Origin of the sequence: Streptomyces sp. NPDC049879, from assembly GCF_044461265.1 — a bacterium.
In the GTDB taxonomy this organism is placed as follows: domain Bacteria; phylum Actinomycetota; class Actinomycetes; order Streptomycetales; family Streptomycetaceae; genus Streptomyces.
In genome coordinates, this window is the sequence record NZ_JBITKT010000006.1 from 339,705 (window position 1) to 395,927 (window position 56,223).

Below are 56,223 nucleotides of genomic sequence, written 5' to 3' on the forward strand. Positions count from 1 at the left end.
CGTGAGCAGCACGAAGCGCAGCTCGCGGGCCGCGATGCGGGCCGCCGTCTCCCGGATGGGCCCCGCGCCCTCGGCGAGGAGGCGGCGCAGGACGGCGGGCTGTTCGGCGATCTCGGCCGCCATGATCCGGCCAGGGCTGTGCCCGGGACTGGGCTGGGGGCTGTGCTCGCTCATCGGGCGGCGACCTCCGGGGCGCCGGTGATGATCTCCGCCGCGGCCCGGCCGCACACGCGCGAGGCACCGTGCGTGGCGATGTGGACGGCGCCCACCGGGGCGGCGTGCGGGACGCCCATCTCGACGACGAAGGCGGCGGGCCTGGCGGTGACCAGCGCGTCGAGCGCGGCGGTCATCCACGGGTGGCGGTGCACGTCGCGGACCACGACCACCAGCGGCCGGTCCCCCGCCGCCGCCAGCACGGCGGCGGTCAGGCCGTCCGTGCCCAGGCGCTCGGCGTCGGCCGCGGTGTGGCCGCCCGCGGCCGTCTCCGGCAGGAAGCGGCCCAGTTCGGCGGCGACGCCCCAGGGCGTCTGGTCGCCGGCCGCCATGTTCGCCCCCGCGCTGAACGAGACGACGTACGGGGCGCGGGTCAGCGGCTCGACGGTGCGCGCGCCGCCGGTCAGGGTGACGCGGGCGGCGCGGCGGGCGGCGACGAGGCCGATGCCGTCGGGCGTGGTGTCCGCGGCGGCGCCGGCCAGGACACGCCCGCGCTCGGTGGCCGTCCAGCGGGCGAGGGCGCGTACCCGTTCCGCCGCGTCGTGCAGCCGCTCCTCGGGCAGCTCGCCCGAGCGGACGGCCGACACCAGCGCGTCGCGCAGGCGCAGGACCTCCGCCTCGTCCGAGGGGGTGCCGCCGATGCACAGGGCGTCGGCCCCTGCGGCGACGGCGAGGACGCAGCCCCGGTCGAGGCCGTACGCGTCGGCGACCGCCTTCATCTCGATCGCGTCGGAGATGATCAGCCCGTCGTAGCCGAGGCCGCCCTCGCTCTCCGGCGCGCGCAGCAGACCCGTCAGCACGGCGCTGCTGAGGGTGCCGGGCCGCTCGGTGTCGAGGGCGGGCAGCAGGATGTGCGCGCTCATGACGCTGCGCGCGCCCGCCGCTATGGCCGCCTTGAAGGGGACCAGCTCCCGCGCGTGCAGGGTCTCCAGGTCGATGTCGATGCGGGGCAGCGCGTGGTGGGAGTCCACGTTGGTGTTGCCGTGCCCCGGGAAGTGCTTCACGCAGGCGGCGACGGCCGCGCTCTGGAGCCCCTCGACGTACGCGACGGTGTGGCGGGCGACGAGCTGCGGGTCGTCGCCGAAGGAGCGGACGCCGACGACCGGGTTGTCCGGGTCGGAGTTGATGTCCGCGCACGGCGCCCAGTTGAGGGTGACGCCGCACTCGGCCAGCCGGCGGCCCAGCTCGGCGGCGACCCGCCGCGTCAGGTCGGTGTCGTCGGCGCTGCCGAGGGCGTGGTTGCCGGGGAACGACGAGCCGCCGTGCACCTCAAGGCGGGTGACGTCGCCGCCCTCCTCGTCCACGGCCACGATGACATCGGGCCGGGCGGAGCGCAGCTGGGCGGTGAGACCGGCCAGCTGCTCGGCCGAGACGACGTTGCGGCCGAAGAGGCCGACGCCCGTCATGCCGTTGTCCAGCTGGCGCAGCAGCCAGTCGGGGGCGGTCGTGGTGCCGGTGAACGTCGGCTGGAGCACGGCCAGCGCGTCCCGGGTGAGGGTGTCGGATGCGGGGACCACGGTCGTCATGGCGGGGTGCTATCCCTTCACGGCACCGGCGGCCAGACCGCCGGTGACCCGTCGCTGGAAGAGGAGGAAGACGACGAGCACGGGCACGGTGAACATGGAGGCCGCCGCCATGGTGGCGCCCCAGTCGTTGCCGAATGCCGTCTGGAAGCTGTTGAGCCACCGGGGCAGGGTCTCCGTGCCCGGGGTCTTGTTGAGCACGGACACCATGGCGTACTCGTTCCACGCCAGGATGAAGCCGAACAGCGAGGTGGCCATCAGGCCGGGCGCCAGGAGCGGGAAGATGATCCGGTAGAACGCCTGCGTGCGGTTGCAGCCGTCGATCAGGGCCGACTCCTCCAGCTCCTGCGGGACGGCGGCGATGAAGCCGCGCAGTGTCCAGATGGTGAAGGGCAGCGCCATGACGAAGTAGACGAGCAGCAGGGTGCCGATGCTGTTGAGCATCGAGAGGTCGCGCGCGTTCAGGTACACGACGATGACCAGGACCTCCCAGGGCGCCAGCTGGGCGGCCATCACGGTGAGGACCATGGCCCGCTTGCCGCGGAAGCGCATCCGCGCGATGGCGTAGGAGGCGAGCAGCGCGACCACGAGAGCGAGGACGACGGCGCCGACGGTGACGACGAGGCTGTTGCGGACGTACGTCCAGAACAGGGGGGCGTCCTGGGCCGTCGTGTAGTGCTCGAAGGTCGGGGTGAAGAAGAAGACCGGGTCCTTCGTGAGGACCTGGGAGTTCTCCTTGAAGGAGGAGGAGAACATCCAGTACACGGGGAAGAGGAAGACCGCCGACAGGAGGACGGCCACCGCGTTGAGGGAGAGCCTGCGCACGTTCACGCGTCCTGCTCCTTCTCCTGTTTGAGGATGAGGCGGAAGTAGAAGGACATGACGACCAGCAGTATCAGGACGGTGAGCACGGAGATGGCCGCGCCGGTGCCGTACTGGTTCTGGCCCATGCCCTCGACGTAGGCCATGACCGGGAGCGTCTCGGACGCGCGGTCGGGTCCGCCTCCGTTGAGCGCGTAGACCTGGGGGAAGGCCTTGAAGACCCAGATGATCTCCAGGAAGGTGGTGATGAGGAAGAACGGCCGCATGATCGGGGCGATGATCGACCAGAAGATGCGCCAGCTGCCCGCGCCGTCCATGCGTGCCGCCTCCAGGACCTCGCCGCTGACGGTGGTGAGACCCGCGTAGAGGTTGAGGGCGACGAAGGGGATGGAGGCCCAGGTGATGAGGATGGTGGCGATCGTCAGCGTCGAGACGCCGGAGTCGAACCAGTTGTGTTCCTCGTAGCCGGAGAAGCCGAGCGTGCGCATCGCCCAGTTGGCGACGCCGAACTGCGTGTCGAACAGCCAGCGGAACACGGTGGTGGCTGCGATCACCGGCATGGCCCACGCGACGACCAGGCTGATCGCCAGGATCAGCCGCATCACCCGGCCGAGCTGGCGCAGCAGCAGGCCGACGAGCGTGCCGATCAGCATGATCAGGACGACGTTGACGGCGGTGAAGACGAACGTGCGGCCGACGGAGTCCCAGAAGCGGTCCATCTCCAGGACGCGCCGGAAGTTGTCGAGGCCGGTGTACTCGGTCGTCCGGCTGATGAGCTGGCGGCGGCCGAACTCCTGGAAGGAGATCAGGACGTTGCGGACCAGGGAGTAGCCGAGGACCGCCGCGAGGGCCGCCAGCGCGGGGGCGACCAGCAGGTACGGGACCCAGCCGCCCGGCAGCACGGGGCGCCTGCGGCGCTTGGGCAGGCCGGTCGTGGTCTTCCCCACCGGCGGTACGGGGGGTGGTGCTGCCTTCTCGATGTCTACGGTCATGCGTGCCTTCCCTCGCACGGCGAAGGGGGTGCCGTCCGGCCGGACGGCGGACGGCACCCCGGTGACGCGGCGTTACTCGCGGTTGATCCGGTCGGTGATCTCCGAGTCGGCCTCTTCGGCGGCGGACTGGTAGTCGTCACCGTTGAGAGCCTTCGTCATCAATTCCTTGATCGGGTTGGGCTCGGTCTCGACGTTGGCCCATCCGGTGGTCAGCGGCGGCAGGAAGCCGAAATCGACCGGCTGGACCATCGCCTCGGCGAAGCTCTCCGCCTCGGGGCTGGCCGTGACGTCGGAGCGGTTCGGGACGACACCGCCGTTGTTGGCGTCGACGTACTTCTGCTGCCACTCCTGCGAGGTGGCCATCCGCAGGAACTCCGTGGCCAGCTCCTTGTCGCCGGCGCGCTCGGAGATCGCCAGGTTGGAGCCGCCGAGGAAGACGTGGCCCAGCTCGTCGGCGGTCTTGCCGGGGATCGGGAAGTAGCCGAAGTCGGCCTCGCCGCCGGCCTCCTCGATGGCGGCGGTGGCACCCGCAGCCTCCCAGCCGAGACCGATCCAGGAGGCGACCTCCTGGTTGGGGACGACCTCGGTGGACTGCTGCGGCTCCGCCTCGTCGACGTCGGTCGGCGCGGAGGAGAACGCCTGGAGCTGGCCGTAGAAGTCCATGGCGGCCTCGCCCTCGGGCGTCGCCAGGCCGCCGGCCCAGCCGTCGCCGTCCTCGACCGCGAAGCTGCCACCCTCGTCGGCGAGGAAGCCGCCGAGCACGTAGTACGACTGGCCGGGCAGGTAGATGGGCTCGGCCTCGGTGTTCTCGTCGATGGCCTCGAGCGCGGTGATCCACTCGTCGCGCGTCGTCGGGACCTCGGCGCCCGCCTCTTCCCAGATGCTGCGGTCGTACACGACCACACGGTTGGCGCCGTACCACGGCACCGCGTAGAGGGTGTCGTCCACCTGGGCCGAGTCGAGCATCGACTCGGTCCACGGCTCGTCCGCGAAGTCGCTCAGGTCGGCGAGGCCGCCGGTGTTCGCGTAGCCGACGGTCTGGGTGTTGCCGATCTCCAGGACGTCGACGGTGCCGTCCTCGGAGAGGGCCGTGGTGACCCGCTCCTGGATGCCGTCCCACTGCTGGATCTCGACGTTGACCGTCACATCGTGCTCGGCCTCGAACGCCGCCTTCAGCTCCTGCACCCAGGGGTCGGGGGCCGAACCGTCCATCAGCCAGACGGTGATGGAGTCGGCGCCGCCCTCGCTGCCGCCGCCCCCACCGCTGCCGTCGTCCCCACAGGCGGCCAGGGCCGCCGTCATGGCTGCCACACCGACCGCAGCGACCAGCTTGTGCTTCACGTCACGCTCCCTTCGTTCCGTATTAATGGTGTAGACAAGAGGTGTAGACCAGTTGCCCGGGAGCTTGGACTAGACCAAGACGGGGTGTCAAGAGACCACGAGCGGCGTGCGCCGTCCGTTACCGGACCGACATCCGCCCGGGAACAACGGGGCGCTTCGGCCCGTGCCACGATGTGAGCTTCGAAGTCACGGAGGAAACCGGTGACGGCAGAACGGAACAGCTCGGGAAGGCGTGCGATGGCCAGGGACGGGGGTCCGGTGACCGGCGCGGGCACCGGTCCCGAGGGAGCGGACCGGACTCGCACCGCGCGCGTCCCGAAGTACTACCGGCTCAAGCGCCACCTCCTCCAGATGACGGAGACCCTGCCGCCCGGCACACCGGTGCCGCCCGAGCGTTCGCTGGCCACCGAGTTCGACACCTCGCGCACGACCGTCCGCCAGGCCCTCCAGGAACTGGTGGTCGAAGGCCGGCTCGAACGCATCCAGGGTAAGGGCACCTTCGTCGCCAAGCCCAAGGTTTCGCAGGCTCTTCAGCTGACTTCCTACACGGAGGACATGCGGGCCCAGGGTCTCGAACCGACCTCGCAGCTGCTGGAGATCGGCTACATCACCGCCGACGAGCGCCTCAGCGGCCTCCTCGACCTGGCGGAGGGCGGCCGGGTGCTGCGCATCGAGCGGCTCCGGCTGGCCAGCGGCGAGCCGATGGCGATCGAGACGACGCACCTGTCGCAGGAGCGTTTCCCCCTGCTGCGCCGCAGCCTGGTGCGGTACGCGTCGCTGTACACGGCGCTGGCCGAGGTGTACGACGTGCACCTCGCCCGCGCGGAGGAGACGATCGAGACGTCCCTGGCCAACCCGCGCGAGGCCGGGCTGCTCGGCACGGACGTCGGGCTGCCGATGCTGATGCTCTCGCGGCACTCGCGCGACACGCGGGGCGAACCGGTCGAATGGGTGCGCTCGGTCTACCGGGGCGACCGGTACAAGTTCGTCGCCAACCTCGAAAGGCCGCACGAGCCGCGCGAGCCGCAGGAGCCGCACGAGCCCCGCTGAGCGATTTCCGGACCGTCCCCCGCCGTACGCACCATGGTCATCCGCCGCCGACTGCCCTAGATTCCCGGGCGTCAGTCAAGGAAGACGGCGGGAGAGTGCATCGTGCGGACAACTCCAATACGACCACGGCCCCGGGTGGGGTCCATCGCCATCTGGACCGCCGTCGCCGCGGTGGGCGCGATCGGCTGGTCGATGCTGGCACTCGCGCGCGGCGAGGAGGTCTCCGCCGCCTGGATGGTGGCGGCGGCGCTCGGGACGTACGCGATCGGGTACCGGTTCTACTCCAAGTTCATCGCGCACCGCGTCCTGCGGGTGGACAGGACGCGGGCCACCCCGGCGGAGCGGATGGCGGACGGCCTCGACTACCACGCCACCGACCGCCGGGTCCTGCTCGGCCACCACTTCGCGGGCATCTCGGGCGCGGGCCCGCTGGTCGGGCCGGTGCTGGCGGCCCAGATGGGCTATCTGCCGGGGACGATCTGGATCATCGTCGGCGTCATCTTCGCGGGCGCCGTGCAGGACATGGTGGTGCTGTTCTTCTCGACCCGGCGGGACGGCAAGAGCCTGGGGCAGATCGCGCGCGAGGAGATCGGGCTCGTCGGCGGGATCGCGGCGGTCATCGCCATCTTTAGCATCATGATCATCATACTGGCGGTGCTCGCGCTCATCGTCGTGAACGCGCTCGCCGAATCGCCCTGGGGCACGTTCTCCGTCGGCCTGACGATCCCGATCGCGCTGTTCATGGGCATCTACCTGCGCTACCTGCGGCCGGGACGCATCGCCGAGGTGACGGTCATCGGCGTCGCGCTGCTCCTGCTGGCCATCGTCTCCGGCCGCTGGATCGCCAACTCGGGGCTCGCCGACACGTTCACCCTCTCCCCCGGCGCGCTCGTCGGCTGGCTGGTGATCTACGGCTTCGCCGCGTCCGTCGCGCCCGTGTGGCTGCTGCTGGTGCCGCGCGACTACCTGTCGACGTTCATGAAGGTCGGCACGATCGGGCTGCTCGCGCTCGCGATCGTCATCACGCTGCCGACGCTCCAGATGGACGCGGTGACCGACTTCGCGTCCAACGGGGAGGGGCCGGTCTTCGCCGGGTCGCTGTTCCCGTTCGTCTTCATCACCATCGCGTGCGGCGCGCTCTCCGGCTTCCACTCGCTGATCTCCTCGGGCACCACGCCGAAGATGATCCAGAAGGAGACCCAGGTCAGGACGATCGGCTACGGCGCCATGCTGATGGAGTCGTCCGTCGCCGTCATGGCGATCACCGCCGCCTGCGTCCTCGACCCCGGCACGTACTTCGCGATGAACGCGCCACCCGCCGTCATCGGCGACACCCTCCAGGCGGCCTCCGACACCATCAGCTCCTGGGGCTTCTCCCTGACGCCGGAACAGCTCGCCTCCGCCGCCGAGTCGGTGGAGGAGGAGTCGCTGCTGTCGCGCACCGGCGGGGCGCCGACGCTGGCGCTCGGCCTGTCGGCCATCCTGGCGGACTTCCTCGGCGGCGACGCGATGAGCTCGTTCTGGTATCACTTCGCGATCATGTTCGAGGCCCTGTTCATCCTGACGGCCATAGACGCGGGCACGCGCGTGGGGCGGTTCATCCTCCAGGACGCCATCGCGAGCGTCCACCCGCGCCTCGGCCGCTTCCGGTCGACCAACTGGATGCCGGGCGTCTGGATCTCCAGCGCCGTGGTCACCGCGCTGTGGGGCTACCTGCTGTGGGTCGGCGTGCACGACCCGCTCGGCGGCATCAACACGCTCTATCCCATCTTCGGCATCTCCAACCAGCTGCTCGGCGCGGTCGCCCTGGCCGTCTGCACCGTCCTGCTGGTGAAGTCCGGGCGCCTGAAGTACGTGTGGGTGACGCTGCTGCCGCTCACCTGGGTGTCCGTCGTGACGCTCACCGCGAGCTGGCAGAAGGTCTTCTCCGGCGACCCGGCGGTCGGCTTCCTCGCCCGCCGCGACCGGTACCAGGACGGCATCGACGCCGGGGAGCTGCTGACCGGCGCCCAGGACATGGACGACATGCGGACCATCGTCAGCACCGCCACGCTGGACGCCTTCCTGTCCGCCGTGCTGGCGCTGCTCGTGATCGTCGTCTTCGCCGACGCGCTGCGGGTGTGCGTCAAGGCGATCAGGCGGCCGGGCTCGGTCGCGCTCGCCGAGGCGCCGTACACCGAGTCCCGCATCGTCGCGCCCGCCGGGCTGATCGCCACGCGCGAGGAGCGCGCCGAGCTGGCCGCCGCGGGCCTCGGCCCCGGGGGCGGCATCCCCCGGCAGGCGGACGGCGAACGGGCCGGGGCGGAGGTGCGGGAGTGACGCGGGCCGCCGCCGTGGCCGGCGCGCCGCGCCGCGCGCTGGCGTGGCTGCGCTGGTACGTCACCGAGTTCACCGGCGAGAACGCGTACGACCGGCACGTGGCGCTGCTGCGGGCCGCCGACCCGGACGCCGAGGTGCCGAGCCGCCGGGCGTTCGAGCGGCGGCGCGTCGCCGAGCGCTACGGCGACCCGCGCGACGGCGGCTACCACGGCTGCTGCTGAGCCGGGCGCGCCGCACGCGCGCGCGTGAGGGGCCGTCACACCGCGTGGTGTGACGGCCCTCACTCGTCCTGCGGGCCCTCCTGGTGACCGGCCGCCCGCCGCCCGGCGTATGAAGGGGGGGAAGCGGCCGGACGGGCGCGGGCGCGCGGGACGGAAGGGGAAGAGGTGGCGGTGCGGGGCACTCCGGGGGGTGGGCGGACATGACGACGCTCACCGCCGCGGGCGAGCGTGATGCCGACGCGGGCCCGATAGCCGGGCGGCGCGTCCCCTTCCGGCCGGGGCCGCGCGCCGATCCGTACCTGCTGGCCGCCGTGTTCCTGGTGCTGTACACGGCGGTGTCGGTGACGCGGCACCTGCGCTGGGAGAACCGTTCCTGGGACCTCGGGATATTCGAGCAGGCGGTCCGCTCCTACGCCGGGCTGCGGCTGCCCGTCTCGGACCTCAAGGGGCCGGACTTCGCGCTGCTGGGCGACCACTTCAGCCCGGTGACGGCGCTGATCGCCCCGTTCTACCGGCTGTTCCCGACGCCGGTGACGCTGCTGGTGGCGCAGGCGGCGCTGTTCGCGCTCGCGGTGGTGCCGGTGACGCGGGTGGCCGCGTACCTGCTGGGGCGGGCGACGGGGGCGGCGGTCGGCGCGGCGTACGGGCTGTCGTGGGGCGTGCAGCGGGCCGTGGACTTCGACTTCCACGAGATCGCGTTCGCCGTGCCGCTGATCGCGTTCTCGCTGGAGGCGCTGCTGCGGGAGCGGTACCGGGCGGCGCTGTGGTGGGCGCTGCCGCTGCTCGTCGTGAAGGAGGACCTGGGGCTCACCGCGGCCGCGATCGGCGCCGTGGTGGCGCTGCGGGCGCGCGGCGGGCCGGATCCGCGCGTGGTGCGGCGGGCGGTGGTCTTCGCGGTGTGCGCGGCGCTGGCGTGCCTGCTGACGATCGCGGTGCTGATACCGGCGTTCAACTCGGGCGGGGGCTACGACTACTGGTCCAAGGTGGGGGACGGCGGCGGGCCGGTGCAGACGGCGTTCACGGACGTCGACCAGAAGCTGCGCACGCTGCTGTGGGTGCTGGTGCCCACGACGGGGCTGCTGGCGCTGCGCTCCCCGCTGCTGCTCGTCCTGCTGCCCACGCTGGGCTGGCGCTTCGTCTCGGACGACCCGCACTACTGGGGCACCGACTGGCACTACAGCGCGGTGCTGATGCCGGTGGTGGCGCTCGCGCTCGTGGACGCCGTGGCGCGTACGCGGGCGGGCGAACGGCGGCCGTGGCTGCGGGCGTACGCGGAACGGCTGCCGATGGGCGTGCTGGCCGCCGCGCTGGCGCTGAGCACGGCCCTGCCGGTCGCCGGGCTCACCCACACCGCGACCTACCGGCCGGGCCATCTGGCCGCGGCGGGGGAACGGGTGCTGTCGGTGATCCCGGACGGCGCGGAGGTGGCGGCCAACGTGCGGCCGATAGCGCATCTGACGGCGCGCTGCCGCGTCTTCTGGATCGGGAACACGGACGGGCCCGCGCCCGAGTACATCGCCTACTGGGACCCGGCGCAGACGGCCGAGGAACTGACGCTCTACGCGCACCGGATGAACCCCGACGGGGTTTACGAGGTGGTCGCACAGGAGGCGGGGTACTGGGTGCTGCGGCTGCGCTGAGCGCGCCTCCGCCGGGGGCGTCCCGGCGGAGGCCGGTTGTCAGACCCCTCGGTCACACTGTGTTCATGGACATCGTGATCAGGGAAGCGCGGAACGACGAGCTGGACGCCGCGGGGGAACTCACGGCGCGGGTGTACCTGGAGGGCGGGCTGCTGCTCCAGGGCGCGGACGACCCGTACTTCGCGGAGCTGCGGGACGCGGTGCGGCGGGCGGCGCACGCGGACGTGCTGGTGGCCGTGGAGTCGGGCGCGGCGGACGGGGACGGGGGCGGGGGGCGGATCGTCGGGAGCGTCACGTTCGTCGGCAGGGGCGGCGAGTTCGCCGATCTGGCGGGTCCCGGCGAGGCCGAGTTCCGCATGCTGGCGGTGGACCCGCGGGTGCGGGGACGCGGCGTGGGCGAGGCGCTCGTCCGGGAGTGCCTGCGCCGGGCGGGCGAGGTCGGCGCGCGGCGTGTCGTGCTGTCGAGTCAGTCGCAGATGCACACTGCACACCGGCTGTACGGGCGGCTCGGCTTCGACAGGGCGCCGGATCTCGACTGGGAACCGGTGCCCGGCGTGCGGCTTCACGCGTTCGCACACGAGCTGTCCGACCCCTCGCGTGACGACCACAACATATAGGGGGCTCCGCCGCACGCGACACAAGATGTATGCTCATCTCGCTGTCGTCGCAGGGGAATCCGGTGCGAATCCGGAGCTGTCCCGCAACGGTGTGTGATGCGCCGCGCCTCGCCGCGCGTCACGAGTCCGAGCACCTGCCGGCAGTTCCACGAACACGTCCGGGCCTCGTGGGTTGGGCCGGCGGACGCGTGCGGCATGTGTTTGCCCCACTACACGCATGCCCGCAGGCGACCGGTGGTCCCGCCCGCGAACGCCCCTCAGATCCGCTGCGATTCGAGGGAGATCACGTCCCAGTGACCACTGCACCCGTCGCCCCCGCGGAGCCGGCCTCAGACGCGCTGTCGCGCGTCCTGGGCGAGCTGGCCGCCGACCTTCCCGCGACCGACCCCGCCCGGGTCGCCGCCGCCGTCCGCAGGGGCAGGCACCCCGGCGCGGGACCCGAGGAGCTGCGCGCGCTCGCCATCGACGCCGCGGCCGCGCTGATCGCCGAGGAACCCGCGTACTCGAAACTCGCGGCCCGGCTGCTGACCCTGGCGGTCCGCGACGAGGCGGCGGGGCAGGGTGCCGTCTCCTTCTCCGCGTCGATCACGGTCGGTCACCGCGAGGGTCTGATCTCGGACCGCACCGCCTCCTTCGTCGCGCGCCACGCGGCGGATCTCGACGCGCTCGTGGACCGTGCGGTCGCCGACGGCGCCGACGACCGCTTCGAGTACTTCGGGCTGCGGACCGTGGAGTCCCGGTACGTGCTGCGCCACCCCCTCACCCGGCGCGTCATCGAGACGGCGCAGCACTTCCTGCTGCGCGTCGCCTGCGGCCTGGCCGAGGACGAGTCGCCGCGCGCGCTGGCCGAGGTCGCCGAGCTGTACCGGCTGACCAGCTCGCTGGCGTACCTGCCCTCGTCGCCCACGCTGTTCAACTCCGGGACCAGCCACCCGCAGATGTCGTCCTGCTACCTGCTGGACTCGCCGCTGGACGAGCTGGACTCCATCTACGACCGCTACCACCAGATCGCCCGCCTCTCCAAGCACGCCGGGGGCATCGGCCTGCCGTACTCGCGGGTGCGCGCCCGCGGTTCGCTGATCCGGGGGACCAACGGCAAGTCGAACGGGATCGTCCCGTTCCTGCGCACGCTGGACGCGTCCGTCGCGGCGGTCAACCAGGGCGGGCGGCGCAAGGGCGCGGCCTGCGTCTACCTGGAGACATGGCACGCGGACATCGAGGAGTTCCTCGAACTGCGGGACAACACGGGCGAGGAGGCCCGCCGCACCCACAACCTGAACCTCGCCCACTGGATCCCGGACGAGTTCATGCGCCGCGTGGAGGCGGACGGCGACTGGTCGCTGTTCTCCCCCGCCGACGTGCCGCACCTCGTGGACCTGTGGGGCGACGACTTCGACGCCGCCTACCGGCGCGCCGAGGCGGAGGGCCTCGCCCTGCGGACCGTCCCCGCCCGCCAGCTGTACTCCCGCATGATGCGCACCCTCGCGCAGACCGGCAACGGCTGGATGACCTTCAAGGACGCCGCCAACCGCACGGCCAACCAGACCGCGCGCCCCGGCGCCATCGTCCACTCCTCGAACCTCTGCACCGAGATCCTGGAGGTCACCGACGACGGCGAGACCGCCGTGTGCAACCTCGGCTCGGTCAACCTCGCCGCCCACCTCGGCGCCGACGGCGGGATGGACTGGGAGCGTCTTGACGCGACGGTGCGCACCGCCGTCACGTTCCTCGACCGCGTCGTGGACCTGAACTTCTACCCGACCGGCCAGGCCGCCACCTCCAACTCCCGCTGGCGCCCGGTGGCCCTCGGCGTGATGGGCCTCCAGGACGTCTTCTTCCGGCTCGGCCTGCCCTTCGACTCCCCCGCCGCGCGCGAGCTGTCCACCCGGATCAGCGAGCGGATCATGCTGGCCGCCTACGAGACGTCCTCCGTCCTCGCCGAGCGGCACGGGCCGCACCGCGGCTGGGCCGACACCCGCACCGCCGACGGCGTCCTCCACCCGGACCACTACGCCGACGCCGCGCCCGCCTGGCCCGAGCGCTGGGAGGCGCTGCGCGCCCGCATCGCCCGCACCGGGATGCGCAACTCGCTGCTCCTCGCCATCGCGCCGACCGCGACGATCGCCTCGATCGCGGGCGTGTACGAGTGCATCGAGCCGCAGGTGTCCAACCTGTTCAAGCGCGAGACGCTGAGCGGCGAGTTCCTCCAGGTGAACTCGTACCTGGTCGCCGAGCTGAAGCGGCTCGGGCTGTGGGACGAGACCACGCGCGCCGCCCTGCGCGAGGCGAACGGCTCGGTCGCCGACCTGCCGGGCCTGCCCGCCGAGCTGCGCGAGCTGTACCGCACCGCCTGGGAGCTGCCGCAGCGCGCGCTGATCGACATGGCCGCCGCGCGGACCCCGTACCTCGACCAGAGCCAGTCGCTCAACCTCTTCATGGCCGCGCCGACCATCGGGAAGCTCAGCTCGATGTACGCGTACGCCTGGAAGCGCGGCCTGAAGACCACCTACTACCTGCGCTCGCGCCCGGCGACGCGGATCGCCAGGTCCGCGCGCGCCGCCACCGTCGCCACCGTCCCCACACCCGCCGCGGTCCCCCTCGACGAGCAGGCCGTCGCCTGCTCCCTGGAGAACCCCGAGTCCTGCGAGGCCTGCCAGTGACCACCGTCCCCGACCCCCGCACCGCGTCCGACGCGGCCGTCAAGAACCTCCTCGACCCCGGCTTCGAGCTGACGCTGCGCCCGATGCGCTACCCGGCGTTCTACGAGCGCTACCGGGACGCCATCAAGAACACCTGGACGGTCGAGGAGGTCGACCTCCACTCGGACGTGGCCGACCTGGCGAAGCTCTCGCCCGGCGAGCAGCACCTGATCGGGCGGCTGGTGGCGTTCTTCGCGACCGGCGACTCGATCGTGGCGAACAACCTGGTGCTGACGCTGTACAAGCACATCAACTCGCCCGAGGCGCGGCTGTACCTGTCGCGGCAGCTGTTCGAGGAGGCCGTGCACGTCCAGTTCTACCTGACGCTGCTGGACACCTACCTGCCCGACCCGGACGACCGCGCCGAGGCGTTCGCGGCGGTGGAGAACATCCCGTCCATCCGCGAGAAGGCGCAGTTCTGCTTCAAGTGGATCGACTCCGTCGAGGACATCAGGCAGCTGGAGTCGCGGGCCGACCGGCGCCGGTTCCTGCTGAACCTGATCTGCTTCGCCGCGTGCATCGAGGGGCTGTTCTTCTACGGCGCCTTCGCGTACGTCTACTGGTTCAGGTCGCGCGGGCTGCTGCACGGCCTGGCGACCGGCACCAACTGGGTGTTCCGCGACGAGAGCTGCCACATGGACTTCGCGTTCGCCGTGGTGGACACCGTCCGCCAGGAGGAGCCCGACCTCTTCGACGAGGAGATGGAGCGCGAGGTCACCGAGATGCTGCGCGAGGCGGTGGCGGCCGAGCTGCAGTTCGCCCGCGACCTGTGCGGCGACGGCCTGGCCGGGATGAACACCGAGTCGATGCGCGAGTACCTGGAGTGCGTCGCCGACCAGCGCCTCGTGCGGCTCGGGCTGAAGCCGGTCTACGGGTCGGAGAACCCGTTCGCCTTCATGGAGCTGCAGGACGTCCAGGAGCTGACCAACTTCTTCGAGCGGCGCCCGTCCGCCTACCAGGTGGCCGTCGAGGGGAACGTCGCGTTCGACGACGAGTTCTGACGGCGGGCCCCTCAGCAGTCCGCCGTCCCCGCCCGCTCCCGGCACCGCGCCGGGGGCGGGCGGGGCCGTTCCGTACGCGCCTCAGCCGGACAGCAGGCGCAGGCCGCCCGCGGCGATCCCGCACAGGCCGACCGCCGCGCGTAACAGCCGCCTGCGGCCCGTCTCCCGGCCGCGGCCGAACAGGCTCGCCAGCAGCAGCATCGTGCCGCCGATCAGGAATGCCCACGCGCCGGCGTCGTGCATCGTTCCTCCTCGTGGAAGTGCGGGCACAAGTCCCGTTCCGCCCGGCCGGGTTGGCCGGACGGTCACCGAGGATAACCAGCCGTGACCGCACAGTGAAACGCGCGGCGCGGTCCGGGGGCGCGCGTGGCGATGCCGTACGCGCCCCCGGACCGCGCCGCGGCCGGGCTCAGAGGGCGGCCTCCACCGGCGGCTGCCGGTCGGCGGACGGCGGCGTGACCGGCTCCGGGCGGGTGCGGGGCAGCAGCAGCGCGGGCAGCACCGCCAGCGCCATCAGCGCGATCGGCCAGACATAGGTGTGCTGGAACGCGTCGGCCAGCGCCGGACCGATGGCCTCCCGCACGTCCTGACCCGCCCCCTGGACGGCGCCCAGGGTGTCGGTGCCCTCCGGCAGGGAGTCCTCCATGTTCCCGGCCAGGACGACGGAGACCAGCGCGGCGCCGATCGAACTGCCGATCTGGGGGACGATGCCGAGGAGGGTGCTGACGACCGGGACCTCACCGGGCGGCACCCCGCGGTTGACCGCCGTCATGATCGGCATCATGGTCGAGCCGACCCCCACGCCCATCACCACCATCGGCAGGATCAGCCGCCAGTACGGGGTGTCCGCGCCGACCTGCGTGGCGAAACCGGTGAAGCCGAGCAGCGCCGTCGCCATGCCGGAGAGCACGATGCGCCCCGGGGCGACCCGGTCGAGCAGACGGCCGCTGACCTGCATCGTCAGTCCGGTGGCCAGCGCCTGCGGGATGCCCAGGAGGCCCGCTGAGGTGGCGGACTCCCCGCGCGCCACCTGGTAGTACAGCGGCAGCAGCATCATCGACCCGAAGTACGCCGCCGTGTAGAAGCCGAGGGCGGCCACCCCGGAACCGGCGGTGCGGCGCCGCAGGATGCGCAGGTCGAGCAGCGGGTGGCGCGCCGACAGCGCCCTGACGGCGAAGGCGGCCACCAGCAGGACGCCCGCCGCCGAGGGCAGCAGGGCGCCCGGCTCGGTGAAGTCGCCGCGTTCGCCGCCGGTGGCCAGGCCGTAGATCAGCAGCGCGAGGCCGGGCGAGAGTGCCAGCAGTCCCGGGACGTCCAGGCGCGCGCCGCCCCGCGGGTCCTCGCGGGGGAAGAGGCGTCCGGCGAACAGCAGCGCCAGGGCGCCGATGGGCACGTTGAGGAAGAAGATCCACCGCCAGGACACGTCGTCCACCAGCCAGCCGCCCAGCGGCGGCCCGGCGAGCGGCCCGATGAGGACCGGCAGGCCCATGAGGGTCATCATGCGGCCGAGCCGGTCGGGACCCGCGGCGCGGACCATGATCGTCATGCCCACCGGCATCACCATGCCGCCGCCCAGGCCCTGGACGACGCGGAACACGATCAGCGACTCGGTGCTCCACGCGAGCCCGGCCAGCGCCGAGCCGAGGGTGAACAGGCCGATGGACAGCATGTAGAGCCGCTTCGTGCCGATCCGGCCGATGGCCCACGCGGTGAGCGGGATGACCGTCGCGAGGGCGAGCGTGTAGCCGGTGGCGACCCACTGGAGGGTGGTGAGGGAGGCGTCGAACTCGTGGGCGAGCCGGGTCAGCGCGACGTTGACCACCGTCGTGTCGAGCACCGTCATCATCGAGCCGAGGACGACGACAGCGGCCGTCGCCCCCGGCGATATGGACGGGCGGCTCATGACACGTACGGGCTGGCCGCCCTGGCCTCGCGCAGCGCGTGGGCCCACCACGCGAGCTGGTTCAGCAGGGCGGTCGCCGCGTCGGTGGCGGCCTTCGGCTCGGTGAGGGCGCCCGCGTCGTCGAAGTGGCCCCAGACGCCGTGGAAGCTGACCGTCTCGCGGATGGTGACGGCGTGCAGCTCGGCGAAGACGACGCGGAGCTGCTCGACGGCGCGCAGGCCGCCCGCGAGGCCGCCGTACGACACGAAGCCGACCGGCTTGGCGTGCCACTCGCGGTTGAACCAGTCGATCATGTTCTTCAGACCGGCCGGGAAGCTGTGGTTGTACTCGGGCGTGACGACGACGAACGCGTCGGCGGCGGCGAGCCGTTCGCCCAGCTCCTCGTGGCCCGTGCCGTCCATGGTCAGGGCCAGGGGCGTGTCGGCGAGGTCGACGACGTCCACCTCGATCCCGCCGTGTCCGGCCGCGAGGTCCGCGAACCAGCGGGCGACGATGGTGCCGAAACGGCCCTCCCGCACGCTCCCGACGATGACGGCGACGCGCAGGCGACGCGTTCCGGATGACTGCGTTCCGGATGACATGGGCGATCCCCTCTGCTGAACACCGCGCCCGGCGTGCTCCGCCGGGCGCGGTGTCGGAAGCTGACACGAGGATCGTCGGACTTCAAGTGGACTTGATGTCAAACGGGGACGCGCTCAGATGCCGCAGCTGGGCGCGGACCAGAAGCGGCTGGACCGGTTCGCGAGGTGCGCGTGGTCGTTGTGGTCCGGGTAGCCGGGGCCCAGGATCTCGTTGAACCCGTGGTAGCGCGCCCGCTGGACGATCTGGCAGAACGTCGGCGAGCCGGTGAGGTCGATGGCGTCGCCGTAGAGGTGGCGGCTCGACGCGGAGCCGCCCGCCGCGTTGTTGCAGGCGGTGGAGCGGAAGCCGCTGCTGGTGTTGATCGGCCGGTCGCCGAGGGCGTGGCGCAGGGCCTCCAGCTTCCACATGTTCACCAGCGCGTTGGCGCGGGCGGTGGCCGCGCTGACGGCGCCGCCGGACCAGGTGGTGTTGCAGCGGTTCAGCTCGCCGTAGGTGAAGTGGACCGGCGTGCAGTCGTTGTCCTGGAGCTGGTAGATCTTGGTGAACGTCTGCGGGCCGGCCACGCCGTCGGCGGAGAGGCCGTACGCCTGCTGGAAGCGGGTCACCGCCGCGGCGGTGGCGGGGCCGTAGGAGCCGTCGAGCGCGAGGACCGCGCCGTACGCCGGGTAGCCGGAGACGCGGATCTGAAGCTGGCGGACGTCCTCGCCCGTCGCGCCCTGGCTGAGGCTGCGGCCCCAGGTGTAGCAGCCGTCGGCCTGCGCGGTGCCGGCCATGACGACGTTGCCCACCACCGCGAGTGACGCGAGCATGACAAGGCTGAGGAAGGAGCGGACCACTCGTCTGAACATTTCGCCTCCTGGACGGGAGCGTGCTGTGGGGAGAAGGGTGGAACCGTGCTCCCCCTGAGCGTGACCCATCCGGTCAACGCGCGTCAACCACACAGGAGTTCGACAGCTGACGCGGGCGGCGCGCGTGGGTGCGCGCGCCCGCGTCAGCCGTCGGCCCGTCAGTCGTTGGGCACCGTCTCGTACTTCGGCGTCCCCTCGTCCATCATCTTGAGCGCGCGCTTGCGGTCCCGCTTGGACAGGCGGTCGATGTAGAGGCGCCCGTGCAGGTGGTCCGTCTCGTGCTGGAGGCAGCGGGCGAAGTAGCCCGTGCCGCGCACGGCGATCGGCTTGCCCGACGCGTCCTGGCCGCGCACCACCGCGTAGTCGGGGCGGGGCAGTTCGGCGTAGGCCGTCGGCACCGACAGGCAGCCCTCGTCGCTGTCGTCGAGGACGCGCTCACCGGCCGCCAGCTCGTCGAGGACCGGGTTGCAGACGACGCCGACGTGCCGGACGCCCTTGTCGTCGGCGCAGTCGTACACGAACACCTTCAGATCGACGCCGATCTGGTTGGCCGCGAGCCCCACGCCCTCGGCCGCGCGCTGGCTGGCGAACATGTCGTCCACCAGGGCCGCGAGGTCGTCGCCGAAGTCGGTGACCTCCCGGCACTCCCGGTGCAGCATCGGGTGCCCGACGACCGTGATGGGCCGCGCGGTCCCGCGCTCGCGGTAAGCCCGTTCCCGCTCCTCGCAGTCCTGGGTGTCGTCGGCGAACTCGTCGCCGGCCGGCTCATCGGTGTCGTGCTGCGCCATCGTCTCCGCCGTCTGTTCTTCCGTGTCCTGGGTCGGCCGCGCCCGGCCGTTCATCCGTACAGCTTACGGCGCGCCCGGGGCCCGGGTGACGGGTCCGGCGGACGTGCGCGGGACACGCGACGGGGGCGGGGGCGGGGTCAGCACACCTCTTCGAGGTCGCGCCAGTCCCGGCTGTCCGGGCTGTCCGCGACCCAGCCGTCGAGCAGGCCGCGCACCAGCGCGCCCGGCGCCGCGATGCCGCACTCGCGCTCGGGCGACCACAGGGCGCCCGCGCCCGTGTGCCCCAGCGGTCCCGGACGGCCCGGGAGGCTGTGGTCGTGCGGGTCGTGCTGCGCCATGCCGTCGCCCTGCTCGCTGGGCATCCGGCTCTCCGAACACGCCCGGCACAGCAGGCGGACGGACGACGACCAGTCCTCCGCCGCGTAGCCCGCGTCGGCGGCGAGGCGCTCCAGCGCGTCGCGGTCGGACTCGGCGGCGGCCTCGATGAGCACCACCCAGGTCGGCACGGCCGAGGGCGCCCACAGCTCGATCTCGTCGAAGACCGGGTAGACGGACGTGCCGCCGGTGACGCCGGTCATGGTCCGCTCGCCGCGCGGGACCCCGTCGTGCAACACGACCTCGCCCCAGCGGCGGCCGGACGAGGGCAGCGGGATGTTCAGCAGTTCGATGCGGGCCGGGTCGAGGCGGCGGCCCCAGACGACCTCGGCCTCGCCCTCGGGCGACAGCCGCACGGCCGCGCCGCCCAGGTCCATGCCGAGCGGCTCACCGGTCGCCGACGCCTCGCCGGGGACGGCCAGGCCGTACGCCTGCCAGGCGCGGCGGGCCAGCGGCCAGTCCTGGAGCGCGGTCGCGGCGATGCCGACGTTCCACCAGTCGGGGGCGCCGCTGTCCTTCTCCAGCAGCGCCACGGCGCGCAGCCCGGCGGACCTGGCCTGCTCCCAGTCGTGGCGGAACTTGTGCAGCAGCGCGAGGTTGAACCAGGACTCGGACAGCCAGGGCTCCAGGTCGGCGGCGCGCGTCAGCAGCGCGTCCGCGTCCTCGTAGCGGCCGTCGTCGATGAGGGTGAAAGCCCGGTCGGTGGCGAGCCGCCAGTCACTGGACGGCCGCTGCCTGACCCTGCCGAAGATCCTCACGTGCCCCTGCCTGATTCCCGCCTCGATGCGTGCACTTCACCGTTCTCCTGTCCTGACCCGATGGCATCCAACCATGGGCGAACCGGCTCCTGCTCACAGCATGGGTCAGCCGGAGGGCGCGCGCGAGACGGCGGGGGCGCGGAGGCGGGGCACACGGACGCCCGGCGTGCGACGGTGGCGCGCCGGGCGTACGGGGGACGGGGCGGGGCCGTTCGGGTGACCGGGCGGTGCTCCCGGGCGTGTCGGCGGCGCGGATTCAGGACGGCGCGCGGTGCCCGGCCGGGCCGGGGGCCGGGGCGTCGCCGCCGCGGATGAGGTCGATGCGGTCGAGCACCTTGGCGCGCAGGTCGGCGGGCACCTCGTCCTGGCCGCAGCAGCGCTTGACGAGCTTCTTCACCGACTGCTCCAGGCCGTACTTCTCCAGGCACGGCGAACACTCGTCGATGTGCTCGCGGAACTTGGCGCAGTCCCCGTCCGGCATCTCGTCGTCCAGGTACTCGTAGAGACGGCCGAGGACCTCGGAGCAGTCCGTGGGGTGGGACGACGGTTCACCGGTCATGACCCTGCGCCTTTCTCCGCCCCGGCGGGGACCAGCCCGCGCTCGCGCGCGTAGTCCGCCAGCATGTCGCGCAGCTGGCGGCGGCCGCGGTGCAGCCGGGACATCACCGTGCCGATGGGAGTACCCATGATGTCGGCGATCTCCTTGTACGCAAAGCCCTCGACGTCCGCGAGGTACACCGCGATGCGGAACTCCTCGGGGATCGCCTGCAGCGCCTGCTTCACGTCCGAGTCCGGCAGGTGGTCGAGCGCCTGGGACTCGGCGGAGCGCAGGCCCGTGGACATGTGCGACTCCGCGCGGGCCAGCTGCCAGTCCTCGATCTCCTCCGCCGCGCTGCGCTGCGGCTCGCGCTGCTTCTTGCGGTAGGAGTTGATGAACGTGTTGGTGAGGATGCGGTACATCCACGCCTTGAGGTTGGTGCCCTGGCGGAACTGGTGGAACGAGCCGTACGCCTTGGCGTAGGTCTCCTGCACGAGGTCCTCGGCGTCCGCGGGGTTGCGCGTCATGCGCAGCGCGGCGGAGTACATCTGGTCGAGGTAGCCGAGCGCGTCGCGTTCGAACCGTGCGTTGCGCTCCGCCTCGGTCTCCTGTGCCGTGCCGTTCGCGTCGTCACGCGTGCCGTCGTCCGTGCCGGTGACGTGACCCACCTCCTCCGGGAACGTCGTGAGCCCCGTGGCGGGCCCGCCCGCTTCGGAGGATAGACGACGACGGGGCAGGTCCGCCGGTCGGGAGGTGCGCCCGGCGGCCAGCCGCAGCGTCGCCCAGTCCACCTCGGCGGCGCGCGTCTGCGGTGCGGACGCGATGCGCTCGGGCCTGGGCGGGCAGGCGGTCGATCCTGCGGAATGCATGGTGCGGACTCCCTCTGTCGGCTGTCACGGGCGACAACGCGGGAGGGGGCGGTGGCATTCCCGCGCCGCTCCCCGCGCCGCGGGCGCCGCTCAGAAGAGGGTCCCGGCCTCCGGGGCGGGGAGGCGGCGGAGGAGGTCGGGGCCGTTGTTCCTGACGTTGCTGACGTCGGCGGGCACCGGGAAGGCCGTGAACCTGCCGGTGGGCAGCCCGGCCAGCAGGGGGCGTACGGCCTCCGGGTCGGTGCGCGCCGGGTCCAGCCAGGCGTCCCAGCGGTCCGGGGGCAGGGCGACGGGCATCCGGGGGTGGATGTCCGCCAGCGCGGCGGGGCCGTCCTCGCCCGCGGGCTCGGGCAGCGGCTCGGTCTCCGCCTCCGTGGTGACCACGGTGCAGGTGGCCCACCAGGCGGACGGGTGGTCGTCGGGCAGCGTCCGGTCGCGCCAGAACTCGTACAGGCCCGCGAAGGCCATGACCGATCCGTCCACCGGGGTGACGAAGTACGGCTGCTTGCGGGGGCGCTTGCGCTTCCCCTTCTCCTCCTCGGCGCGCTCGGCGCCGCCGGTGACCCACTCGTAGTAGCCGTCCGCGGGTATGAGGCAGCGGCGGGCGGCGAACGGGCGGCGGTAGGACGTCTTCTCGTGGACGGTCTCGGCGCGCGCGTTGATCATGCGGGCCGCGCCCTCCGGGGACTTCGCCCACGACGGCACCAGGCCCCAGCGCAGGGCGCGCAGCTGCCGCACCGGCTCCGGGGCCCCGCCGCGCACGGGGCGCTCCAGCACGGCGTACACCTCCTTGGTGGGCGCCACGTTCCAGTCCGCCGCGAGGGACTGCTCCGGGTCCCAGAGCGAGACGTCGAAGAGCCCCACGAGGTCCTCGGGCCTTCTGCTCGCCGCATACCGTCCACACATACGACCCAGGGTAGTGGCGGGCACCGACAGTCCCACCCGTCACCCCTCGGTGACGGGTCGGCAACGCGCGGTCATGGCGAGGCGCCGGAGCCCACGGGTGGGCTCCGGCGCCGGCCGGTCGGCTCCTGACCAGGGGGGATTCAGGAGACCCGGGGTGTCAGCCGGCCGGCGGGCCGGCTGACGGGCGGATCAGTTGACGGGCGGGTTGGCGTTGGCCAGCAGCTCCTGGAACTGCGCGGAGAACCAGTGGCCGGAGAGCGGGGCGTCCGGCAGGGCACCGGAGGGGTTGTTGCCGTTGCGCGGGTTGCCCTGGTAGGTCGGGTCGCACATCCCGTCGAAGCCCTTGCCCTCGTCGTTCGGGATCTCCTCGCTCGCGCCGTCCGACTCACCCGGGGGCTTGATCCACGCGTAGGCGTCGATCCCGGGCGCGGGCGCGGCGGTCGGGCGCTCGCCGAGACCGGCACCGGACTGGTTGCACCAGTTGCCGGCCTGGATGCGGCCGTCGGTGCGGCTGCCCTCCACGAACGCGTTGACGTCGGTCCGCGGGCCCGGCCCGGTGGGACGGTCGGGGCCGCCCCAGCCGTTGCGCGAGGTGTCGATCAGCATGCCGATGTTCGAGTTGAACCCGAGGCTGACCAGCTGCTGGCGGAAGCCCTGCGCGAAGGACTGGTTGTCGACGTAGCGGTTCCAGTCGACCCAGCTGGACTGGCGGACGGAGGTGCCGTTCACCGAGTCGTTGATCGTGTAGTACGGCTCGACGGTCGGGCCGTAGTTCGCCGTGTTCACGATGAACCCGGCCACGTCGTTCACCGTGGCGCCGTTCATCGTGGCGGTCGTCTTGAACAGCTGGGCCGAGGCGAGGAGGTTGTCGTCCCACCCGATCCAGCCGTAGTGACCGGCGTCGATGTAGTTGTAGACGTTGGGGATGTCGCCCAGCTCGGCGAGGGCGTAGGAGATGCCCTCCTGGTAGTTCCCGTTGGCCTTCATCACGTCGCACTGCGGCGTGGCGGTCTCCCGCGGGCTGACGTTGGTCACCAGGTTCGGCAGGGAGTCGATCTCCAGGATCGTGACGATCCGCAGGTCGGCGTAGGCCGGGTCGGCGAGGATCTCGGCGATCGGGTCGATGAACTCCGACTCGTAGATGTCGATGTCCGTCGGGCCCAGCTCGCCGTTGGACGCGAGCGCGGCGCAGTCGCGGCCCGGCAGGTTGTAGACGACGACCTGGAAGACGAAGTCGTCGTACTCCTCGGCCTGGACCAGGGCCTCGTCGAGGTGGTCGCGCAGGCTCATGCCGCCGTTGACGCCCTGGATGGCGGCCCTGCGGTCGAGCCACACGGCGGTCGGCTCGTCGGCCACCGCCGCGCCGCCCGGCTCGGCCGCCGCGTTCTCGGACCACTCGGGGTTCACGTACACGCCGGCGTCGGCGTAGGGGTTGTCCACGCGGTCGCCGGGCTCACCGGGCTCGCCGGGCTCTCCCGGCTCGCCGGGGCCGCCCGGGTCCTCGCCGCAGGTGACGCCGTTGACGGAGAAGGACGTCGGCGCGGCGTTGGTGCCCGAGTAGTTGAAGTTGGCGCCCGTGCTGACGGAGGCGCCGGGGGCGATGGTGCCGTTCCAGCTGATGTTCCGGACGGTGACGGTGCGGCCGGACTGCGACCAGGTGCCGTTCCAGCCCTGCTGGAGCTGCTGGTTGCCCGCGTAGGAGTAGGTGAGGGTCCAGCCGTTGGTGGCGGTGTCACCGGTGTTGGTGACCGTGACGTTGGCCGTGAAGCCGGAGCCCCAGTCGTTGGCGGAGTAGTCCACGTCGCAGCCGAACGCGGCGGCCGACGCCGTGCCCTGCAGCATTCCGCCGGTGCTCAGGCCGGCGGCGACCAGGACACCGGCCGTCAGCAGGGCCGAGCGCCTGCGTCGTGCGGGTGGGTGGGTGGTGCGGCTCATGGGGGTCCTTTCGGTGGTTGCGGAGTCCCGTCGCCTCGCGGCCGGGGCGTCGTCGCGACCGGTACGACGCCCGTCCTGGCGTGTGACTACCTTGGAAGCGCTCCCACTGACTGAGGGGAACGTAGCGGCAACCGCCGTCGGGCGCCAGGGTCGCGGTCAAGAAACTTGTCGACTCGCTGACCACTCACCTCAGGCAGCTCAAGGGAAAAGCCGGGTCACCATGGCGTTCTGTCAGAAGACTTGACGCGTACGCGCCCCCCTCACATTCTTGGGAGCGCTCCCATTGACTGTCGCCCGCGACCACCGGACGAGCGCCGTCCGCACCGATCGGACGCATCCCACGACCCGAGCCGCAAGGAAGGGACCGCTGTCATGCGGGTTCGCAAGAGTGCTCCGCCAGGAGCCCCACCGCCGTCGCAGCCCGAGCTGCGCCGCCGCGCCAGGCGCGTGCGGCGCGGCCGCCTCGCCGCACTGATCGCCCTCGCGCTGCCGATGGGCCTCACCGCCGGGCTCGGCCAGAGCACGACGGCGTCGGCCGCCGCGTTCGGCTGCGCGGTGGACTACACCGCCAACGACTGGGGCTCCGGCTTCACGGCCAACGTCACGGTCACCAACACGGGCGACACCGCCGTCAACGGCTGGACGCTCGTCTACGCGTACGCCGGGAACCAGCAGCTCCAGCAGGGCTGGAACGGCACCTGGTCGCAGTCCGGCCGCACCGTCACCGTCAGGAACACGACCTGGAACGCCGGGATCGCCCCCGGCGCCTCCGTCAGCGCGGGCGCCAACTTCAACTACTCCGGCGCCAACACCTCCCCCACCGCCTTCACCGTCAACGGCGTCACCTGCGGCGACGACGGCGGCCCCCAGGAGCCGGAGGACGCGGCGGTCGTCGCCACGCCCTCCTCGCTGGCGATCCAGTCGGGCAGCACCGGCACGTTCGGCATCCGGCTGAGCGAGCAGCCGGCGGGCAACGTCACGGTGAGCACCGCCAGGACCGCGGGGAACACCGGCCTGTCCGTGACGGCGGGCGCCACGCGCACGTTCACGCCGTCGAACTGGAACATCACGCAGCAGGTCACCGTCACGGCCGCCGCGACGGGCAGCGGCGCGGCGACGTTCACCGCGAGCGCGCCCGGCCACGACGCGGCGACGGTCACGGTGACGCAGCTCGGCGAGGCCGAAGGCGAGTACGAAGAGCGGTTCATCGAGCTGTACGAGAAGGTGAAGAACCCGGCCAACGGGTACTTCTCCGACGAGGGCATCCCCTACCACGCCGTGGAGACGCTGCTGGTGGAGGCGCCGGACTACGGGCACGAGACGACGTCGGAGGCGTACTCGTACCTGATCTGGCTTGAGGCCCAGTACGGCAGGGTGACCGGCGACTGGGGGCCGTTCAACGACGCGTGGGGTGTCATGGAGGAATTCATGATCCCCGAGGCGGACGAGCAGCCGACCAACAGCTTCTACGACCCCGGCTCCCCCGCCACCTACGCGCCGGAGAGCAACGACCCGGCCGACTACCCGGCGCAGCTCGACCAGTCGGTCCCGGTGGGCGACGACCCGCTGGCGAACGAGCTGTCGTCCACGTACAACACGGACGACATCTACGGCATGCACTGGATCCAGGACGTCGACGACATCTACGGCTACGGCGACGCCTGCGGTGGCACGGCGGGCGACCCGACGTTCATCAACACCTTCCAGCGCGGGCCGCAGGAGTCGGTGTGGGAGACGGTGCCGCAGCCGTCGTGCGAGGACTTCACGTACGGCGGGGAGAACGGGTACCTCGACCTGTTCACCGGTGACTCCAACTACGCGGAGCAGTGGCGGTACACCAACGCGCCCGACGCCGACGCGCGTGCGGTGCAGGCCGCGTACTGGGCCAACCAGTGGGCCGCCGAGCAGGGCAACCAGGCCGACGTCGCGACGACGGTCGACAAGGCGTCGCGTATGGGCGACTACCTGCGCTACGCGATGTACGACAAGTACTTCAAGGAGATCGGCAACTGCGTGGGCGCCACCGCGTGCCCCGCCGCCAGCGGCAAGGACAGCGCGCACTACCTGCTGTCCTGGTACTACGCGTGGGGCGGCGCGCTGGACAGCTCGGCCGGCTGGGCGTGGCGCATCGGGTCCAGCTACGCGCACTTCGGGTACCAGAACCCGATGGCCGCGTACGCCCTGAGCAGTGACGCGGCTCTCGTGCCCAACTCGCCCACGGCGGACGACGACTGGGACACCAGCCTGCAGCGGCAGCTGGAGTTCTACCGCTGGCTGCAGTCGGACGAGGGCGCCATCGCGGGTGGTGCGACGAACAGCTGGGAGGGCCACTACGGGACGCCCCCGGCGGGCACCCCCACGTTCTACGGCATGTTCTACGACGAGAAGCCCGTCTACCACGACCCGCCGTCGAACCAGTGGTTCGGCATGCAGGCGTGGTCGATGCAGCGTCTCGCGGAGTACTACTACTCGTCGGACGACGCGCTCGCGGGCGAGGTCCTCGACAAGTGGGTGGACTGGGTCCTGAGCGAGGTGACCATCGGCACGGGCGGCGACTACGCGATCCCGGCGACGCTGGAGTGGTCGGGCGCCCCGGACACGTGGAACGCCGCCAACCCCGGTGACAACGGCGGCCTGCACGTCGAGGTGACCGCGCACTCGCAGGACGCCGGTGTCACGGGCTCGCTGGCCAACGCGCTGGCGTACTACGCCGCCGCGTCCGGCGACACCGAGGCGCAGGAGGCCGCCGCCGGGCTGCTCGACGCCCTGTGGGCCAACTCCGACGACCTGGGCGTCGCGGTGCCCGAGCAGCGCACCGACTTCGCGCGCTTCGACGACGAGATCTACATCCCGTCCGGCTGGAGCGGCACGATGCCCAACGGCGACACGATCGAGCCCGGCTCGACGTTCGAGTCGATCCGCACCTTCTACCACGACGACCCGGACTGGCCGGCGGTCGAGGCGTACCTGAACGGCGGCGAGGCGCCGACGTTCACCTACCACCGCTTCTGGGCGCAGGCGGACATCGCCATCGCGCTGGCGACGTACGCCGACCTCTTCGGCGAGTGACACCGCAGCACCACCGCACCACCGCACCATGGCAATACCACCGGGGCCCCGGGGCGTTCACACGCTCCGGGGCTCCGCCCTGTCGGGCCCGCGGACGGGCGGCGCTATGGTGTTCGCCATCCCCCACGCCGTCCCACCCAGAGACGGGGCCCCACCCATGGACTACTGCTCCACCTGCCGCAGGCATCTGAACGGCGCGCTGATCTGCCCGGGCTGCGGGCAGCTGACGGAGCGTGGGCGCGAGGACACCGGGGCGAACCCCGTCGTGGCGCCCGACGTGACGGCCCCGCTCGACGCCGTGCCGGAGGACGAGGCGGCGGACGACGGGGCGCCCGGCACGCGGCGCGGCAGGTCCGCGCACGCGGCGCGGCCCCGTACGCGGCGCCGGTACGCGGTGGCGACGGTGCTCGGGCTGCTGCTCCTCGGGGTGGCGGTGGCGGAGGTGGGCGACGTGGGGCTGCCCGCGTTCGTGCCGTCCGGCGGGGGCGGCGAGCCGGAGGCGGCGGCGTCGTCCTCGCCGTCGGGGGAGCCCACGCCGGACGGCGGCACGTCGGCACCGGCCGACCCCGGGACGCCCACCGTGCCGGAGCCGGGGGCAGGCGGGACGCCCCAGGGCACCGCCACCGACACCGGGGAGGACGTCGGCGGGGAGGACGCGGACGACACCGCGCCGTCGGGACCGGCGGACGACGGCGACGCGACGGACGGGACCACGCCCGACCCCGAGCCGTCCGCGCCCGCCGACCCGACCGGCGGCGGCCCCGTACCGCCGCCCCCGGCGACGGAGGACCCGCAGCCGACCCCCACGCCCCCCACGCCGACGCCGACGGACACGGCCACGCCGACCCCGGACCCCACGCCGACGGATGACGGCGGGGGCGGGGACGACTGGGAGGACGACGACGACTGCTGGTGGTTCTGGTGCTGAGTGCGGCTCAGTCCGTGCGCAGCGAGCCCTGGTCGAAGCCCTTGACGACCTGCCCCCAGTAGCCCGGGTAGATGTTGCCCTCCAGGTCGGCGACACCGTTGGCGATGTCCGTCTCGTTGATGCCGTTGGGCTTGGGCAGCGGGTAGTCGCGGGCGCTCTCGCCGCGCGTCGGGTTCTCGTAGTCGGCGGCCTGGGCGGCGTAGGCGACGATGGTGCGGATGGGCTCGTCACCGCGTTCGATGGAGTCCCACTGCGCGGCGCGGACACCGTTGTCGCCCGGGTCGGGGAGGGTGTAGCGCAGGCCCTCGATCAGGCCGTACGCGCCGACACTGACGCCCGCGTACGGCACGGCCCCCAGACCGGCGAGCCCCGCGCCCACCCAGGCGGCGGTGCTGATGGTGTTCATCGCGGTGATGCGCTGCTTCATGGGCAGGCCGCCCGAGTCGTTCTCGCGCGCCGCGTGGTCCTCGAAGCCCGCGACGCGGCCCACGGCCTGGAGGGCGGACGGGGCGTGCTTGTCGTCGAGGAACGCCTGGTACGCGGTGGCCGTCTTCCAGGCGGTCAGGTCGCGCTCGAAGCCGGTGCGCACTTCGTCGTCGGCGTGGTGCATGAGGCGGAAGAGCCCCTGCTGCTGGTCGCGGTTCAGCTCGAAGGCGTGCGTGTAGTTCTCGCCCAGCAGGTTGGAGAAGAGCGTGTCGCCCCCGTCGGCGGCGGAGTGGAATCCGGAGGAACCGGCTTCGCCGGACAGCTGGGAGACGAGGTTCATGTAGCGGACCATGGTGTCGCCCACGGCGCGTTCGAGCGAGGAGTGGTCCAGCGGGGCGTACTGGGCGATGGTGCCGTTGTGCTTGCCCTGGATGTCGCCGGTGTGGTCCCCGGCGTAGGCCAGCACGTCGTACGCGGCCTCGACGTACGGGCGGGCGGCGTCGCTGTGCTCGTCCACGCCCTCCGGGATCGTGGTGCCGCTGCCGATGAGCGCGGCGGCGCCGCTGCTGTCCTCCCAGTGCAGCGAGAGGACGCTTTCGCGGAAGTTGTCGTCGGTGAGGAGTCCGGCGCTGGCCTCGGTGTTCAGGGCGACGGCGGACAGCAGGTCGCCGCTGCCGCTGTTGGCCAGGTCCTCGTAGCCGCCGTCCATGTACTGGTACTGCGTCATGGACTGGGCGGTGACCGCCGTGTTGGCCAGGACGCGTGCGAAGGCGTCGCCTGGCGGGGTGTCGGCGGTGGCCATCAGCGTGCCGAAGCCGTTGAAGGCCGTCAGGGCGTCCCGGTACGCGCCGTCCGGTGCCTTGATCTGCGTCAGGACGGCGGGGGTCAGGCCTTCCGCGAGGGTGGTGTCGCCCGTACCGATGAGGAAGGGGCGTACGGCGGCGGGTATGTCGTCGGACTGCTGCGGGTCGGCGGGATCGACGCCGCCGAGATCCGGGTCGAGCAGCAGCATGACGCTGTTGGCCACGCGCTGGGCCGCGGCGAACTGGATGCCCGCCTGGCCGGGGTCGAGGCCCTCGGTCCGCTCGGTGAGCGCGCCGAGCGCGGCGAGATCGGCCGCGTCCAGGCCGCCGAGGAACGCCTCCAGGTACGCGCGGGTCGTCTCCGTGAGGGGGTCGGGCGGGGTGCCGGGGGCGGCGTACGGGTCGGTGAGGATGGCGGACAGGCCCTCGGTGAGGGCGAGGAGGCGGTCCGGGTCCGGGGGGCGGCGGTCGAGTTCGCCGGTGAACTGGTCGGCGAGGTGGCGCGCCATCCCCTCGGTGGTCCACAGGTGCAGCGGGCTGTCGGCGATGTCGTAGTGGTGCTCGGCCAGTTCGCTGCCGTAGTCGGTGAGGCGGCGGTGGTAGGCCGTGATGTCGTCGTCGACGGTCTCGGCGGCGGTGACGGCCGCGGCCTTGACGACGGCCAGGTGCCGGGCGCGGATGCGGCCGGCGGCGACTTCGGGGGACTCGCTGAAGCCCGGCCACGGCGGATTGCCGCCGGGCGGGGGCAGCAGCCCGCCCGGGGTGCGCGCGGGCGGCACGAGGGCCAGCTCCGGCACCGGGGTCTGCGCCGGGCGTGCCTGCCAGTCGGCCCAGTCACGGCCCGCCGCCTCCAGTTCCCGCTGGTAGACCTCCTCCAGGCCGCCCTTGCCGTGGACGGCCTCGTCCACGTCGTGCGCGGTGTGCAACGCGTCCTTGGCGGCGAGGGCGAGGTAGTGGGCGACGGTGGCGGCGTCGTCACCGTCGTCGCCCAGGGCCCGGGAGGTCTCCTCGACGCGCCGGTCCGCGTCCACCAGTGTCGTCGCGTCCACGCTGCCCGCCTCGGCCGCCGTGTCGGTGGCCCTGCGCGCCTTGCCGCCCGCGTCCCCCGCCTCCGCGGCGGCCCGGGAGTAGATGACGCCGGAGTCGGCGATGCTCTCCGGGTCCACCTCGTCGGTGAACTCACGGCTGTCGGTCCACGGCTTCCTGCCCGCCTCGTGTTCGACGTCGGCGCGGGTGAAATGGACGGTAGGCATCACGGAACTCCAGGAATGCCGCCGCGATCGCGGGGCGGAAGAGTGGGAACGGCTCCGGGCGCGCCGGGACGCGGGTGCGCGGGAACTCCGGGGCGCGGAAAGGCATGCGGACGAGCGGTCAGAAAGGGAGCGGGCGGTGGGCCCGACAGGAAAGGAATCGCTCGGAAATCCGCATGCGGTCAGTGTAATGAGGGCTGGTCAGGCGCTCTGACCGGCCGTGATGCCGCGCAGCACGGGGCAATACTGCGGCAATACGGCGTTCGCCTCCGGGGGCGCGGAGTGCTGGCGGAGCACGGCCGACGGCGCCTGTGAAGGAATGATGAATTCCTTGCTGCGCGGCGCGGCGCGGGCATCGTTCGGCACCGCCGGGGCCCTGGGGCCCGTCTCCTCAAGGCCGCCCTGCTCGCGGCTCTCCCCGGCCCGGTGGCCTGGGGGCGCATCCGGGCAGGGGCACTCCGGCGTGCGATCCGGCGTCTCGTGATCGCGCACACCCGGGGAAGCCGCGGGCGGCCGGACGTCCTCTTCGGAGACGGGCCCCGGGACGGTGCCCGCGCCTCCCCGCCGAACCGGGAGGTGCGGACGGCCGGGGAACGGGAGCCGCCCGTTCCCCGGCCAGGCCCGGCGCCGGTCGCGCGCCCCGCGTGGCGTGGCGCCGGGCCCGCGCGGGTCAGGGCGCGGGCGGATGTCCGGGTGTGTGTGGTGTGGCCCGCGTACGGCCGCGGGCATGGCGGGAAATTCCCATTCCGCCTCCTCGGATGTCGTGGGGGTGAGGAGGTGCACGCGCGTGGGGCGGGTGCACGGAAACCAGTGGGAGCGCTCCCAAGCCTCGGGGACGGCCGCGCCGCAGTCAACCCCCCGTGCGGAAAAGGCGATCGGCGGAAGGCCCCGCCCTCGATCCGGCCGCGCCCGTCCGCGTCGCCACCGGCACGAATCGCGGACGCGACAAGGCCCTTTCCGCCCGCCTCGTTACCCCCGGCCGGGCGACACCTCACCCGAGCCGGCCGCGTACCCCTGGCCCCGGCTTCCCGCAGGTCACGCGCGTCGCCGCCCTCCGCGTGAGCACGGGGCGGCGCTTTCCCGGCCGCCTACGCGGAGGAGGGCCGCGCCCGCACGGGCACCTCACCGCCCCGCCGCGCCCGGCGGCATCAATTCGTCCCGCCCCCTTGGCGGGAGCGGGTCGGGTGGCATACGGTCCCGTGCAACCAGTGGGAGCGGTCCCAAGCTGTCAGGCGCCGCTGGCGGCGCGCCGGACGACCGGAGCCGTTCCGCATGACACACCCCCACATCCCCCCACACATCCCCCACCCCTCCCGCGTCCTCGCGGCCGCCCCGCCCGGGGCCGGCCAGGACGAGCCGCCCTGTGGCCCCACCAGGAGCGCGCCGCATCCGTGCGCCGCGCGGTCCGGCCGCGCGCGGGAACGGCAGGGGGCCGAGGGCGATGCCCGGCGACGGTCGCGCGACTCCGGCGCACCGCACGGCGCCACGACGGCACGGGAGTCCGGCGTCCGCCGGCGCTCCCTCCCCCTTCCGAACACGGCGGCGCACCCGGCGCCCGCACGCGGGGCGCCCGCGCCGCCGCAACCTCTGGAGGAACATCAGCAATGAGCCGCATCCGACCCCCACACCGCCGCGCGCGGCGCGCGGCACTCGCGGCCGGCGTCCTGGCCGGCGCGCTCGCCGTCGGCGCGGGCCCGCTCGGGCCCGCCTCGGCGGCCGACGCGCCCGGCACCCTCGCGCGCGTCGACAACCCCTACGAGGGCGCCCAGGTCTACGTCAACCCCGACTGGTCCGCCCGCGCGGCGGCCGAGCCCGGCGGCGCGGCGGTGGCCGACGAGCCCACCGCCGTCTGGCTGGACCGCATCGCGGCCATCGAGGGCACCGGCGGGGCCATGGGCCTGCGGGAGCACCTCGACACGGCGCTGGAGCAGGCGGGCGGCGAGCCCATCGTGTTCCAGGTCGTGGTGTACGACCTGCCGGGCCGCGACTGCGCGGCGCTGGCGTCCAACGGCGAGCTGGGCCCGGACGAGATCGACCGGTACCGGGACGAGTTCATCGACCCGATCGCGTCGATCCTGCAGGACTACGAGCAGTACGAGAACCTGCGCGTCGCCACGATCGTCGAGATCGACTCGCTGCCCAACCTGGTGACGAACGTCTCGGGCGAGACCGCGACCGCCAACTGCCAGGAGATGCTGGCGAACGGCAACTACGTCACCGGCGTCTCGTACGCGCTCGCGCAGCTCGGCGCCATCGAGAACGTGTACAACTACGTCGACGCCGGGCACTTCGGCTGGCTCGGCTGGGACAGCAACTTCGGGCCGTCCGCCGCCCTGTTCCACCAGACCGCGACGTCGAACGGCGCGTCGGTCGACGACGTGGCCGGGTTCATCGTGAACACGGCGAACTACGGGCCGACCGTCGAGCCGTACTACAGCATCGACGACACGGTGAACGGCACCCCGGTCCGCCAGTCGGAGTGGGTGGACTGGAACCAGTACAACGACAACCAGTCGTTCGCGCTGGGCTTCCGCGAGGAGCTGGTGAGCCGGGGCTTCGACCCCGGGATCGGGATGCTGATCGACACCTCGCGCAACGGCTGGGGCGGTCCCGACCGTCCCACCGGGCCCGGGCCGATGACGGACGTGAACGCGTACGTCGAGGCGAGCAGGACGGACGGCCGCATCCACACCGGCAACTGGTGCAACCAGTCCGGTGCCGGGCTGGGCGAGCGGCCGACGGCGGCTCCCGTGCCGGGGATCGACGCCTATGCGTGGGTCAAGCCGCCGGGTGAGTCGGACGGCGCGAGCGAGGAGATCCCGAACGACGAGGGCAAGGGCTTCGACGAGATGTGCGACCCGGCGTACCAGGGGAACGCGCGGAACGGGCACAACCCGTCCGGTGCCCTGCCGGACGCGCCGCTCTCGGGCGACTGGTTCTCGGCGCAGTTCCAGGAGCTGCTGGCCAACGCGTACCCGCCCGTGAGCTGAACCGCCCACCCCGGACAGCGCGGCCATGAGCCAGGCCGCCACCCCCGGCGCCCGCCAGGCGCCGGGGGTGGCGCTGCGTCACACGAAAGAGGAAGTTGACTACTCTCCGTATCGGTAACTACTCTTCGTACATGCTCGATACGGCGCACCCCACATCTCACGACACCGCACGACGCACACCCCGACCGTCCTTGCCGGACACGGCACCTGACCGCCTGCGACCACCTCCACCACACGGCCACGGTCCTCCCCTGACGCCTGCCTTCCCACACCGACGATGCCGCGGCCACCCCTGGCACCGCGCGAGCGCCGGGGTCAGAACGACACCGCCACGGCCCCCGGGCGGACCGCCCGCGACGCGCAGGCTCCACGACGGGCATGGCCCCCGCTCCACAGCGGTACCGGGCCACCCGCGACTGCCAGCGTCACACGGTCACGAGCCGCCCCCGACGCCTGCCTCTCCGCACCAACGATGTCGCGGCCACCCTGAGTGTCCCCGGGCCTCGGCGCGAGCTGGAGGCACCCTGGCACCGGGCGAGCGCCGGAGTCAGGACGGGACCAAGGTGGACGACGCGGCCAAGGCCCCCGGTGGACCGCCCGCGACGCTCAGGCTCCACGACCGGCAGAACGTTCGCTTTCCCCGACCGGCCACAGGGCCCCATGGGCAGCGCGCGGTGAGCCGGACGTGGCGGAGGCCGTCCCGGGAAAGCCCTCCCCCGCACCGGCCGCGACAACGTGCCGCGTCCGTCCGGAGAGGGAACGCTTCCGACTCGGCCGTCCCGCAGTGCCGGACCGGCCCCGGGCCACCCATGCCGACCCCGCGAATCGCACCGCGACCGGGTGGCCCCGGGGCTCGTCAGACGAAGATCTCGACGGCCGTCCAGATGGCCAGTCCGAGCATGCACAGCCCGCCGACGCGCTGGACGATCCGCAGCGGCACCCGCTTGGCGATGAACTGCCCGGCGAGCAGCGCCAGGGCCGAGACGCTCATGAGGGCGATGGCCGAACCGATGGCGGTGGACAGGGCGCCGTTGGTCGCGGCGAGGTTGGCCGTCGTGATCTGCGTGAGGTCGCCCCACTCGCTGATGAACACGGCCATGAACGCGGTGGACCAGACAGGCCAGAAACCGGTGACCGTGCGCGCCGGACCCTCGTCCTCGTCGTCGTCACCGCCTCCGCGCAGGAGGAGGAAGGCGCCGAAGGCGAACAGGAGGGCCGACACCAGCTTGACCGACCAGTCCGGCAGCAGCCCGAGCAGCCCACCGGCCGCGACGGCGATCGTGACATGCACGATGAACGCGGAGGAGGTGCCGAACCAGACGTAGAGCGGGCGCATCCGGGTGCCCATGGCCAGGGACGCGAACATCGTCTTGTCCGGCAGTTCGGCCAGGAAGATCAGGCCGAAGGCCGTGACGATCGCGACAAGGTCGAGTGACATGGGGACGAGGCTCTCTGTGCGGGCCGGACCTGCGGCACCGCGCATCTCGACCGGAGATGTGGGAGGACCACTCGGCCCGGCACGATGGATCGCCGCTCCCCGGACAAGGGGAAACGACGTGTCATGCCGAAGCCGAAGGTCTCGTCCGCCACCGCGTGACCGCGCTGGCCCGGCGACCGGGTCCCCTGGAGGACCGGTATGTCGACCGCCGGCGATGCGGGACTACTCCCCTTCGCTGCGGCCACAGTACCCGCCACGGCCACCCGGGGAAAAGCGCGGTCGGCCACCGGCGGTCGGCACGGTCACCCCGACCCACGTCCGGACAACCCGTACGGCACGACGATGTCCGGCCCGGCATGTCCCGGTTCCAGCCGGCTTCCGGCCAGACGGGACGAGGCACCGAGCACGACAGGACACGTGACGCACATCACGCAGCCACCCCACCACGACCATGCGCCATCCACCCCCTCGGCGGGCCAGCCGTACGCGGCAGCCCGACCCGTGGAAACCACCAGGCGCCCACCGCGTCTCCTCGGGTCGCGTTGCAGTGCGCACACCGACGCACCGCCAGGGCGCCCCGATGTCGACAAGGCGATTCCGCAAACGGGCACGCCCCAGCGCCACCGAAGCACACGGAAGACCTCGCACACCCTCAAGCGGTCACAGCCACCGGCCGACTCTGAGGCACACCATTCAAGCCACCAGCAGCACAGCGCGGAGACGAAGTGCACAGAACACCCGCCCCACCGCCCACGGGCACCCCCGCAATCCCACCCACCACCACAGCGGCCACCCCACCGCGACATGTGGCCAAGGCTCACCGGAACCACACCGCGCACGAGCCATGCCGCCCGGGAGCTGGCACAACCCGCAGCTCAGCCCGCCCCCTGACACGAGCGGTCACGCACACCCACCCACCACCGGCTCGCAGTCCGGCGTGACGCGCACGGCCCAGGCGGCACGGGCAAAGCGCACACCGCCGGGAGCGGCAGTCCATCCGAACCGACGTGACGTTCGCCACCGGACCGCCGACACAGCACCCGACACGAGCGATTTCGGAGGCGGAAAATCCATCTCTGTCTCACGACCCAGCAGCCGCGCCGCGCGGCTCACCGGAACCGCGCCGCGCACGCGTCACGGCGCCCGAAAGCCAGGCCGCACAGAAGATCCCGCACGCGCCGAAGCAACACCGGGCCGGAACTGCAGTGACACACCAACCGGGCCGCCGACACGGCGCGATCAGGCCGCCCCGGAACACACCAGCGTCCACCATCGGCTCGCAGTCCGGCGTGACGCGCGTCAACCGGGCCAGGGCGCCCTCCGGGGCCATGAGCCAGCGCGGCTCGCGGACTCGGCGTCGCGCCCCGGGGGCTCCGGTGGCGGGACGCCTTCCCCGGGCCCGGCGGCCCGGGAGGGAGGTCGGCGTCCCGCCGGGCCGGAGGGCGGCCCGGGGCGCGGAACCGGTCAGGATGACGCGCGTCGCACCAGCTCCGTCGGCAGGACCAGATGCGGTCCCTCCGGCTCGTGGTCGTGGATCTGCTGGAGCAGCGCGCGGGTCATGGCGCGGCCCATGCCCTCCATCGGCTGCCGCACGCTGGTGAGCGGCGGGTCCATGTGCCGGGCGAGCGACGAGTCGTCGAAGCCGACGAGCGCCACGTCGCCCGGTACCGTCCGGCCCAGTTCGCGCAGCGCGCGGCGGGCGCCGATGGCCATCGGGTCCGACGCGCAGAACACCCCGTCGAGGTTGGGCCGCCTGCGCAGCAGCTCCCGCATGGCCGCGTGCCCGCTCTCCTCGGTGAAGTCGCCCATGGCGATCAGCTCGTCGTCCGGCCGCTTCCCGGCGGCGCGCATCGCCTCGCGGTAGCCCTCCAGACGGCAGCGGGCCGCGTACATGTCGGACGGGCCGGTGATCGTCGCGACGGTGGTGCGGCCCCGGCCGAGCAGGTGCTCGACGGCGAGCTGGGCGCCGCCCTCGTTGTCGCAGTCCACGTGCGGCACCGGCTCGTCGGCGGACCTGCGGCCCGTCATCACCACCGGCAGGCCCATCTCGGCCAGTTGGTCCGGCAACGGGTCGTCGCCGTGGACGGAGACCAGGAGGACGCCGTCCACCCGGTTGCTGGCCGCGTACTGGGCGAAGCGCGCGCGTTCGCGCGGCGCCCTGATCAGGGTCAGCAGGAGCTGGATGTCGGTGTCCGCCAGCTCGGCGCTGACCCCGCGGATGATCCCGGAGAAGAACGGCTCGGCGAACACGCGCGCCTCGACCTCGGGGACGACCAGGGCGATCGCGTTCGACCGGTTCGCGGCGAGCGCACGCGCCGCCTGGTGCGGCACGTACCCCAGGTCCGCGATCGCCGCCTCCACGGCGGCACGGGTGCGGTCGCTCACCCGCGGAGACCCGTTGATCACCCGGGACACGGTGCCACGCCCCACGCCCGCGCGGGCCGCGACCTGCTCCAGGGTAGGTCTCCCATCGCGGCCCATGCCGCGTCTTGCCACTGCCATCGCAACCTCCCGTTTGCGCGCCAGGCTCCAACTACATCACGGAATACGAGACGTGGGGCCCAACGGCTTGACACTCACGAGGGCCTCGGGAACCCTTCAACCCAGCAAGATTGGGAGCGCTCCCACGCCATAGGAACCCTACCGAACCCGTACGTTCCGAACCCAGGACCTTTCCCCCCACACCTCGTTACACCCGCTGGGAAGGCAACGTCAGTGTGCGCCAGGAGGACGAGCCGTCATGCGCAGTAAAGTCCGTTCCACCCACCGGCCTTCACGCCGGACGTCCAGAGCCGTGGCTCTGGGCCTCACCGCAACCCTCGCCACCGGTCTGCTGGCCGCCTGTTCCAGCGACGACGACGGGGGTGACGACGACGCCAGTGGTGGCGGCGACCAGATCACCCTGCGCGTCGGTGTGTTCGGCCAGTTCGGCTACGAGGAGTCGGGGCTGTACGACGAGTACATGGAGCTTCACCCCGAGATCACCATCGAGCAGGACTCGATCACCGAGAACGGCGACTACATCGCCCAGCTCCGCACCCGCCTCGCCCAGAACAGCGGGCTCTCCGACATCCAGGCCATCGAGGTCGGCAACATCGCCGAGATGACCAGCGAACTCTCCGACGCCTGGGTGGACTTCGGCGAGTACTCGGACGTCGACACCAGCCACTTCGCGCCCTGGAAGATCGACCAGGCCACCGACCAGGACGGCCGGATCATCGGCCTCGGCACCGACATCGGCCCGACCGGCATCTGCTACCGGACGGACTACTTCGAGCAGGCCGGGCTGCCCACCGACCGCGAAGAGGTCAGCGCCCTGTTCGCCGACGGCTGGGACGCCTACCTCGCGGCCGGCGAGGAGTTCACCGCGAGCGGCCCGGACGACGTGGCCTGGATGGACTCGGCCGGCGGCATGTTCAACGCGGTCGTGTCCGGCTTCGAGGAGCGGTACTACAACGACGCGGGCGACATCGTCTACCAGGACAGTGACGCCGTCAGCACGGCCTGGGACACGGCGGTCGAGGCCTCGGAGGCCGGACTGACCGACTCCCAGCAGCAGTTCACGGAGGAGTGGGACCGGGCGTTCGCCAACGGCGCGTTCGCCACCGTCGCGTCCTGCCCCGCGTGGATGCTCGGCTACATCCAGGAGAAGGCGGGTGACGCGGGCCAGGGCCTGTGGGACGTCGCCGCCTCCCCCACCCCGTCGAACTGGGGCGGCGCCTTCATCGGCGTGCCCGAGGCGGGCGAGCACCACGAGGAGGCCGTCGCGCTGGCCGCCTGGCTGACCGCGCCGGAGCAGCAGGCCAAGGTCTTCACCGAGCGGGGCAGCTTCCCCAGCTCCACCGAGGCCCAGCAGAGCCCCGAAGTGCAGAACGCCACGCACCCCTACTTCAACGACGCCCCGATCGGCCAGATCTTCAGTGCTGCCGCGGCGCAGATCCCGTCGAGCCCGATCGGCCCGTACGAGCAGGTGATCCAGGAAGGCATCACCGACGGCCTGCTCCTCGTGGACCAGCAGGGTGAATCGCCGGACAGCGCCTGGGACAACGTCGTCAGCAGCCTGGACAACGCACTCGCGGAATGACCCGGGACAGGTGGACAACCACATGACGACCGATCACGCGAAGGCCGCGCCCCCCGCACCGTCGGGGGGCGCGGCCCCGCGCCCGAAGCCCGCGCGCCAGCGGACGCCCTCCCCAGGCGACGACGCCAAGGAGGCCCGCAGGACGGCGCGCCGTTCCCGCCGCTACCGGTGGGACCTCAAGTACAGCCCGTACGCGTTCATCTCGCCGTTCTTCCTGTTCTTCGCCGCGTTCGGCCTCTTCCCGCTGCTCTACACGGGCTGGGCCTCGCTGCACCAGGTGTCGCTGAGCCACCCGAACGACATGGAGTGGGTCGGCTTCGACAACTTCACGCGGCTGTGGAACGACGAGTTCTTCTGGGACGCGCTGACGAACACGTTCACCATCGGCGTGCTCTCGACCGTCCCGCAGCTCGCGATGGCGCTCGGCCTCGCGCACCTGCTCAACTACCGGATGCGGGGCAGCATGCTGTTCCGCGTCGCGATGCTCACGCCGTACGCCACCTCGGTGGCGGCCGCCGCCATGGTCTTCTCGATGCTCTACGGGCGGGACTACGGCGCGATCAACTGGGCGCTCGGCCTGGTCGGCGTGGACAACATCGACTGGCAGTCCGGCCAGTGGTCCTCCCAGTTCGCGGTGTCCACCATCGTGATCTGGCGCTGGACCGGCTACAACACGCTGATCTACCTGGCCGCGATGCAGGCCATCCCGAACGACCTGTACGAGTCCGCGTCGCTGGACGGCGCGTCGCGCTGGCAGCAGTTCCGGCACGTCACGCTGCCGTCCCTGCGGCCGACGATCGTGTTCACCATCGTCGTGTCCACCATCGGCGCGACCCAGCTGTTCGGCGAGCCGATGCTCTTCGGCGGCGGCGACGCGAACGGCGGGGCGGGCGGCCAGTACCAGACGCTGGGCCTGTACCTGTACGAGATGGGCTGGTTCAACCGGCATCTGGGCCGCGCATCGGCCATCGCCTGGACGATGTTCCTGCTGCTGATCGTCATCGGGCTCATCTACTGGGCGGTCTCCCGCTGGGTGAGCCGCAGCAGCGGCGAGGAGGACTGATGGCGACCACCACCGAGACCCTGCGGACGGCCGGCGCGCCCGGCCAGGCGGCGGTCCCGCCCGACGGCGGCCGGAAGCGGCGGCGCGCGTCCCGGGCGGGGCGGCAGCTGCACGCGGGCTGGCTGACCTATCTGATCCTCGGCGTCTTCACGATCGGCTCGCTCTACCCGCTGGTCTGGCAGATGTTCGCCGCCTCGCACACGACGGCGCGGCTGGCCGAGACGACACCGCCGTTCTGGTTCGGCGACCGGCTGTTCGACAACCTCGGCAGTGCCTGGGACGACGCCAACATGAGCCGGGCCGTCATCAACACGGTCTTCGTCGCCGGGACGGTGACGCTGTCCACGGTCCTCTTCGCCACCCTGGCCGGCTTCGCCTTCGCCAAGCTCCGCTTCCGGGCGAAGAACCTGCTGATGATGATGGTCATCGGCACGATGATGGTGCCGCCGCAGCTGACGGTCGTCCCCATGTTCATGGCCATCGCGAACCTGGAGTGGACCGACCACCTCCAGGCGGTCATCCTGCCGATGATGGTGAGCGCGTTCGGCGTGTTCTTCATGCGGCAGTATCTGGCGCAGGCCCTGCCGAGCGAACTGATCGAGGCGGCACGCGTGGACGGTGCCAACAGCCTGCGGATCGTATGGCACGTCGTCTTCCCCGCGGCGCGGCCGGCGATGGCCGTGCTGGGCATGCTGACCTTCGTCATGGCGTGGAACGAGTTCTTCTGGCCGATCATCGCGCTCACCCAGCAGAACCCGACGGTGCAGGTCGCGCTCACCAACCTGGGCCGCGGCTATGTGCAGGACCAGGGTGTGATCATGGCCGGTGCGCTGATCGCGACGCTGCCCCTGCTCATCGCCTTCGTCATCTTCGGCAGGCAGATCGTCGGCGGCATCATGAACGGAGCGCTCAAAGGCTGAGCACCCCGCCCCGCCCTGTTCGATACCCTTGACACGAGCAAGATTGGGAGCGCTTCCATGACTGAAGAACAACCTCGTGCCTTCCCCGAGGGCTTCCTCTGGGGATCGGCCACCGCCGCGTACCAGATCGAGGGAGCAGCGGCCGAGGACGGCCGCACACCGTCCATCTGGGACACCTTCTGCCGCACGCCGGGGAAGGTGCACGAAGGGCACACGGGCGACGTCGCCTGCGACCATTACCACCGGTGGCAGGGCGACCTCGACCTGATGGCCGGGCTCGGCCTGGGCGCCTACCGCTTCTCGGTCTCCTGGTCCCGCGTCCAGCCCACCGGGCGCGGCCCGGCGGTCCAGCGGGGTCTGGACTTCTACCGGTCGCTCGCCGACGGCCTGCTCGAACGGGGCATCACGCCCTCCCTCACCCTCTACCACTGGGACCTTCCCCAGGAGTTGGAGGACGCGGGCGGCTGGCCGGTACGGGAGACGGCGGAGCGGTTCGCGGAGTACGCGGTCATGGTCGCCGAGGCACTGGGCGACCGGGTGCCGCTGTGGACCACGCTCAACGAGCCGTTCTGCAGCGCGTTCCTCGGCTACGGCTCGGGCGTGCACGCGCCCGGCCGTACCGAGCCCGAGTCGGTCCTCAAGGCCGCGCACCACCTGAACCTGGCGCACGGTCTCGCCGTCCAGGCGCTCCGCTCGGCCCTGCCGGGCGACCGGCAGATCGGCATCACGTTCAACCCCGGTGTCGTGCGCCCCTCGACGGAGTCGGAGGCGGACCGGGACGCCGCGCGGCGCATCGACGCGCTCCAGACCCGGATCTTCTCCGACCCGGTGCTGCACGGCGCCTACCCGGCCGACCTGCGCGCGGACACCGCCGGTGTCAGCGACTGGTCGTTCGTGCGGGACGGGGACGAGGCGGCCATCCACCAGCCGCTGGACTTCCTCGGGCTCAACTACTACAACCCGCTGCTGGCGTCGGCGGCCACGCCGGGCGACAGCTCCCTGCGCAACGACGGGCACGGCTCCTCCGACCACTCGCCGTGGGTCGGCTCGGAGAGCGTCGAGTTCCACGCCCTCCCGGGCGAGCGCACGGACATGGGCTGGCCCATCGACCCGACCGGGCTGACGGACCTCCTGGTCCGCTTCTCCCGCGAGGTGCCCGACCTGCCGCTGTACGTCACGGAGAACGGCGCGGCGTTCGACGACAAGCCCGACGCCTCCGGCTCGGTGCACGACCCGGACCGGATCGCGTATCTGCGCGGGCACCTCGGCGCCGTCCTGGACGCCCGCGAGCAGGGCGCCGACGTGCGGGGCTACTACGTGTGGTCCCTGCTCGACAACTTCGAGTGGGCCTACGGTTACAGCAAGCGCTTCGGCGTGGTGCACGTCGACTTCGAGACGCTGCGGCGCACCCCGAAGGCGAGTGCCCTCTGGTACGCGGACCTGGTCCGCACGGGCGAACTCCCCGGTCTGGACTGACCGGCGGCGTCCCGTACGCCACCCCCGGCTCCCCCCGCCCCTCCCGGAAACCTCCCCGGCCGTCCGCGGCCCGGGGAGGGGGGCGGGGGGATCACCGTTTCCGGGCCAGTGCCGCCGCGGACGGCGCGGCATGCGGGCAGAACGTCCCCGACCGCGCGGCGCGGGCGGCCATCTCGGGGAGCAGGCGGGCGAGACACCCGGCCGGTGGAGCAGGTGGAGCAGGTGGAGAAGAGCGAGCAGACCGACGGCCACGAGGGACCGCACGGTGCGACGGCGGGCTCCCCCCGCCCCGTCCGCACCCGGCGGGCCGCCTCCGCCGCGCTCACCCGTTGTCACCATCGCCATCTTCATATCACTCACTGTGACATGCCCCACTGACAATCCCGCCCGTCAGGCGAACGAACCCTCCGGGGGCGGGGGCGACGCCGAGGCCGTCGCGTCCGTCACGGCCTCGGCCCCGCCCGTGAAGTCCCGCAGTTCGGCGCCCGCGAGCACCCGGGCCGTGAACGGGTCGCCCGCGCACCGCCGCACCAGTTCCGGCAGCGGCAGCTCCCCGTCGGCGGCGAGCAGCACCCCGTTCCCGAAGCGCTTCCCGCGCAGCACCGCGGGCTCGGCCATCAGGCAGACGTGCGCGAAGCGGGCCGCCACCGTCGCCGCCTGCCGCCGCAGATGGGCGAGCGGCGGGCCGTCCGTCACGTTGACGGCGTACCAGCCGCCCGGCGCGAGCACGCGCCTGACCTCGTCGAGGAACTCCACGCTGGTGCAGTGCGCCGGTGTCCGCGCGTCGCTGAAGACGTCGGTGATCACCAGCCCGGCCCAGCCGTCCGGCAGCTTCCGCAGCATCTCCCGCGCGTCCACCGCGCGGACCCTGACGCGCGCCCCGTCCGGCAGGGGCAGTTCGCGGCGCACCAGTTCGGTCAGCCGCACGTCCGGCTCGGCGACCTGCTGGACCGACCTCGGCCGCGTCACCGCCACGTAGCGGGCGAGCGTGAGGGCGCCGCCGCCGAGGTGCGCCACGGCGAGCGGCCGTCCCGGCGGCGCGGCCAGGTCGGCGACGTGCCCGAGCCGCCGCTGGTACTCGAAGACGAGGCGGGTCGGCGCGTCCAGGTCCACGTGGGACTGCGGGGCGCCGTCGAGCAGCAGCTCCCACGCGCGCGGCCGGTCGGGGTCGGGCACGAGCCGCGCCAGCCCACCGCCGACGGGCTCGCTCAGCGTCTCGCGGCCGCCCGCGCGGCGTCCGCGCCTCACCGTGCGCTCCGGCGCGGATCCTCACATGTCCTGGTCGTCACACACACCAGTGTGACGACCCGCCGGGGCGCCGCGCGCCGGGACCGGCGGAGACGGGCACGCGGCCCGTGTCACTGGCAGCGGTCGACGACCCGCAGCATCGTGACGGCCTCGCTCAGCGCGGCCCGCAGCCGGTGCGGCTCGGTCGCCTCCCGCCCGGCCCCGTCCGGCGGCACCAGCCAGCCGCTGCCCGTCACCGGCGGCACCTCGCTGCCGCACCGCGCGGCCGTGTACGTCTGAGTGCACGCGCTGCCCGGCAGGTCCCAGCGCTCCGCCGTGCCCGGCGGCACGAGGAAGCCGAGGGTGTCGCCGTCCCTGTCGTGCAGGACGGGCCCCACTCCGTGCCGGATGCGCAGGATGTCAGCGGCCTCCAGCCCTTCCCTGGCCGGGACGGTGACCAGATCACAGGGCGGCGTTTCGCCGGTGTCCGCCATGGTGTGCCTCCTCCGAAGCTCTCGGTCCGCATGTTCAACGCGCGACCTTGTCAACGGCTACGGGCCGATACCGCCGGAAAGGCTGGCAGTTCATGGCGGATCGCGGGCGACTCGCGGAGATCTGCCCGGAATCGGCCGATACGGCGGCGCCCGCGCCCGATACGGTCCGCACCATGGCGACGTCACCATACGCGTCCCGGACGAACGGCCCCAACCGGGTGTTCCGGGAGCTGCGGGGGCCGCTGTCCCCCGGCGAGTTCGCCGCGAGGGTACGGCGCGCGGCGCGTGAGATCGGCGAACGGGTCAGCTGCGACGCCCGCTACATCGGGCGGGTCGAAGCGGGCGAGATCCGGTGCCCTAACTACGCCTACGAACGGGTATTCCTTCATATGTTCCCCGGCCGTTCGCTGACCGACCTGGGGTTCGAACCCCGGCAGGCGGTGCGCGGACGCCGACCGGGGCCCGTTCCCCCCACTCCCCCCGCTCCCCCCACCCCGACGGCGACATCCGTCCACGAGGCCGCGCGCCCGGCCCCCCACCGGGAGCCGCACCCCGGCGCCCCGCCGGACCACGTCCTGGCGGACCGCACCGACGACTTCGACGACTCCGATGACCTCGACGACCCGGAGGAGGGCGACGTGCTGCGTCGCGTGTTCATGACCGGTGGTCCCGCCGCCGTCGCGTCCCTGACCGCCCTGGGGACGCTCCCGGCTGCGGCCGCCGCACCCACCGCGCGCCCCGGCCGCACCGAGGCGGCGGCGCTGACGGCCGCCGTACGGGACATCCGCCTGCTGGACGACCGGCACGGCGCCGACGCGCTCTACCGGCCCGCGGGCGCGGCCCTGCGCACCGCGCACCAGATGCTCGACGCGGGCGCGCGCCGCACGCGCGTCAACGAGGAACTGCACTCCGCCGCGGGCGAGCTGGCCATCTCCGTCGGCTGGCTCGCGCACGACTCGGGGCGCCTCGCCGACGCGCGCTCGCACTACGCCGAGGCGCTGGCCACCGCCCGCGTGAGCGGCGACGCCGCGCTGGAGGCGCACGCCTTCTGCAACGCCGCCTACCTCGCCCTCGACGCGGGCCGCCCCCGGGAGGCCGTGCGCGCGGCGCAGGCGGGGCAGCAGGCGGCGCGGCACCTCGGCAGGCCGCTGCTGCGCTCGCTGCTGGCGCTGCGCGAGGCCGGGGCATGGGCGGCGCTGGGCGACCGGGGCGGCTGCGAACAGGCGCTCGCGCAGGCGCGCACGGCGTACGAGCAGGCGCCCGCGGGGCCGGGGGGCGGCGAGGGCGCGGCGAGCGCCGCGCCCGAGTGGATGAGCTTCTTCAACGCGGCGGAGGCGGCGAGCCTGGAGGCGGGCTGCTGGGCGGCGCTCGGCGACCGCGGGCGGGCCGCCGCCGGTTCGCGGCGCGCGGTGGACGCCGCGCTGCGCGAACCGCATTTCACCCGCAACATCGCGCTCTACTCCGCCGAGCTGGCCGAGCGCCTCGCCGCCGACAGCCGGCCGGAGGAGGCGGCGGTCCACGGCGGGCGCGCCCTCGACCTGCTGGCGCAGGTGCGGTCCGCGCGCGTCGTGTCGCTGCTGTCCGCCACGGCGGCCAGGCTGCGGCCCGCACGCCGCGACCGGCTGGTGTCGTCCTTCCTCGACCGGCACGCGACGCTTCCGGCGGCCGCCTGACCGGACGGCGCACGCGACCTGCGGCGGGGCGCGCGTACGGGCGTGCGGGCGGGAGGCCCGTACGCGCGCTCCCGGGCTCCCCCCGGGCGCCGGTCCGCGCGCCGCCCCGCATAGGAGGGGCGGGAGCGGGAAGCCGCAGAGGGCACGGGCCCCGGGCCGTTCGCGCCGGGCCCAGGAGGTGACGCGTACGCCATCCCCACGCCCCCACCCACGCGGAGACCTGTCCGGCACTCCGCCCGCCGACCGATCAGAGTTCTTCCACGGATCAGAGCGCCCCCACCGATCAGGACCCCGCCACCGCGGGGAGCCGTGCCGCCGGTCAGGCGGCCCCGTCGAGGTGCCCGGTGTCGTTCCAGCGTTCGATCGCCGGGCCGCCGTACGCCGAGGTGAGGCCGCACAGCGCCGCCGGATCGAGCCGCAGCCGCGCGGCGAAGGACACGTCCTCGCCGAGCCAGCGCGCCGCGATGGCGCGCGCGATGTGGCCGTGCGCGAAGACGACGGCGTCGCGGTCGGCCGACCTGGCCCAGGCCACCACCTCGTCGGCGCGCGCGGCGAGCGCCTCCAGCGTCTCGCCGCCGGTGACGCCGTCGCGCCAGATCAGCCAGCCGGGGCCGCGCCGCTCGGCGATCTGCGCGGGCGTGCGGCCCTCCTCGTCGCCGTAGTCCCATTCGCGCAGCGCGTCCCAGTCGGCCGCGCGCCCGCCGAACCCGGCCAGCTCGCAGGTCTCGCGCGCCCGGGAGAGCGGGCTCGTGCGGACCTCGGCGTCCGGCAGGCCGTGCCACGGCGCGGCCTGGAGCCGCCGGCCCAGTGCCTTGGCCTGGTCGCGGCCCTCGTCCAGCAGGGGGACGTCGGTGTGTCCTGTGTGCCGTCCGGACACCGACCAGGCAGTCCGTCCGTGTCGGACCAGCACGAGGCGCGCCGCCATGACCATCCTTCCGTTCGTCACATCGGTCACTCATCATCTCGCAGGCAACCGCAGGGGTCGCCCCTGGCGTCTGTTCCAGCACCCTTCGGCTTACGGTTGGGTGTGGTTCGCCTGACCGTGACGGGCCCGGCCGCCGCCAGACGACGCGACGTGACGAAGTGAACACCAGGGAACATGGAGTAGGAGCGTATGTGTCGAGACCGGCCACGCTGGTGGACCGAGCTGCTGCTGATCGCCGTCGTCTACGGCGCCTACTCGGGCGCGCGCCTGCTCGCGCGGGGTGATGTGAGCACGGCGGTGGACAACGGGCTCGCGATCCTCCGCATGGAGCGCGCGCTCTGGCTGCACCCCGAGGTGCCGCTGAACGAACTGTTCACCCAGGAGGCATGGCTCGGCGTCCCCTCGTCCTTCGCCTACGCGTCGCTGCACTACATCGTCACGCCCGCCGTACTCATCTGGCTCTTCCGCCGCAGGCCGCTGCACTACCGCCTGATGCGCACCTGGCTGCTCACCTCCACGATGCTCGGGCTGATCGGCTTCACGCTGCTCCCGACCTGCCCGCCGCGGCTGCTGCCCGGCGGCGAGGGCTTCGTGGACAGCCTGGCGCAGTACAGCCAGTACGGCTGGTGGACGAACGATGCGAGCGCGCCCAGCGGGATGGGCGACTTCACGAACCAGTTCGCCGCCATGCCCAGCCTGCACGTGGGCTGGTCGCTGTGGTGCGGCGTCGCGCTGTGGCACTACGGGTCGCGCTCGCTGTGGCTGAAGTCGGCCGCGCTCGCGTACCCGCTGATGACCACGATGGTCGTCATGGGCACCGCGAACCACTACTTCATGGACGCGGTCGCCGGTGTCGCCGTGATGACCGCGGGCCTGCTCCTCGCCCGCCCGCTGCTGCGGCTGTCGGAGCGCATACAGGACCGTCTCGGCACCGCCCGGCCGGTGCCGGGGACCGAGCACGACAGCCTGCCGTCGGGCCGCCTCGCGACGCGGGAGCCGTCCCGGCCCACGGGCGAACGGGTCGTGGCGCGGCACAATGGACCGGCGCGGGAGCCCGCGGCCCCGCCGTCCTGACGGCCGCGCCGCCGGGGGAGCGCGTCCGCCGTCCCCGCCCCGTACTCCCCCGCCGCACCGCCGCACCGCCCAGAAGGAGAGCGACCATGTCCGAGTCCGGTCCTGCACGCGAGCCTTCGGCCGGCCGTCCGCCGCAGTACCGCAGGCCCGCCGCCCTCTTCTTCGACCCTCCGGCGGGCCAGGCGGAGGACGAGCACTTCTTCGCGCTGGAGACCCTGACCGACCCGGGGGAGCTGATGGAGCGGGCGACCGAGCTGGCGGTGGCGTTCCAGGCGGCGGCCGACCGGGCGGTCGAGTTCCAGGCGTCGGCGGCGGCCCAGCTGGCCGATCCGCAGCGCTTCGACTGCCTGTCCCCCGCGGCCGTCGCCGACCGCGCGGGGTGGACCGAGGACTACGCCGTCAAGATGATCGCCTACGGCCGTGAGCTGCAACGGCGTCGCCCGTAGCCGATTTTTCTTCTGCGCCGTCAGGGTGCTAGAGTCAACGACGTCAGCAAGCGCCGCTAGCTCAGTTGGTTAGAGCAGCTGACTCTTAATCAGCGGGTCCGGGGTTCGAGTCCCTGGCGGCGCACAGACAGGGAAGCGCCCCACCAGCCGGAGACGGCGGGTGGGGCGCTTCTCGTTGCACCGGGGGCCGGCGGGGGCAAACGCGCCGGTCGGCGGGGGCGGGAGATTCGCGGAGTGCCGGACAGCGGCGCGGACCGGACCCTACGCTCAGGGCATGACCACATCAGAAGCCGATCCGATCAGCGAACTGTCCGGGCACATCGAGGCGACCCTGGCCGCCCTGGCCGCCATGCCCGACGCCATCGCACGCGAACGCGCCGCACGCCGGCTCGTGGACGAGGTGATACCCAGCGCGACCCGCAGACTCGCGGCCGTGCGGCGCGAGGTCGTCGTCGGCTTACGGGACGAGCGGTACAAGCTGCGGGAGATCGGCGAGATGCTCGGCCTGTCCGTGTCGCGCGTCAACCAGATCGCGCGGGGCAACAAGTGACACCTCCCGCGCCGCCCGCCGGGGGCGCCGCTCAGCCGCGGGTGACCTTGATGTCCCAGCCGCCCGTGGCGGTCCGCTCCCCGACCTCCACGCGCACGCCCGAGCCCTCGTCGTAGTAGCTCTCGCCGGTCTCCAGCGGGGCGTCGGCGAGCCGGGGGTGGACGGAGCCCGCCTGGCAGGCGCTGGTGCCCGGATGGCCGTCGAGGACCTCCACCGGGCCGTCGGCGGACGCGACGTCGCTGCGCACGCGGTAGAGCAGGACGCCGCGGGTGCAGCTGCTCGCGTCGTTGCCCGTGGGTGTCCTGGCCTCGGCGACGAGGGCCTCGGACGGGCCGGTGCGGATGACGGCGAGCCGGAGGTCGGAGCCGGTGGCGCCGGGCGTCAGCGGGGCGCCGAGCGGCTGCAGCGTGTGGTGGCTGGCGCCCGGGGAGCGCACGCAGGCGACGTGGCCCGCCGTGAGCCAGCCGAGCTTCCACTTGTGCCAGCCGAAGAGTTCGGGGGCGAGGCCGAACTGGCTGCCCATGAGGTCCCAGTCCCCCACATGGGTGTCCCAGTCGCCGAAGCCGTCCTCCGGCCGGTTGTACAGGTCCGGCAGGTCGAACACATGGCCGGTCTCATGGGCGAGCACATGGCGGTCCGGCGGGCGGCGTTCGAAAACGGTCACGATCCGCCGGATCTCGGCGTCCCCGACCGTCACGGGGCTGTCGAAGTTGACCACCTTGGTCGCGTCGGAATCCACGCCCGGGGCGTCCGGATCGGCGACGAGGTAGACGATGTCGTACGCCGCCAGGTCGACGCGCGGCGCCACCGCGCCGAGCGCGTCCCCCAGGTAGGCGGACCGTTTCTCCGGCTCCCAGTCGCGCTGTATGCCGTACGCGGCCGACCGCTCGGGCATCTCGATCCACTCGCCGACGACGGTCTCGCGCAGGTCGAGCTGTCCATAGGAAGCGGTGTCGAAGTAGTCGGAAGTCGCCGGGAAGTAGTCACGGGCGATCCGTTCCGGAGTGGTGCGCGGTTCGGCGTCCGGGAAGGACAGGAAGAGCATCACGGCCCGCAGGGTGCCGACCGGGCGGGGGTACTCCTCGTTCCACCCGGCCACGCCCTCCGAGTGGTGGACGCCGGTGCGCGGCAGGCTGCACGGCTCGTCGGCCACGGCGTCGGGACCGGGCCCCGACGTCAGCGTCGTGCCCATGACGGCGGCCAGGACCGTGAGGACGGCCGCCGGGCGGCGGTGGGAACGGCGCACTTCGACCTCCCGTACGGGCCGTAGGGGACACCGCCACCACTCTGTTCAGATTTGCCGGGGAATGACCTGTTTCACTAGGCCGCCCGAGTCATGGGCAATACGATTACCCTGCGTATCGTTCAATCGAGAACGATCGTGTCCATCAACCGCTCGGGCAGAAACGGTCAGCCAATCGAAACGTAGTCGTCCGCTCACCACACGCTGACCGGGGCGGGCGGCAGAAGCACTGGCTCCACCCGCTTCCCAGCCTCTATGATCGCCACATTTCCAGCGCGGATGCGCGGGCGGACGGGCGGGAGCGGCCGTCGGCGCCATCCACCAGGCGACCAGTGCCCTCCGGGAGCGATCGGTGAACGGACCCCCCCAAGGACCGGGCCAAGACCCCGGCGGCGGCCCCGGCCTGGGCCCGTCACCGTTCACGGAGAGTAAGGTTCACCGTGATTACCAGGCCGCCTTCCGGATCGCCCAGCTGCCGATGGCGCTGGTTGGCAGATCAGGGCATATCGTCTCGGCCAACCCCGCGTTCGGCCTGCTCCTCGGCGTCGAGCCCGCCTCGCTCGCCGGGCTGCGCGCCGACTCGGTGACCGGCCTCGGGCTCGACGGCCGCACCCGCGGCTCGTACCACGCCGTGCTGCGCGGCCACAGCGACCGCATGCGCTGCACGCGCCGCCTCAAGCACGCCGACGGGCACACCCTGTGGGCCGAGGTGACCGTGCTGCCCATCGAGCGCGGCGACTCGGCGGCCCTGCTGACCGTCCAGGACATCAGCGAGCGCCGCGACCTCCAGGAGCGCCTGCGCCACATCCAGATGCACGACCCGGTGACGCGGCTGCCGAACCGCGCCCTGTTCTTCGAACGCCTCACCGCCGCGCTCGCCGAGTCCGCCACCGGACGCATCGGCCTGTGCTACCTCGACCTCGACGGCTTCAAGGCCGTCAACGACACCCTCGGCCACCGCGTCGGCGACCAGCTCCTCGGCGCCGCCGCCCAGCGGCTGGCGCATTGCGCAACCGGCGCGGGCGGCCACCTGGTGGCGCGGCTCGGCGGGGACGAGTTCGCCGTGCTGGTGGAGGGGTCGAGCGGCACCGAGCAGCTGACCGGCCTCGCCGAGGGGCTGCTGACGGCGCTCCAGCGCCCGTTCGACCTCGCCGGGCAGCGGCTCGCCGTCTCGGCGAGCATCGGCGTGGTGGAGCGCGAGTCCGCCGGGACGACGGCGACCGGCCTCATGCAGGCCGCCGACACGACGCTGTACTGGGCCAAGGCGGACGGCAAGGCGCGCTGGACGCTCTTCGACCCCGAGCGCAACGCACACCGCATGACGCGGCAGTCGCTGTCGTCCACGCTGCGCCCGGCCGTGGAGCGCGGCGAGTTCCGCCTGGAGTACCAGCCGATCGTCGGACTGGCGGACGACGTGGTGCGGGGCGCGGAGGCGCTGGTGCGCTGGCAGCACCCGCAGTTCGGGCGGCTCGGCCCCGACAAGTTCGTGGGGCTCGCCGAGGAGAACGGGGCGATCGTCCCGCTGGGCCGCTGGGTGCTGAACGAGGCGTGCCGCCAGGCCCGCCGCTGGCAGCTGGAGACGCCGGGCCCTCCGCTGTTCGTCAGCGTGAACGTGGCGGTACGCCAGGTGTGGGACTCGGACCTGGTGAGCGATGTGGCGGCGGCGCTGCGCGACTCCGGGCTGCCGTCCGGGCTGCTCCAGCTGGAACTGACCGAGTCGGCCGTCATGGGCTCCGCGGGCCGCCCGCTCCAGGCGCTCCAGGCGCTCTCGGACATGGGCGTGCGCATCGCCATCGACGACTTCGGCACCGGCTACTCGAACCTCGCCTACCTCAGCAGGCTGCCCGTGCGCGCGCTGAAGCTGGACGGCACGTTCGTCCGCGGCTTCCGCACCGCGCGGCACCTGAACCCGGCGGACGAGACGATCGTGACGTCCCTCGTGCAGCTCGCGCACAAGCTCGGCCTCACCGTCACCGCCGAGTGCGTCGAGGGCCCCGCGCAGGCGGAACGGCTGCGCCGCATCGGCTGCGACACGGGCCAGGGCTGGCACTACGCGAAACCCATGTCCGCCGACCACCTGACGGTGCTGCTGGCCGCCCGCGGCTGACCCGGGCGCGGTGCCCGTCGCGCTCTGGACCGGCCGCCCCGCTGCGGCCATACTCCCGGTGCATGACGATCACGGCTGACCCCCTGACTCCCGACCGCTTCGACGCGCTCCTGACCGACACCTCCGTGCCCGTGGTGCACCGGGCACTGTGGGCACTCCTGTGGGAGACCGACATACGGGTGCTCGATCTGCTGGCGCTCGACGTGGCGGACACCGCCCCCGACGCGCGGCGCATAAGACCCGGCACCCCGCCGGTCGGCCCCCGGGCCGCCGCGCTGCTGGCGCAACTGGTGGGGACGCGGACGTCCGGGCCGCTGTTCGCGGTCGGGCGCGCCGGGGAACGGGCGCTGACCTGGGAGGAGGCGGTACGGGTCGCCACCGCGCGCGGTCTTGCGATCCACACGCTGCGGGCCGCGGGGAAGACGTACCGCCCCCGGGCGGACTGACGGCGGGCGGCCGACCGGTGGCCCGGCCCGGCCGCCGGGCCCGTCAGCCGAACAGCGATCCCATCGCGGGGCAGCGGACGGGCCCGTGGCCCAGGAGGCGCAGGCCCTCCCAGGCGGTGACCTGGTTGGCCGTCAGGACCGGCTTGCCGACCGCCGCCTCCAGGTCGGGCAGCCAGGCGGCGGTGTGGAGGGCCGTGTCCGGCAGCAGCACCGCCTCGGCGGCCGGGTCGTCGCCCTCGCGGGCCAGGGCGAGGACCTCGTCGCGGCCCCAGGTGCCGACCTCGGCGGCGGTGATGACGCCGCTGCCGCGCAGCCCCGTGACCTCGGCGCCCGACGCCCGCAGGAAGTCGCCGAAGAGCGCGGCCACGTCGTCCGGGTACGTGGCGGCGACCGCGACCCGCCGTACACCCGCCGCCCGCACGGCGCGGGCGAAGGCGAACGACGTGCTGGACGCGGGCAGCCCCGCGCGCTCCGCCAGCCGCTCCACCTGCTCGCCCGCGCCCGCCCAGCCGTAGACGAAGCTGGCGCTCGTGCACGCCCAGACGACGGCGCCGGGGCGGTGGGGCGCCAGGTCGCCGAGGACGGCGGTCAGGCGGTCCACGGACCCCATCTCCAGGAGCGCGTCGACGCGGTGCGCGTCGGTGCCGATGTCGGTGTGGACGAGCGGCAGCCGCACGTCGGCGCCCGCCTCGTTGAGGAGCGCCTCCATGCGCGGGAAGTCGTCCTCGGCGGAGTGGCCCGGGTAGAGGAAGCCGGCAGTCGCGGTCATCGCGGTCATGGTGTCGCTCCGTTCCTGCTGCGGGTGGGGGAGGTGACGCTCAGCGGTCGTCGTCGGGCGGCGCGGGGTCCGCCGCGTCCCCCGGCGCGGCCTCGGGGTCGGCGCCCGGGTCGGCCTCAGGGCCGGTGACGGGCGCGACGGCCACGGCCGGGACGGGCGGCGCGACCGGCGGGGCGGGCGGCAGGGACACGGGCCCGCGTCTCGCCGCCGGGTCGAGGAGCGCCTGGTACGGGCCGACGGCCGCCTTGCCGAGCGAGCGCAGCGCGGCCCAGACGGTGACCTGGTTGGCCGAGATGACGGGCATGCGCAGCTCGGCCTCCAGCTGCGGGATGACGTCGTACGTCGGCAGGTTCGTACAGCTGATGAACAGCGCGTCGGGCGCGCCGGTGACGGCCTGCCGCGCCATGTCCACCACGTCCCGGTACCCGACGCGCCAGATCTCCCGCGTCAGGCCGAGGTAGCTGCGGCCGGTGACCTCGATCCCGCCCTCCGCGAGGTAGGTCTCCAGGGCGTCCGTGACGGACCTGGTGTACGGGGTAACGACGGCTATGCGGCGCGCGTCCAGTTCGCGGAGCGCGTCGAGCAGGGCGCCCGAGGTGGTGACGGCCGGCATGTTCCCGGCCGCCGCCATCGCCGCCGTCATGGCGCGCTCCCCCGCGACACCGCCGACGAAGCTGCCCGACGTGCAGGCGTACGCGACGACCTCGGGGCTGACGGCGCACAGCGCGCCGACGGCGGCGCGCAGCGTCTCGTGCTCGCTGACGAGCCGGGCCAGGTCGAGGCTGACCTCGACGGGGACGAACGGCGTGCGGGTCAGGTGCAGCGACACGTCGTCGGGCACCCAGCGCCACAGTTCGCGGTCGAGCGCGAAGTCGAACGGCGCGACGACGCCGACGCCGCGCTGGGGCCGCGGCCCGCCCAGGAAGGAGACATCCATACGTGAACCCCGATTCGACGGAAGGGAAGGGGCGGTGCTGATGGACAGATGCTGTTGTGGGGGGCGGCGCCGGGACGTGCCGTGACCGGTCCTGGGCGGACTGCGGCGGCAGGGGCCCGCGTTGACGAAGGTAGGTCTGCTTCCTACCGTGGTCAATCCTCGGATTCCACCCAAACAGGCAAGCGTTTCGGAACGGTTTCTCCTCCATGTCACCTGCCCCGCCAGTCCTTCACCCCGGTCGCACGCCCCGCCTCGTCGTGCTGGACGACGACCCGCCGCCGCGCCTCGGGCGCCTCGCCGGGCGCGCCGAGGTGGTGTCCGTGACGGACGCCGCCGGTCTCGCCGCAGAACTGCCGCGCGCCGATGTCCTGCTCGTGTGGGACTTCCTGTCGGACGCGGTGCGCGACGCGTGGCCGGCGGACGGCCCTGTCCCCCGCTGGGTGCACACGGCGAGCGCGGGCGTGGACCGGCTGCTGTTCCCCGGGCTGGCGGGCTCCGGCGCGGTGGTGACGAACGCGCGGGGCGTCTTCGACCAGCCGATCGCCGAGTACGTCGCGGGCCTCGTCCTGGCCATGGCCAAGGACCTGTACGGCAGCTGGGACCTCCAGCGGGAGCGCCGCTGGCGGCACCGGGAGACGGAGAAGGTCGCCGGGAGCCGGGCCGTGGTGGTGGGCGCGGGGCCGATCGGGCGGCGCGTCGGCGCACTGCTCGGCGCGCTGGGCGTGACCGTGGAGCTGGTCGGGCGGCGCGCGCGGCCCGGCGTGCGCGGGGCGGACGAACTGCCGTCGCTGCTCGGGGAGGCGGACTGGGTGGTGTGCGCGGCGCCGCTGACGGACGCGACGCGCGGCATGTTCGACGCGGCGGCGTTCGCGCGGATGCGGCCAGGGGCACGCTTCATCAACGTGGGCCGCGGCCAGCACGTGGTGGAGGAGGACCTGGCGCGCGCCCTGGCGCAGGGGCGCCCGGCGGGGGCGGCGCTGGACGTGTTCGCCACCGAGCCGCTGCCGCCCGACAGCCCGCTGTGGTCGGCCCCTGGGCTGGTCGTCTCGCCGCACATGAGCGGGGACACGGTCGGCTGGCGCGACGACCTGGGCGCGCAGTTCCTCGACAACTTCGACCGCTGGGAGGCGGGCGAGCCGCTGCGGAACGTGGTGGACATGCGGCTCGGCTACGTCCCGTCCGACCCCTTGGACACGACGGAGGACCGATGACGGATCTCACCGCGCTGGGCGCGACCCGGCTGGCCGCGGGGTACGCGGCGCGCGACTTCTCGCCCGTGGAGGTGGCGCTGGCCGTCCTGGACCGGGCGGAGGCGGCCCAGGCGGCGGTGAACGCGTTCGTCTCGGTCGACCGCGCGGGCGCGCTCGCCGGGGCGCGGGCGTCGGAGCTGCGGTGGGAGCGGGGCGAGCCGCTCGGCCCGCTGGACGGCGTGCCGGTGACCGTGAAGGACATCCTGCTGCAGCGCGGCGGCCCGACGCGGCGGGGCTCGGCCGCCGTCCCCGCGGGCGAGGGGCCGTGGGAGGAGGACGCCCCGGCGGTGGCGCGGCTGCGGGAGTCGGGGGCGGTGTTCGCGGGGAAGACGACGACGCCCGAGTTCGGCTGGAAGGGCGTGACGGACTCGCCGCTGTCGGGCGTGACGGGCAACCCGTACGACGCCTCCCGCACGGCGGGCGGGTCGAGCGGCGGGAGCGCGGCGGCGGTGGCGCTGGGCGCGGGGCCGCTGAGCCTGGGCACGGACGGGGGCGGCTCGGTGCGCATCCCGGCGTCGTTCTGTGGGATCTTCGCGCTGAAGCCGACGTACGGGCGGGTGCCGCTGTACCCGGCGAGCGCGTTCGGAACGCTGGCGCACGTCGGGCCGATGACGCGGGACGCGGCGGACGCGGCGCTGCTGATGGACGTGATCGCCCGTCCCGACGCGCGCGACTGGTCGCAGCTC

General features: G+C 72.9%; 47 protein-coding genes, 1 tRNA gene and 1 riboswitch (2 of these 49 running past the window's edge). Of the genes, 23 read left to right on the plus strand and 25 right to left on the minus strand.

Translation table 11 applies throughout. The annotated features are described in order from the left end of the window. From ACIBPC_RS22270 to ACIBPC_RS22290, 5 genes are all read right to left on the minus strand, one after another. Positions 1 to 174: the beginning of an SIS domain-containing protein gene (locus ACIBPC_RS22270; protein ID WP_398846956.1), read on the minus strand. 903 nt of this gene lie to the left of the window's left edge; only the first 174 of its 1,077 coding nucleotides appear in the window; the start codon lies at positions 172 to 174; its stop codon lies off the left edge, out of view. After that, positions 171 to 1,739 carry a glycoside hydrolase family 3 protein gene (locus ACIBPC_RS22275; RefSeq protein ID WP_398846958.1) on the minus strand — a complete coding sequence of 523 codons (1,569 nt, stop codon included), beginning with the start codon at positions 1,737 to 1,739 and terminating at the stop codon, positions 171 to 173. The genes ACIBPC_RS22270 and ACIBPC_RS22275 overlap by 4 nt, the downstream gene beginning before the upstream one ends. Positions 1,740 to 1,748: 9 nt before the next feature. After that, the gene (locus ACIBPC_RS22280) at positions 1,749 to 2,567 is read right to left on the minus strand and encodes a carbohydrate ABC transporter permease (RefSeq protein ID WP_362961692.1); all 819 of its coding nucleotides are present in this window, start codon (positions 2,565 to 2,567) and stop codon (positions 1,749 to 1,751) included. Beyond that, positions 2,564 to 3,550, minus strand: coding sequence for a sugar ABC transporter permease (locus ACIBPC_RS22285; protein WP_362961694.1), 987 nt, complete (start codon positions 3,548 to 3,550; stop codon positions 2,564 to 2,566). The genes ACIBPC_RS22280 and ACIBPC_RS22285 overlap by 4 nt, the downstream gene beginning before the upstream one ends. A gap of 72 nt (positions 3,551 to 3,622) precedes the next feature. Then, the gene (locus ACIBPC_RS22290; RefSeq protein ID WP_398846960.1) at positions 3,623 to 4,891 is read right to left on the minus strand and encodes an extracellular solute-binding protein; all 1,269 of its coding nucleotides are present in this window, start codon (positions 4,889 to 4,891) and stop codon (positions 3,623 to 3,625) included. A 237-nt stretch (positions 4,892 to 5,128) separates the two neighbouring features. Here ACIBPC_RS22290 and ACIBPC_RS22295 point away from each other — a divergent pair, with 237 nt between their 5' ends. The 7 genes from ACIBPC_RS22295 (at position 5,129) to ACIBPC_RS22325 (ending at position 14,438) form a co-directional block, all read left to right on the plus strand. Further along, the gene (locus ACIBPC_RS22295) at positions 5,129 to 5,941 is read left to right on the plus strand and encodes a GntR family transcriptional regulator (protein ID WP_362961698.1); all 813 of its coding nucleotides are present in this window, start codon (positions 5,129 to 5,131) and stop codon (positions 5,939 to 5,941) included. Between the two features lie 192 nt (positions 5,942 to 6,133). Further along, positions 6,134 to 8,260: a carbon starvation CstA family protein gene (locus ACIBPC_RS22300; RefSeq protein ID WP_398847160.1), complete on the plus strand. Its 2,127-nt coding sequence runs from the start codon at positions 6,134 to 6,136 to the stop codon at positions 8,258 to 8,260. After that, on the plus strand, positions 8,257 to 8,481 hold the full coding sequence (locus ACIBPC_RS22305) for a YbdD/YjiX family protein (RefSeq protein WP_362961700.1): 225 nt from the start codon (positions 8,257 to 8,259) through the stop codon (positions 8,479 to 8,481). The genes ACIBPC_RS22300 and ACIBPC_RS22305 overlap by 4 nt, the downstream gene beginning before the upstream one ends. A 200-nt stretch (positions 8,482 to 8,681) precedes the next feature. Further along, complete coding sequence (locus ACIBPC_RS22310) at positions 8,682 to 10,121, plus strand: DUF2079 domain-containing protein (protein WP_398846962.1); 1,440 nt, start codon at positions 8,682 to 8,684, stop codon at positions 10,119 to 10,121. Between the two features lie 65 nt (positions 10,122 to 10,186). Continuing rightward, the gene (locus ACIBPC_RS22315; protein ID WP_398846964.1) at positions 10,187 to 10,738 is read left to right on the plus strand and encodes a GNAT family N-acetyltransferase; all 552 of its coding nucleotides are present in this window, start codon (positions 10,187 to 10,189) and stop codon (positions 10,736 to 10,738) included. A 25-nt stretch (positions 10,739 to 10,763) separates the two neighbouring features. Then, positions 10,764 to 10,895, plus strand: a riboswitch (cobalamin riboswitch). 136 nt (positions 10,896 to 11,031) lie between these two features. After that, positions 11,032 to 13,398 (plus strand): ribonucleoside-diphosphate reductase subunit alpha, encoded by a 2,367-nt coding sequence (locus tag ACIBPC_RS22320; RefSeq protein ID WP_398846966.1) that lies wholly within the window; start codon positions 11,032 to 11,034, stop codon positions 13,396 to 13,398. Next, positions 13,380 to 14,438 carry a ribonucleotide-diphosphate reductase subunit beta gene (locus tag ACIBPC_RS22325; protein WP_398847162.1) on the plus strand — a complete coding sequence of 353 codons (1,059 nt, stop codon included), beginning with the start codon at positions 13,380 to 13,382 and terminating at the stop codon, positions 14,436 to 14,438. The genes ACIBPC_RS22320 and ACIBPC_RS22325 overlap by 19 nt, the downstream gene beginning before the upstream one ends. A gap of 81 nt (positions 14,439 to 14,519) precedes the next feature. Here the strand turns inward: ACIBPC_RS22325 and ACIBPC_RS22330 are convergent, their stop codons facing one another. The 10 genes from ACIBPC_RS22330 to ACIBPC_RS22375 form a co-directional block, all read right to left on the minus strand. Further along, positions 14,520 to 14,681, minus strand: coding sequence for a hypothetical protein (locus tag ACIBPC_RS22330; RefSeq protein ID WP_362961710.1), 162 nt, complete (start codon positions 14,679 to 14,681; stop codon positions 14,520 to 14,522). A 166-nt stretch (positions 14,682 to 14,847) separates the two neighbouring features. Next, the gene (locus ACIBPC_RS22335; RefSeq protein ID WP_398846968.1) at positions 14,848 to 16,341 is read right to left on the minus strand and encodes a DHA2 family efflux MFS transporter permease subunit; all 1,494 of its coding nucleotides are present in this window, start codon (positions 16,339 to 16,341) and stop codon (positions 14,848 to 14,850) included. Then, the gene (locus ACIBPC_RS22340; RefSeq protein WP_398846970.1) at positions 16,338 to 16,922 is read right to left on the minus strand and encodes an NADPH-dependent FMN reductase; all 585 of its coding nucleotides are present in this window, start codon (positions 16,920 to 16,922) and stop codon (positions 16,338 to 16,340) included. Before ACIBPC_RS22340 ends, ACIBPC_RS22335 begins: the two co-directional genes overlap by 4 nt. Positions 16,923 to 17,036: 114 nt before the next feature. Next, a complete protein-coding gene (locus ACIBPC_RS22345) occupies positions 17,037 to 17,771 on the minus strand; it encodes a D-Ala-D-Ala carboxypeptidase family metallohydrolase (RefSeq protein WP_398846972.1) in 735 nt (244 codons plus the stop codon). Between the two features lie 158 nt (positions 17,772 to 17,929). Beyond that, the gene (gene def / locus ACIBPC_RS22350) at positions 17,930 to 18,559 is read right to left on the minus strand and encodes a peptide deformylase (protein ID WP_362961903.1); all 630 of its coding nucleotides are present in this window, start codon (positions 18,557 to 18,559) and stop codon (positions 17,930 to 17,932) included. A 137-nt stretch (positions 18,560 to 18,696) separates the two neighbouring features. Then, positions 18,697 to 19,692 carry a hypothetical protein gene (locus tag ACIBPC_RS22355; RefSeq protein WP_362961718.1) on the minus strand — a complete coding sequence of 332 codons (996 nt, stop codon included), beginning with the start codon at positions 19,690 to 19,692 and terminating at the stop codon, positions 18,697 to 18,699. A 256-nt stretch (positions 19,693 to 19,948) separates the two neighbouring features. Next, positions 19,949 to 20,251 (minus strand): mycothiol system anti-sigma-R factor, encoded by a 303-nt coding sequence (gene rsrA / locus ACIBPC_RS22360; protein WP_362961720.1) that lies wholly within the window; start codon positions 20,249 to 20,251, stop codon positions 19,949 to 19,951. Then, on the minus strand, positions 20,248 to 20,898 hold the full coding sequence (locus tag ACIBPC_RS22365; RefSeq protein ID WP_362961905.1) for a sigma-70 family RNA polymerase sigma factor: 651 nt from the start codon (positions 20,896 to 20,898) through the stop codon (positions 20,248 to 20,250). The genes rsrA and ACIBPC_RS22365 overlap by 4 nt, the downstream gene beginning before the upstream one ends. Before the next feature lie 291 nt (positions 20,899 to 21,189). After that, on the minus strand, positions 21,190 to 22,005 hold the full coding sequence (locus ACIBPC_RS22370; RefSeq protein WP_362961722.1) for an SOS response-associated peptidase: 816 nt from the start codon (positions 22,003 to 22,005) through the stop codon (positions 21,190 to 21,192). Between the two features lie 189 nt (positions 22,006 to 22,194). Continuing rightward, positions 22,195 to 23,940 (minus strand): glycoside hydrolase family 6 protein, encoded by a 1,746-nt coding sequence (locus tag ACIBPC_RS22375; protein ID WP_362961724.1) that lies wholly within the window; start codon positions 23,938 to 23,940, stop codon positions 22,195 to 22,197. 372 nt (positions 23,941 to 24,312) lie between these two features. On the opposite strand from ACIBPC_RS22375, the gene ACIBPC_RS22380 reads away from it, so the two are divergent. After that, positions 24,313 to 27,009, plus strand: a complete 2,697-nt coding sequence (locus tag ACIBPC_RS22380; protein WP_398846975.1) for a glycoside hydrolase family 48 protein — start codon at positions 24,313 to 24,315, stop codon at positions 27,007 to 27,009. 157 nt (positions 27,010 to 27,166) lie between these two features. After that, positions 27,167 to 27,937: a hypothetical protein gene (locus ACIBPC_RS22385; protein ID WP_398846977.1), complete on the plus strand. Its 771-nt coding sequence runs from the start codon at positions 27,167 to 27,169 to the stop codon at positions 27,935 to 27,937. Positions 27,938 to 27,944: 7 nt separating this feature from the next. On the opposite strand, the gene ACIBPC_RS22390 is transcribed toward ACIBPC_RS22385, so the two are convergent. Next, positions 27,945 to 30,419 carry a hypothetical protein gene (locus ACIBPC_RS22390; protein ID WP_398846979.1) on the minus strand — a complete coding sequence of 825 codons (2,475 nt, stop codon included), beginning with the start codon at positions 30,417 to 30,419 and terminating at the stop codon, positions 27,945 to 27,947. 198 nt (positions 30,420 to 30,617) lie between these two features. Further along, on the minus strand, positions 30,618 to 30,782 hold the full coding sequence (locus ACIBPC_RS22395) for a hypothetical protein (protein ID WP_398846981.1): 165 nt from the start codon (positions 30,780 to 30,782) through the stop codon (positions 30,618 to 30,620). Between the two features lie 1,238 nt (positions 30,783 to 32,020). On the opposite strand from ACIBPC_RS22395, the gene ACIBPC_RS22400 reads away from it, so the two are divergent. Then, complete coding sequence (locus tag ACIBPC_RS22400; protein ID WP_398846985.1) at positions 32,021 to 33,406, plus strand: glycoside hydrolase family 6 protein; 1,386 nt, start codon at positions 32,021 to 32,023, stop codon at positions 33,404 to 33,406. An 856-nt stretch (positions 33,407 to 34,262) separates the two neighbouring features. Here ACIBPC_RS22400 and ACIBPC_RS22405 read toward each other — a convergent pair. Both ACIBPC_RS22405 and ACIBPC_RS22410 read right to left on the minus strand, forming a co-directional pair. After that, positions 34,263 to 34,844, minus strand: coding sequence for a TMEM165/GDT1 family protein (locus ACIBPC_RS22405; RefSeq protein WP_362961734.1), 582 nt, complete (start codon positions 34,842 to 34,844; stop codon positions 34,263 to 34,265). A 1,464-nt stretch (positions 34,845 to 36,308) separates the two neighbouring features. Continuing rightward, complete coding sequence (locus ACIBPC_RS22410) at positions 36,309 to 37,346, minus strand: LacI family DNA-binding transcriptional regulator (protein ID WP_362961736.1); 1,038 nt, start codon at positions 37,344 to 37,346, stop codon at positions 36,309 to 36,311. A 292-nt stretch (positions 37,347 to 37,638) separates the two neighbouring features. On the opposite strand from ACIBPC_RS22410, the gene ACIBPC_RS22415 reads away from it, so the two are divergent. From ACIBPC_RS22415 to ACIBPC_RS22430, 4 genes are read left to right on the plus strand one after another with little or no spacing between them, the layout of a single operon-like run. Next, the gene (locus ACIBPC_RS22415; protein ID WP_398846987.1) at positions 37,639 to 38,928 is read left to right on the plus strand and encodes an extracellular solute-binding protein; all 1,290 of its coding nucleotides are present in this window, start codon (positions 37,639 to 37,641) and stop codon (positions 38,926 to 38,928) included. A gap of 22 nt (positions 38,929 to 38,950) precedes the next feature. After that, positions 38,951 to 39,991, plus strand: coding sequence for a sugar ABC transporter permease (locus ACIBPC_RS22420; protein WP_362961740.1), 1,041 nt, complete (start codon positions 38,951 to 38,953; stop codon positions 39,989 to 39,991). Further along, positions 39,991 to 40,911 carry a carbohydrate ABC transporter permease gene (locus ACIBPC_RS22425; RefSeq protein WP_398846990.1) on the plus strand — a complete coding sequence of 307 codons (921 nt, stop codon included), beginning with the start codon at positions 39,991 to 39,993 and terminating at the stop codon, positions 40,909 to 40,911. Before ACIBPC_RS22420 ends, ACIBPC_RS22425 begins: the two co-directional genes overlap by 1 nt. A 57-nt stretch (positions 40,912 to 40,968) precedes the next feature. Beyond that, entirely contained in the window at positions 40,969 to 42,387 is a 1,419-nt protein-coding gene (locus ACIBPC_RS22430) for a GH1 family beta-glucosidase (RefSeq protein ID WP_362961744.1), read from the plus strand. A 390-nt stretch (positions 42,388 to 42,777) separates the two neighbouring features. Here the strand turns inward: ACIBPC_RS22430 and ACIBPC_RS22435 are convergent, their stop codons facing one another. Next, the gene (locus tag ACIBPC_RS22435) at positions 42,778 to 43,635 is read right to left on the minus strand and encodes a fused MFS/spermidine synthase (protein ID WP_362961746.1); all 858 of its coding nucleotides are present in this window, start codon (positions 43,633 to 43,635) and stop codon (positions 42,778 to 42,780) included. A gap of 110 nt (positions 43,636 to 43,745) precedes the next feature. Then, positions 43,746 to 44,108 carry a hypothetical protein gene (locus ACIBPC_RS22440; protein WP_362961748.1) on the minus strand — a complete coding sequence of 121 codons (363 nt, stop codon included), beginning with the start codon at positions 44,106 to 44,108 and terminating at the stop codon, positions 43,746 to 43,748. Between the two features lie 173 nt (positions 44,109 to 44,281). On the opposite strand from ACIBPC_RS22440, the gene ACIBPC_RS22445 reads away from it, so the two are divergent. Continuing rightward, positions 44,282 to 45,781, plus strand: a complete 1,500-nt coding sequence (locus ACIBPC_RS22445) for a hypothetical protein (RefSeq protein WP_398846993.1) — start codon at positions 44,282 to 44,284, stop codon at positions 45,779 to 45,781. 319 nt (positions 45,782 to 46,100) lie between these two features. Here ACIBPC_RS22445 and ACIBPC_RS22450 read toward each other — a convergent pair whose 3' ends face one another. Beyond that, on the minus strand, positions 46,101 to 46,706 hold the full coding sequence (locus ACIBPC_RS22450) for a histidine phosphatase family protein (protein WP_362961909.1): 606 nt from the start codon (positions 46,704 to 46,706) through the stop codon (positions 46,101 to 46,103). Between the two features lie 189 nt (positions 46,707 to 46,895). On the opposite strand from ACIBPC_RS22450, the gene ACIBPC_RS22455 reads away from it, so the two are divergent. The 4 genes from ACIBPC_RS22455 (at position 46,896) to ACIBPC_RS22470 (ending at position 48,776) form a co-directional block, all read left to right on the plus strand. Further along, positions 46,896 to 47,780: a phosphatase PAP2 family protein gene (locus tag ACIBPC_RS22455; protein ID WP_362961752.1), complete on the plus strand. Its 885-nt coding sequence runs from the start codon at positions 46,896 to 46,898 to the stop codon at positions 47,778 to 47,780. 86 nt (positions 47,781 to 47,866) lie between these two features. Continuing rightward, positions 47,867 to 48,226, plus strand: coding sequence for a hypothetical protein (locus ACIBPC_RS22460; protein WP_362961754.1), 360 nt, complete (start codon positions 47,867 to 47,869; stop codon positions 48,224 to 48,226). 50 nt (positions 48,227 to 48,276) lie between these two features. Further along, positions 48,277 to 48,350, plus strand: a tRNA-Lys gene (locus ACIBPC_RS22465). A gap of 150 nt (positions 48,351 to 48,500) precedes the next feature. After that, the gene (locus tag ACIBPC_RS22470; RefSeq protein ID WP_362961756.1) at positions 48,501 to 48,776 is read left to right on the plus strand and encodes a sigma factor-like helix-turn-helix DNA-binding protein; all 276 of its coding nucleotides are present in this window, start codon (positions 48,501 to 48,503) and stop codon (positions 48,774 to 48,776) included. A gap of 31 nt (positions 48,777 to 48,807) precedes the next feature. On the opposite strand, the gene ACIBPC_RS22475 is transcribed toward ACIBPC_RS22470, so the two are convergent. Beyond that, positions 48,808 to 50,022: a M6 family metalloprotease domain-containing protein gene (locus tag ACIBPC_RS22475; protein WP_398846996.1), complete on the minus strand. Its 1,215-nt coding sequence runs from the start codon at positions 50,020 to 50,022 to the stop codon at positions 48,808 to 48,810. A gap of 349 nt (positions 50,023 to 50,371) precedes the next feature. Between ACIBPC_RS22475 and ACIBPC_RS22480 the strand changes: the two genes are divergently transcribed. Next, a complete protein-coding gene (locus ACIBPC_RS22480; RefSeq protein ID WP_398846997.1) occupies positions 50,372 to 52,126 on the plus strand; it encodes a putative bifunctional diguanylate cyclase/phosphodiesterase in 1,755 nt (584 codons plus the stop codon). Between the two features lie 62 nt (positions 52,127 to 52,188). Further along, positions 52,189 to 52,572: a hypothetical protein gene (locus ACIBPC_RS22485; RefSeq protein WP_362961758.1), complete on the plus strand. Its 384-nt coding sequence runs from the start codon at positions 52,189 to 52,191 to the stop codon at positions 52,570 to 52,572. A 43-nt stretch (positions 52,573 to 52,615) separates the two neighbouring features. Here ACIBPC_RS22485 and ACIBPC_RS22490 read toward each other — a convergent pair whose 3' ends face one another. Beyond that, entirely contained in the window at positions 52,616 to 53,341 is a 726-nt protein-coding gene (locus ACIBPC_RS22490) for a decarboxylase (protein ID WP_398846999.1), read from the minus strand. A gap of 49 nt (positions 53,342 to 53,390) precedes the next feature. Next, positions 53,391 to 54,287 carry a decarboxylase gene (locus ACIBPC_RS22495; protein ID WP_362961762.1) on the minus strand — a complete coding sequence of 299 codons (897 nt, stop codon included), beginning with the start codon at positions 54,285 to 54,287 and terminating at the stop codon, positions 53,391 to 53,393. Positions 54,288 to 54,493: 206 nt separating this feature from the next. Between ACIBPC_RS22495 and ACIBPC_RS22500 the strand changes: the two genes are divergently transcribed. Next, positions 54,494 to 55,498: a D-2-hydroxyacid dehydrogenase gene (locus ACIBPC_RS22500; protein WP_398847000.1), complete on the plus strand. Its 1,005-nt coding sequence runs from the start codon at positions 54,494 to 54,496 to the stop codon at positions 55,496 to 55,498. After that, positions 55,495 to 56,223 carry the beginning of an amidase gene (locus ACIBPC_RS22505; RefSeq protein WP_398847002.1) on the plus strand. Its footprint extends 729 nt past the window's final position, so only the first 729 of its 1,458 coding nucleotides appear in the window; the start codon lies at positions 55,495 to 55,497; its stop codon lies beyond the right edge, outside the window. Before ACIBPC_RS22500 ends, ACIBPC_RS22505 begins: the two co-directional genes overlap by 4 nt.

What these genes read in the sequence shown, in the direction of transcription:
- ACIBPC_RS22460 (WP_362961754.1), top strand. Translation starts at nt 47,867, where the DNA reads ATGTCCGAGTCCGGTCCTGCACGCGAGCCTTCGGCCGGCCGTCCGCCG.
- ACIBPC_RS22410 (WP_362961736.1), bottom strand. Translation starts at nt 37,346, where the DNA reads ATGGCAGTGGCAAGACGCGGCATGGGCCGCGATGGGAGACCTACCCTG.
- ACIBPC_RS22500 (WP_398847000.1), top strand. Translation starts at nt 54,494, where the DNA reads ATGTCACCTGCCCCGCCAGTCCTTCACCCCGGTCGCACGCCCCGCCTC.
- ACIBPC_RS22420 (WP_362961740.1), top strand. Translation starts at nt 38,951, where the DNA reads ATGACGACCGATCACGCGAAGGCCGCGCCCCCCGCACCGTCGGGGGGC.
- ACIBPC_RS22425 (WP_398846990.1), top strand. Translation starts at nt 39,991, where the DNA reads ATGGCGACCACCACCGAGACCCTGCGGACGGCCGGCGCGCCCGGCCAG.
- ACIBPC_RS22275 (WP_398846958.1), bottom strand. Translation starts at nt 1,739, where the DNA reads ATGACGACCGTGGTCCCCGCATCCGACACCCTCACCCGGGACGCGCTG.
- ACIBPC_RS22405 (WP_362961734.1), bottom strand. Translation starts at nt 34,844, where the DNA reads ATGTCACTCGACCTTGTCGCGATCGTCACGGCCTTCGGCCTGATCTTC.
- ACIBPC_RS22390 (WP_398846979.1), bottom strand. Translation starts at nt 30,419, where the DNA reads ATGCCTACCGTCCATTTCACCCGCGCCGACGTCGAACACGAGGCGGGC.
- ACIBPC_RS22345 (WP_398846972.1), bottom strand. Translation starts at nt 17,771, where the DNA reads ATGTTCAGACGAGTGGTCCGCTCCTTCCTCAGCCTTGTCATGCTCGCG.
- ACIBPC_RS22495 (WP_362961762.1), bottom strand. Translation starts at nt 54,287, where the DNA reads ATGGATGTCTCCTTCCTGGGCGGGCCGCGGCCCCAGCGCGGCGTCGGC.
- ACIBPC_RS22285 (WP_362961694.1), bottom strand. Translation starts at nt 3,550, where the DNA reads ATGACCGTAGACATCGAGAAGGCAGCACCACCCCCCGTACCGCCGGTG.
- ACIBPC_RS22295 (WP_362961698.1), top strand. Translation starts at nt 5,129, where the DNA reads ATGGCCAGGGACGGGGGTCCGGTGACCGGCGCGGGCACCGGTCCCGAG.
- ACIBPC_RS22490 (WP_398846999.1), bottom strand. Translation starts at nt 53,341, where the DNA reads ATGACCGCGACTGCCGGCTTCCTCTACCCGGGCCACTCCGCCGAGGAC.
- ACIBPC_RS22380 (WP_398846975.1), top strand. Translation starts at nt 24,313, where the DNA reads ATGCGGGTTCGCAAGAGTGCTCCGCCAGGAGCCCCACCGCCGTCGCAG.
- ACIBPC_RS22370 (WP_362961722.1), bottom strand. Translation starts at nt 22,005, where the DNA reads ATGTGTGGACGGTATGCGGCGAGCAGAAGGCCCGAGGACCTCGTGGGG.
- ACIBPC_RS22440 (WP_362961748.1), bottom strand. Translation starts at nt 44,108, where the DNA reads ATGGCGGACACCGGCGAAACGCCGCCCTGTGATCTGGTCACCGTCCCG.
- ACIBPC_RS22300 (WP_398847160.1), top strand. Translation starts at nt 6,134, where the DNA reads ATGCTGGCACTCGCGCGCGGCGAGGAGGTCTCCGCCGCCTGGATGGTG.
- ACIBPC_RS22430 (WP_362961744.1), top strand. Translation starts at nt 40,969, where the DNA reads ATGACTGAAGAACAACCTCGTGCCTTCCCCGAGGGCTTCCTCTGGGGA.
- rsrA (WP_362961720.1), bottom strand. Translation starts at nt 20,251, where the DNA reads ATGACCGGTGAACCGTCGTCCCACCCCACGGACTGCTCCGAGGTCCTC.
- ACIBPC_RS22315 (WP_398846964.1), top strand. Translation starts at nt 10,187, where the DNA reads ATGGACATCGTGATCAGGGAAGCGCGGAACGACGAGCTGGACGCCGCG.
- ACIBPC_RS22445 (WP_398846993.1), top strand. Translation starts at nt 44,282, where the DNA reads ATGGCGACGTCACCATACGCGTCCCGGACGAACGGCCCCAACCGGGTG.
- ACIBPC_RS22335 (WP_398846968.1), bottom strand. Translation starts at nt 16,341, where the DNA reads ATGAGCCGCCCGTCCATATCGCCGGGGGCGACGGCCGCTGTCGTCGTC.
- ACIBPC_RS22340 (WP_398846970.1), bottom strand. Translation starts at nt 16,922, where the DNA reads ATGTCATCCGGAACGCAGTCATCCGGAACGCGTCGCCTGCGCGTCGCC.
- ACIBPC_RS22455 (WP_362961752.1), top strand. Translation starts at nt 46,896, where the DNA reads ATGTGTCGAGACCGGCCACGCTGGTGGACCGAGCTGCTGCTGATCGCC.
- ACIBPC_RS22330 (WP_362961710.1), bottom strand. Translation starts at nt 14,681, where the DNA reads ATGCACGACGCCGGCGCGTGGGCATTCCTGATCGGCGGCACGATGCTG.
- ACIBPC_RS22450 (WP_362961909.1), bottom strand. Translation starts at nt 46,706, where the DNA reads ATGGCGGCGCGCCTCGTGCTGGTCCGACACGGACGGACTGCCTGGTCG.
- ACIBPC_RS22375 (WP_362961724.1), bottom strand. Translation starts at nt 23,940, where the DNA reads ATGAGCCGCACCACCCACCCACCCGCACGACGCAGGCGCTCGGCCCTG.
- def (WP_362961903.1), bottom strand. Translation starts at nt 18,559, where the DNA reads ATGGCGCAGCACGACACCGATGAGCCGGCCGGCGACGAGTTCGCCGAC.
- ACIBPC_RS22470 (WP_362961756.1), top strand. Translation starts at nt 48,501, where the DNA reads ATGACCACATCAGAAGCCGATCCGATCAGCGAACTGTCCGGGCACATC.
- ACIBPC_RS22310 (WP_398846962.1), top strand. Translation starts at nt 8,682, where the DNA reads ATGACGACGCTCACCGCCGCGGGCGAGCGTGATGCCGACGCGGGCCCG.
- ACIBPC_RS22385 (WP_398846977.1), top strand. Translation starts at nt 27,167, where the DNA reads ATGGACTACTGCTCCACCTGCCGCAGGCATCTGAACGGCGCGCTGATC.
- ACIBPC_RS22400 (WP_398846985.1), top strand. Translation starts at nt 32,021, where the DNA reads ATGAGCCGCATCCGACCCCCACACCGCCGCGCGCGGCGCGCGGCACTC.
- ACIBPC_RS22485 (WP_362961758.1), top strand. Translation starts at nt 52,189, where the DNA reads ATGACGATCACGGCTGACCCCCTGACTCCCGACCGCTTCGACGCGCTC.